Source organism: Bacillus sp. CBEL-1 (genome assembly GCF_004348885.1).
GTDB classification, from domain to species: Bacteria; Bacillota; Bacilli; order Bacillales; family Bacillaceae_H; genus Priestia; species Priestia aryabhattai_A.
Genome location: NZ_SBIM01000006.1, coordinates 1 through 56,870 on the forward strand (window position 1 = coordinate 1; position 56,870 = coordinate 56,870).

At 37.8% G+C, this 56,870-nt stretch carries 63 protein-coding genes, 1 rRNA gene and 1 riboswitch; of the genes, 25 read left to right on the top strand and 39 right to left on the bottom strand.

The features are described from left to right. Both EPL02_RS04680 and EPL02_RS04685 read right to left on the bottom strand, forming a co-directional pair. Positions 1–222, bottom strand: a 16S ribosomal RNA gene (locus EPL02_RS04680); the annotation flags it as partial. A gap of 276 nt (positions 223–498) precedes the next feature. Continuing rightward, on the bottom strand, positions 499–1,368 hold the full coding sequence (locus tag EPL02_RS04685; protein WP_131887141.1) for a nucleotidyltransferase-like protein: 870 nt from the start codon (positions 1,366–1,368) through the stop codon (positions 499–501). A gap of 220 nt (positions 1,369–1,588) precedes the next feature. On the opposite strand from EPL02_RS04685, the gene EPL02_RS04690 reads away from it, so the two are divergent. Beyond that, positions 1,589–1,960 carry a YgzB family protein gene (locus EPL02_RS04690; protein ID WP_094911478.1) on the top strand — a complete coding sequence of 124 codons (372 nt, stop codon included), beginning with the start codon at positions 1,589–1,591 and terminating at the stop codon, positions 1,958–1,960. A gap of 11 nt (positions 1,961–1,971) precedes the next feature. On the opposite strand, the gene perR is transcribed toward EPL02_RS04690, so the two are convergent. From perR to EPL02_RS04720, 6 genes are all read right to left on the bottom strand, one after another. Then, positions 1,972–2,376 carry a peroxide-responsive transcriptional repressor PerR gene (gene perR / locus EPL02_RS04695; protein WP_131887247.1) on the bottom strand — a complete coding sequence of 135 codons (405 nt, stop codon included), beginning with the start codon at positions 2,374–2,376 and terminating at the stop codon, positions 1,972–1,974. Between the two features lie 280 nt (positions 2,377–2,656). After that, positions 2,657–3,127, bottom strand: coding sequence for a thioredoxin-dependent thiol peroxidase (gene bcp, locus EPL02_RS04700; RefSeq protein ID WP_094911476.1), 471 nt, complete (start codon positions 3,125–3,127; stop codon positions 2,657–2,659). 68 nt (positions 3,128–3,195) lie between these two features. Next, the gene (locus EPL02_RS04705; RefSeq protein WP_094911475.1) at positions 3,196–3,597 is read right to left on the bottom strand and encodes a potassium channel family protein; all 402 of its coding nucleotides are present in this window, start codon (positions 3,595–3,597) and stop codon (positions 3,196–3,198) included. 92 nt (positions 3,598–3,689) lie between these two features. After that, on the bottom strand, positions 3,690–4,475 hold the full coding sequence (locus tag EPL02_RS04710) for an ABC transporter permease (protein ID WP_131887142.1): 786 nt from the start codon (positions 4,473–4,475) through the stop codon (positions 3,690–3,692). A 3-nt stretch (positions 4,476–4,478) separates the two neighbouring features. Next, entirely contained in the window at positions 4,479–5,270 is a 792-nt protein-coding gene (locus tag EPL02_RS04715) for an ABC transporter permease (RefSeq protein ID WP_131887143.1), read from the bottom strand. Then, entirely contained in the window at positions 5,263–6,276 is a 1,014-nt protein-coding gene (locus EPL02_RS04720) for an ABC transporter ATP-binding protein (RefSeq protein ID WP_094911472.1), read from the bottom strand. The genes EPL02_RS04715 and EPL02_RS04720 overlap by 8 nt, the downstream gene beginning before the upstream one ends. Before the next feature lie 148 nt (positions 6,277–6,424). Between EPL02_RS04720 and EPL02_RS04725 the strand changes: the two genes are divergently transcribed. Both EPL02_RS04725 and EPL02_RS04730 read left to right on the top strand, forming a co-directional pair. Next, complete coding sequence (locus EPL02_RS04725) at positions 6,425–7,723, top strand: glutamate-1-semialdehyde 2,1-aminomutase (RefSeq protein ID WP_131887144.1); 1,299 nt, start codon at positions 6,425–6,427, stop codon at positions 7,721–7,723. A 214-nt stretch (positions 7,724–7,937) separates the two neighbouring features. After that, positions 7,938–9,026 carry an FUSC family protein gene (locus tag EPL02_RS04730; protein ID WP_131887145.1) on the top strand — a complete coding sequence of 363 codons (1,089 nt, stop codon included), beginning with the start codon at positions 7,938–7,940 and terminating at the stop codon, positions 9,024–9,026. A gap of 27 nt (positions 9,027–9,053) precedes the next feature. Here the strand turns inward: EPL02_RS04730 and EPL02_RS04735 are convergent, their stop codons facing one another. From EPL02_RS04735 to fabL, 5 genes are all read right to left on the bottom strand, one after another. Beyond that, positions 9,054–10,802, bottom strand: a complete 1,749-nt coding sequence (locus EPL02_RS04735; RefSeq protein WP_131887146.1) for an ABC transporter ATP-binding protein — start codon at positions 10,800–10,802, stop codon at positions 9,054–9,056. A 159-nt stretch (positions 10,803–10,961) separates the two neighbouring features. Then, complete coding sequence (ntdP, locus tag EPL02_RS04740; RefSeq protein ID WP_131887147.1) at positions 10,962–11,495, bottom strand: nucleoside tri-diphosphate phosphatase; 534 nt, start codon at positions 11,493–11,495, stop codon at positions 10,962–10,964. 303 nt (positions 11,496–11,798) lie between these two features. Further along, on the bottom strand, positions 11,799–12,059 hold the full coding sequence (locus EPL02_RS04745; protein WP_094911467.1) for a YgaB family protein: 261 nt from the start codon (positions 12,057–12,059) through the stop codon (positions 11,799–11,801). Positions 12,060–12,299: 240 nt separating this feature from the next. Then, positions 12,300–12,476 (bottom strand): gamma-type small acid-soluble spore protein, encoded by a 177-nt coding sequence (locus EPL02_RS04750; RefSeq protein ID WP_094911466.1) that lies wholly within the window; start codon positions 12,474–12,476, stop codon positions 12,300–12,302. Positions 12,477–12,548: 72 nt separating this feature from the next. Then, entirely contained in the window at positions 12,549–13,298 is a 750-nt protein-coding gene (gene fabL / locus EPL02_RS04755; RefSeq protein ID WP_094911465.1) for an enoyl-[acyl-carrier-protein] reductase FabL, read from the bottom strand. A 148-nt stretch (positions 13,299–13,446) separates the two neighbouring features. Between fabL and EPL02_RS04760 the strand changes: the two genes are divergently transcribed. Continuing rightward, complete coding sequence (locus tag EPL02_RS04760) at positions 13,447–13,671, top strand: hypothetical protein (protein WP_094911464.1); 225 nt, start codon at positions 13,447–13,449, stop codon at positions 13,669–13,671. Positions 13,672–13,714: 43 nt separating this feature from the next. Here the strand turns inward: EPL02_RS04760 and mutY are convergent, their stop codons facing one another. Continuing rightward, entirely contained in the window at positions 13,715–14,809 is a 1,095-nt protein-coding gene (gene mutY / locus EPL02_RS04765; protein ID WP_094911463.1) for an A/G-specific adenine glycosylase, read from the bottom strand. 139 nt (positions 14,810–14,948) lie between these two features. On the opposite strand from mutY, the gene EPL02_RS04770 reads away from it, so the two are divergent. Beyond that, the gene (locus tag EPL02_RS04770) at positions 14,949–15,929 is read left to right on the top strand and encodes a metal-dependent hydrolase (protein ID WP_094911462.1); all 981 of its coding nucleotides are present in this window, start codon (positions 14,949–14,951) and stop codon (positions 15,927–15,929) included. Positions 15,930–15,986: 57 nt separating this feature from the next. Here EPL02_RS04770 and EPL02_RS04775 read toward each other — a convergent pair whose 3' ends face one another. Further along, positions 15,987–16,256: a YfhJ family protein gene (locus tag EPL02_RS04775; RefSeq protein ID WP_025909533.1), complete on the bottom strand. Its 270-nt coding sequence runs from the start codon at positions 16,254–16,256 to the stop codon at positions 15,987–15,989. A gap of 136 nt (positions 16,257–16,392) precedes the next feature. Here EPL02_RS04775 and EPL02_RS04780 point away from each other — a divergent pair, with 136 nt between their 5' ends. Next, complete coding sequence (locus EPL02_RS04780) at positions 16,393–16,551, top strand: small, acid-soluble spore protein K (protein ID WP_094911461.1); 159 nt, start codon at positions 16,393–16,395, stop codon at positions 16,549–16,551. A 44-nt stretch (positions 16,552–16,595) separates the two neighbouring features. Here EPL02_RS04780 and EPL02_RS04785 read toward each other — a convergent pair whose 3' ends face one another. Beyond that, complete coding sequence (locus EPL02_RS04785) at positions 16,596–16,916, bottom strand: YfhH family protein (protein ID WP_094911460.1); 321 nt, start codon at positions 16,914–16,916, stop codon at positions 16,596–16,598. An 81-nt stretch (positions 16,917–16,997) separates the two neighbouring features. On the opposite strand from EPL02_RS04785, the gene EPL02_RS04790 reads away from it, so the two are divergent. After that, a complete protein-coding gene (locus tag EPL02_RS04790) occupies positions 16,998–17,657 on the top strand; it encodes an SDR family oxidoreductase (protein ID WP_131887148.1) in 660 nt (219 codons plus the stop codon). Positions 17,658–17,688: 31 nt separating this feature from the next. Here EPL02_RS04790 and recX read toward each other — a convergent pair whose 3' ends face one another. The 6 genes from recX to EPL02_RS04820 form a co-directional block, all read right to left on the bottom strand. Beyond that, entirely contained in the window at positions 17,689–18,498 is an 810-nt protein-coding gene (gene recX, locus EPL02_RS04795; RefSeq protein ID WP_094911458.1) for a recombination regulator RecX, read from the bottom strand. 83 nt (positions 18,499–18,581) lie between these two features. Beyond that, positions 18,582–19,919: a GH1 family beta-glucosidase gene (locus tag EPL02_RS04800; RefSeq protein WP_131887149.1), complete on the bottom strand. Its 1,338-nt coding sequence runs from the start codon at positions 19,917–19,919 to the stop codon at positions 18,582–18,584. A gap of 12 nt (positions 19,920–19,931) precedes the next feature. After that, the gene (locus tag EPL02_RS04805; protein WP_131887150.1) at positions 19,932–20,837 is read right to left on the bottom strand and encodes a carbohydrate ABC transporter permease; all 906 of its coding nucleotides are present in this window, start codon (positions 20,835–20,837) and stop codon (positions 19,932–19,934) included. 3 nt (positions 20,838–20,840) lie between these two features. Further along, on the bottom strand, positions 20,841–21,740 hold the full coding sequence (locus EPL02_RS04810; RefSeq protein WP_094911455.1) for a carbohydrate ABC transporter permease: 900 nt from the start codon (positions 21,738–21,740) through the stop codon (positions 20,841–20,843). Between the two features lie 66 nt (positions 21,741–21,806). Beyond that, positions 21,807–23,111, bottom strand: coding sequence for an ABC transporter substrate-binding protein (locus EPL02_RS04815; protein WP_131887151.1), 1,305 nt, complete (start codon positions 23,109–23,111; stop codon positions 21,807–21,809). A gap of 108 nt (positions 23,112–23,219) precedes the next feature. Beyond that, entirely contained in the window at positions 23,220–24,245 is a 1,026-nt protein-coding gene (locus EPL02_RS04820; protein WP_131887152.1) for a LacI family DNA-binding transcriptional regulator, read from the bottom strand. Between the two features lie 291 nt (positions 24,246–24,536). Here EPL02_RS04820 and EPL02_RS04825 point away from each other — a divergent pair, with 291 nt between their 5' ends. The 4 genes from EPL02_RS04825 to EPL02_RS04840 all read left to right on the top strand — a co-directional run bounded on the left by EPL02_RS04825 (position 24,537) and on the right by EPL02_RS04840 (position 27,653). Then, the gene (locus EPL02_RS04825; RefSeq protein ID WP_131887153.1) at positions 24,537–25,439 is read left to right on the top strand and encodes a TIGR01777 family oxidoreductase; all 903 of its coding nucleotides are present in this window, start codon (positions 24,537–24,539) and stop codon (positions 25,437–25,439) included. Between the two features lie 33 nt (positions 25,440–25,472). After that, positions 25,473–26,600 (top strand): amidohydrolase, encoded by a 1,128-nt coding sequence (locus EPL02_RS04830; protein WP_094911451.1) that lies wholly within the window; start codon positions 25,473–25,475, stop codon positions 26,598–26,600. A 252-nt stretch (positions 26,601–26,852) separates the two neighbouring features. Beyond that, the gene (locus EPL02_RS04835; protein WP_094911450.1) at positions 26,853–27,413 is read left to right on the top strand and encodes a GNAT family N-acetyltransferase; all 561 of its coding nucleotides are present in this window, start codon (positions 26,853–26,855) and stop codon (positions 27,411–27,413) included. Positions 27,414–27,524: 111 nt separating this feature from the next. Beyond that, entirely contained in the window at positions 27,525–27,653 is a 129-nt protein-coding gene (locus EPL02_RS04840; protein WP_076512909.1) for a YfhE family protein, read from the top strand. Positions 27,654–28,071: 418 nt separating this feature from the next. On the opposite strand, the gene EPL02_RS04845 is transcribed toward EPL02_RS04840, so the two are convergent. The 3 genes from EPL02_RS04845 to EPL02_RS04855 all read right to left on the bottom strand — a co-directional run bounded on the left by EPL02_RS04845 (position 28,072) and on the right by EPL02_RS04855 (position 33,607). Continuing rightward, the gene (locus EPL02_RS04845; RefSeq protein ID WP_131887154.1) at positions 28,072–30,861 is read right to left on the bottom strand and encodes a GTPase domain-containing protein; all 2,790 of its coding nucleotides are present in this window, start codon (positions 30,859–30,861) and stop codon (positions 28,072–28,074) included. A gap of 193 nt (positions 30,862–31,054) precedes the next feature. Beyond that, on the bottom strand, positions 31,055–32,569 hold the full coding sequence (locus EPL02_RS04850) for a glycine betaine uptake BCCT transporter (RefSeq protein ID WP_094911448.1): 1,515 nt from the start codon (positions 32,567–32,569) through the stop codon (positions 31,055–31,057). Positions 32,570–32,998: 429 nt separating this feature from the next. Then, positions 32,999–33,607, bottom strand: coding sequence for an SAM-dependent methyltransferase (locus EPL02_RS04855; protein ID WP_094911447.1), 609 nt, complete (start codon positions 33,605–33,607; stop codon positions 32,999–33,001). Positions 33,608–33,766: 159 nt separating this feature from the next. Between EPL02_RS04855 and EPL02_RS04860 the strand changes: the two genes are divergently transcribed. Then, positions 33,767–34,687, top strand: coding sequence for a methyl-accepting chemotaxis protein (locus EPL02_RS04860; RefSeq protein WP_131887155.1), 921 nt, complete (start codon positions 33,767–33,769; stop codon positions 34,685–34,687). A gap of 51 nt (positions 34,688–34,738) precedes the next feature. Here the strand turns inward: EPL02_RS04860 and EPL02_RS04865 are convergent, their stop codons facing one another. Next, entirely contained in the window at positions 34,739–35,368 is a 630-nt protein-coding gene (locus tag EPL02_RS04865) for a nitroreductase family protein (protein ID WP_131887156.1), read from the bottom strand. A gap of 241 nt (positions 35,369–35,609) precedes the next feature. On the opposite strand from EPL02_RS04865, the gene EPL02_RS04870 reads away from it, so the two are divergent. After that, the gene (locus EPL02_RS04870) at positions 35,610–36,041 is read left to right on the top strand and encodes a YfmQ family protein (RefSeq protein WP_131887157.1); all 432 of its coding nucleotides are present in this window, start codon (positions 35,610–35,612) and stop codon (positions 36,039–36,041) included. 71 nt (positions 36,042–36,112) lie between these two features. Here the strand turns inward: EPL02_RS04870 and EPL02_RS04875 are convergent, their stop codons facing one another. From EPL02_RS04875 to EPL02_RS04885, 4 genes are all read right to left on the bottom strand, one after another. After that, positions 36,113–36,736, bottom strand: coding sequence for a LysE family translocator (locus tag EPL02_RS04875; RefSeq protein ID WP_094911444.1), 624 nt, complete (start codon positions 36,734–36,736; stop codon positions 36,113–36,115). 18 nt (positions 36,737–36,754) lie between these two features. Next, on the bottom strand, positions 36,755–36,883 hold the full coding sequence (locus EPL02_RS21115; protein WP_256993340.1) for a hypothetical protein: 129 nt from the start codon (positions 36,881–36,883) through the stop codon (positions 36,755–36,757). A gap of 158 nt (positions 36,884–37,041) precedes the next feature. After that, positions 37,042–37,713, bottom strand: coding sequence for an NAD(P)H-dependent oxidoreductase (locus EPL02_RS04880; RefSeq protein WP_131887158.1), 672 nt, complete (start codon positions 37,711–37,713; stop codon positions 37,042–37,044). Positions 37,714–37,848: 135 nt separating this feature from the next. After that, positions 37,849–38,397 carry a TetR/AcrR family transcriptional regulator gene (locus EPL02_RS04885; protein WP_094911442.1) on the bottom strand — a complete coding sequence of 183 codons (549 nt, stop codon included), beginning with the start codon at positions 38,395–38,397 and terminating at the stop codon, positions 37,849–37,851. A 91-nt stretch (positions 38,398–38,488) separates the two neighbouring features. On the opposite strand from EPL02_RS04885, the gene EPL02_RS04890 reads away from it, so the two are divergent. The 6 genes from EPL02_RS04890 to EPL02_RS04915 all read left to right on the top strand — a co-directional run bounded on the left by EPL02_RS04890 (position 38,489) and on the right by EPL02_RS04915 (position 45,109). Continuing rightward, positions 38,489–38,923, top strand: a complete 435-nt coding sequence (locus tag EPL02_RS04890; protein WP_131887159.1) for a hypothetical protein — start codon at positions 38,489–38,491, stop codon at positions 38,921–38,923. Positions 38,924–39,653: 730 nt separating this feature from the next. After that, positions 39,654–40,334, top strand: coding sequence for a response regulator transcription factor (locus EPL02_RS04895; protein ID WP_094911439.1), 681 nt, complete (start codon positions 39,654–39,656; stop codon positions 40,332–40,334). Continuing rightward, the gene (locus EPL02_RS04900; RefSeq protein ID WP_131887160.1) at positions 40,331–41,710 is read left to right on the top strand and encodes a sensor histidine kinase; all 1,380 of its coding nucleotides are present in this window, start codon (positions 40,331–40,333) and stop codon (positions 41,708–41,710) included. Before EPL02_RS04895 ends, EPL02_RS04900 begins: the two co-directional genes overlap by 4 nt. Before the next feature lie 109 nt (positions 41,711–41,819). Continuing rightward, on the top strand, positions 41,820–42,854 hold the full coding sequence (locus EPL02_RS04905) for an ABC transporter permease (RefSeq protein ID WP_094911437.1): 1,035 nt from the start codon (positions 41,820–41,822) through the stop codon (positions 42,852–42,854). A gap of 1 nt (position 42,855) precedes the next feature. Next, entirely contained in the window at positions 42,856–43,536 is a 681-nt protein-coding gene (locus EPL02_RS04910; protein ID WP_131887161.1) for an ABC transporter ATP-binding protein, read from the top strand. Positions 43,537–43,747: 211 nt separating this feature from the next. After that, positions 43,748–45,109 (top strand): amino acid permease, encoded by a 1,362-nt coding sequence (locus EPL02_RS04915; protein ID WP_131887162.1) that lies wholly within the window; start codon positions 43,748–43,750, stop codon positions 45,107–45,109. A 72-nt stretch (positions 45,110–45,181) separates the two neighbouring features. Here the strand turns inward: EPL02_RS04915 and EPL02_RS04920 are convergent, their stop codons facing one another. Both EPL02_RS04920 and EPL02_RS20785 read right to left on the bottom strand, forming a co-directional pair. Further along, positions 45,182–45,853, bottom strand: coding sequence for a zinc-ribbon domain-containing protein (locus EPL02_RS04920; protein ID WP_094911434.1), 672 nt, complete (start codon positions 45,851–45,853; stop codon positions 45,182–45,184). Between the two features lie 273 nt (positions 45,854–46,126). After that, positions 46,127–46,303 (bottom strand): hypothetical protein, encoded by a 177-nt coding sequence (locus tag EPL02_RS20785; protein WP_165932516.1) that lies wholly within the window; start codon positions 46,301–46,303, stop codon positions 46,127–46,129. 182 nt (positions 46,304–46,485) lie between these two features. Between EPL02_RS20785 and EPL02_RS04925 the strand changes: the two genes are divergently transcribed. The 5 genes from EPL02_RS04925 to EPL02_RS04945 all read left to right on the top strand — a co-directional run bounded on the left by EPL02_RS04925 (position 46,486) and on the right by EPL02_RS04945 (position 48,968). Then, complete coding sequence (locus EPL02_RS04925) at positions 46,486–46,749, top strand: YesK family protein (protein ID WP_131887163.1); 264 nt, start codon at positions 46,486–46,488, stop codon at positions 46,747–46,749. Positions 46,750–47,145: 396 nt separating this feature from the next. Beyond that, a complete protein-coding gene (locus EPL02_RS04930; RefSeq protein WP_131887164.1) occupies positions 47,146–47,625 on the top strand; it encodes a hypothetical protein in 480 nt (159 codons plus the stop codon). A gap of 44 nt (positions 47,626–47,669) precedes the next feature. Then, positions 47,670–47,990 (top strand): ArsR/SmtB family transcription factor, encoded by a 321-nt coding sequence (locus EPL02_RS04935; protein ID WP_131887165.1) that lies wholly within the window; start codon positions 47,670–47,672, stop codon positions 47,988–47,990. Positions 47,991–48,044: 54 nt separating this feature from the next. Continuing rightward, the gene (locus EPL02_RS04940; protein ID WP_131887166.1) at positions 48,045–48,473 is read left to right on the top strand and encodes a DMT family transporter; all 429 of its coding nucleotides are present in this window, start codon (positions 48,045–48,047) and stop codon (positions 48,471–48,473) included. Positions 48,474–48,494: 21 nt separating this feature from the next. Next, a complete protein-coding gene (locus EPL02_RS04945; RefSeq protein WP_094911428.1) occupies positions 48,495–48,968 on the top strand; it encodes a DMT family transporter in 474 nt (157 codons plus the stop codon). A gap of 38 nt (positions 48,969–49,006) precedes the next feature. Here the strand turns inward: EPL02_RS04945 and kynB are convergent, their stop codons facing one another. The 4 genes from kynB to kynU all read right to left on the bottom strand — a co-directional run bounded on the left by kynB (position 49,007) and on the right by kynU (position 53,300). Beyond that, positions 49,007–49,630 carry an arylformamidase gene (gene kynB, locus EPL02_RS04950; RefSeq protein WP_131887167.1) on the bottom strand — a complete coding sequence of 208 codons (624 nt, stop codon included), beginning with the start codon at positions 49,628–49,630 and terminating at the stop codon, positions 49,007–49,009. A 25-nt stretch (positions 49,631–49,655) separates the two neighbouring features. Beyond that, positions 49,656–50,510 carry a tryptophan 2,3-dioxygenase gene (kynA, locus tag EPL02_RS04955; RefSeq protein WP_094911426.1) on the bottom strand — a complete coding sequence of 285 codons (855 nt, stop codon included), beginning with the start codon at positions 50,508–50,510 and terminating at the stop codon, positions 49,656–49,658. A gap of 12 nt (positions 50,511–50,522) precedes the next feature. Further along, positions 50,523–51,953, bottom strand: coding sequence for an amino acid permease (locus tag EPL02_RS04960; RefSeq protein WP_094911425.1), 1,431 nt, complete (start codon positions 51,951–51,953; stop codon positions 50,523–50,525). Between the two features lie 72 nt (positions 51,954–52,025). After that, complete coding sequence (gene kynU / locus EPL02_RS04965; protein ID WP_094911424.1) at positions 52,026–53,300, bottom strand: kynureninase; 1,275 nt, start codon at positions 53,298–53,300, stop codon at positions 52,026–52,028. A gap of 180 nt (positions 53,301–53,480) precedes the next feature. Here kynU and EPL02_RS04970 point away from each other — a divergent pair, with 180 nt between their 5' ends. Further along, positions 53,481–54,095: a TetR/AcrR family transcriptional regulator gene (locus EPL02_RS04970; RefSeq protein ID WP_131887168.1), complete on the top strand. Its 615-nt coding sequence runs from the start codon at positions 53,481–53,483 to the stop codon at positions 54,093–54,095. Positions 54,096–54,120: 25 nt separating this feature from the next. On the opposite strand, the gene EPL02_RS04975 is transcribed toward EPL02_RS04970, so the two are convergent. The 3 genes from EPL02_RS04975 to EPL02_RS04985 all read right to left on the bottom strand — a co-directional run bounded on the left by EPL02_RS04975 (position 54,121) and on the right by EPL02_RS04985 (position 56,514). Then, entirely contained in the window at positions 54,121–54,861 is a 741-nt protein-coding gene (locus EPL02_RS04975) for an amino acid ABC transporter ATP-binding protein (RefSeq protein WP_094911423.1), read from the bottom strand. Positions 54,862–54,885: 24 nt separating this feature from the next. Further along, complete coding sequence (locus tag EPL02_RS04980; RefSeq protein ID WP_094911422.1) at positions 54,886–55,614, bottom strand: amino acid ABC transporter permease; 729 nt, start codon at positions 55,612–55,614, stop codon at positions 54,886–54,888. A gap of 63 nt (positions 55,615–55,677) precedes the next feature. Further along, positions 55,678–56,514, bottom strand: a complete 837-nt coding sequence (locus EPL02_RS04985) for a transporter substrate-binding domain-containing protein (protein WP_094911421.1) — start codon at positions 56,512–56,514, stop codon at positions 55,678–55,680. Between the two features lie 108 nt (positions 56,515–56,622). Beyond that, a riboswitch (Lysine riboswitch) is annotated at positions 56,623–56,807 on the bottom strand. Positions 56,808–56,870 lie beyond the last annotated feature (63 nt).

Here is a 56,870-nt window from a genome sequence, read left to right on the forward strand (position 1 = left end):
CCGAAACCATCTTTCAATTTTCTCTTATGCAAGAGAAAATGTTATCCGGTATTAGCTCCGGTTTCCCGGAGTTATCCCAGTCTTACAGGCAGGTTGCCCACGTGTTACTCACCCGTCCGCCGCTAACATCATAGAAGCAAGCTTCTAATCAGTTCGCTCGACTTGCATGTATTAGGCACGCCGCCAGCGTTCATCCTGAGCCAGGATCAAACTCTCCGAAGAAATGTTTGACTTGCTCATAAAAGTTTTAAAAATTAACGTTGACGTTTGTCGCTTTGTTCAGTTTTCAAAGTTCAACCATCGCCCTTAAGCGACTTTCTTATCTTATCAAGTAGTTAACGTTTTGTCAACAACTTTTTTAAGATTATTTTTCAAGTTTTTCATAAACTTGGTATCGCTCATCAGCGACGTATATAAATTTAACATGCATTTTCATGAACGTCAACATGTTTTTTAAAAAAAGATAAAAAAACATTTGTTTTTTTATCTTTTCCTTCATTACCCCTTATTAATAGCATAATGGCGGTGATATAAACTCTTTCCTTTTGTCTCTATTTTATGAACGACTACAATCTCTTTTTGAATGAGAAATTCGAGTAAGATTCCTAGATCAATTGCGTATGGGTTAACTTGCTGATGTGAAATGAGCTCATTAAACGTCCACTCTTCTTTTTCACTCATAATTGTTAATAGATGTGTAGAACCTATCTCAACCTTTTTATTCACATAAAGCTCACTAGCTAAGAACAATAGCTCAAGCTTTTTGTTTATTTCTTCTTGGCTGCCGACAAGCTCTTCATATAAACGATAAATAGAAGGCTCAATTTTTTTCACTTGATTCCAAACAGTAACCTCTGGATAAAATCCATTTTCTAGTACGGAAAGACGCGCTAAATGATGCAAAGCATGAACCACATGATTGAATGCATCTAGATGATGATTTGACGTATAAAAATCTTTACCTTCTTTAAAACGGCGAATAAGCTTAGCAAACTCAATACCTATCCTCTTCACTCGATCTTCGCGGGGGAAATCGAGCAGTCTCTTTTTCAAATTTGCTACGTATTCGTTACGATCAAACAGTACTTTTCCATTCAACACCCAATCCACAGTGCGTCGGTTGGTCCCCATCATAATCCATTCGCTGATTTGCTGTTCTGAAGCTACATAAAGAGCCGCCCTTTGTTCTTTATACTCATATTGCTTAACAAACACAGGTAGCTCATTATTACTTGTAATAATAAATAGTATGGCATCTAGATCATCTGTAACTGGTGAATCTGTTTTCCTTTTTTCTATCAATAAAATGCCTAACGTTTCTTTTTTACTTGCACGCTCTTGGTATAGCGGGCGTAAAATATCTTCCATTCTACAAGCTCCTCACTATCATAATTAAAGATATTGGTCTAATCTTCTTTTATATTGAAACACATTTAGTGTGAATGTTCGTGACGGATTTCCTCACAGATTATTATAACAAATTCTCTCTTGTATTCCTTCCCTAAACAGTTCTATCAGTTAATTCAACCTAAAAGACTTATTTTTCTTACAATTATGCTATATTTATAAAATGGGAGGGAGATTTTTCATGGGAATTAAATACTCAAGTAAAATCAATAAAATCAGGACATTTGCATTAAGCTTAATTTTTATTGGCTTCATCGTGATGTATGGAGGAATCTTTTTTAAATCTTCCATGTGGCTTATGACCATTTTTATGCTATTGGGGTTACTATGTATTGTTGCTAGTACCGTTGTTTATTTTTGGATTGGGATGCTTTCTACTAAAGCTGTACAAGTCACATGTCCAACCTGCAATAAGCATACAAAAATGCTTGGAAGAGTAGACTTATGTATGCACTGTAATGAGCCTTTGACTTTAGACCCAGCACTTGACGGGAAGGAATTTAACGAAAAGTATAATAGGAAAGACACAAAGAAAGCTGATAGTATATCATAACTATCAGCTTTTTAATGTGCTTTTTTAGTTGTACAATCCGAACAAGTACCATAAATCTCCATACGATGGTGACTAATATCAAACCCGGTAATGTGCGCTGCAAGTGCTTCTACTTCATCTAATCCTGGATAATGGAAGTCAACAATTTTCCCACACTCTTCGCATATTACGTGGTAATGCTCTGTCGTAATATAATCAAAACGACTTGAAGCATCTCCGTAAGTTAGCTCTTTTACAATTCCTACTTCTTTAAATACGCGTAGATTATTATAAACGGTTGCCACACTCATATTAGGAAATTTATCCTCCAATGCTTTATAAATATCATCAGCAGTTGGATGTGTCATTGAATTGATTAAATACTCTAAAATAGCATGACGTTGCGGTGTAATGCGAACGCCAGTTTCTTTCAGCATTTCAAGCGCTTCTTGTAAATGATTTGACACGTCATGCACCTCTCTTCTATAAGCATTCTTACTTTATAATTCTTACAATTAGTGTAACTCTTACTGCTTCACTTTGTCAATCTCATTAGCGATTCCTGCTACATATTATTTTTAAACAGCTTCTCGTTCATTCCGCAAAAAAAAAACGCGACTATCTAAGTCGCGTTTTATATCGTAACACCTGAGGAGGTATGCCCTACACTGTTATCATACGCATAACAAAAGATTTTGCTATAGACGAATGCCTTAATTATACTAAATTCTCTTTAATAAAGTGCAAAGCTTCTGCTACGTGGTCTTTCACACGCACTTTACGATACTCTTTCGCAATTTCACCGTCTTTGTTAATAATGAACGTCGAACGCTCGATGCCCATGTACTCTTTTCCAAAGTTCTTTTTTAACTTCCATACGCCATATGCCTCGGCAACTTGGTGATCTTCGTCGGCTAATAATAAAAATGGTAGTCCGTGTTTATCAATAAACTTTTGATGTTTGTCGATTGGATCTGGACTTACGCCCAAGATAACGGCATCTAAATCTGCAAATTCTTGATGAGCATCTCTGAAATCACACGCTTCCGTCGTACAGCCAGGCGTCATATCTTTGGGATAAAAGTAAAGTACAATATTTTGACCTTTATAGTCAGATAAAGCTACCTCTTCTCCATTGTTAGCTGCTAGTTTAAAATCTGGTGCTACTTCACCTACAGTTACTGTCATCTTATATCGCTCCTTTAATACAGTTCTCTTTTAGTATAGGGTAACCAATTTCGCGATTTAAGACAACTTTAAGCTTTCTCGTTTCGACTAACAGTACGGATTACAAAAACAGCTGGCATCATATATCCAATTAACGCTTCAATAGTCGCAAACATCTTTCCAATGCCAACGGGATACATATCGCCATACCCTACAGAAAACAGTGTAATGGCACTAAAATACATACTGTTAAACAATGTATAAAAATAGTGTTCTTGATGGTAAAACCCTCCGCTAATTACTTCTATATTACTCATTTCACAAACTGTGTAGATTAAGCTAAAGCCAAGTAAAACCGTTAAATATGAATAAAGTAAAACAAAAAAGTGCCCAAGTGAGAAGAAATGAAATTCACCCAGCTCTCTTTCAAACAAAAATTTCATACTTCCTACCATTAGAAACACAATGACTAGAATCAACGAAACCGTCATACAGATACTCCTTTAAGTAAAAAAGTTCTTGTATTACTATACGTTGTCCCTTTCCTACTCATTACTATTCAATAACACAAAAAAAGCAGGCATCAATTGCCTGCTCCTCGATACCTTTTCACACCAACATTCCATAGGACAATAGCTAGAGTAAAAAAGACAATTCCCATAACCGGGGTTAAAAATGCATAACCGTACCATTCTTCTCTACCTAAGAAATAAGCCGCTGGGTATACACCAACAAAAGCGAACGGTAAAATCCATGTTAGTACATAACGAATGACGTTATTATAGATATCAACAGGATAGCGCCCATAATTTCCAATGTTATACATTGTTGGCATAATAGACGTCCGAGCGTCTGACCAAAAGCCGATGCTTGCAAGTGCAATAAAAATTCCTGCATATACTAACGCTCCGCCAAGCACAAATAGAATAAAGATGAAAAAGTCATACCAAGCAAACGAAAGATTTAAAATGGAGCCTGCATAAATCATCACAGCTACCCCAGTGATTGCTCCAAACAAAGACTCTAATTCCATTCTTTCTAAAATAACTTGAAACAAGCTGTGGATAGGCCTAGTTAAGATGCGATCCATTTCACCTTTAACAATATAGCGCTCATTAAAGTCCCAAATATTAAAAAATGAAGAAAAGACTGCAAAAGGTACTAAGAAAAATCCATAAATAAAGATAATTTCTTCTCGGGACCAACCGTTTAAAAATTGCGTATGACCAAATACAACTAAAATAAAGATCAAGTTTACTGCTTGAAACAGCAAATCAGATAAAAGTTCCACTACCATGTCAGCTCGATATTGGAGCCTAGTTTTCATGTATTGGCTGATGTATTGAAAGAACATAGAAAAATAAAACATTTTTCACCCTCCTTGGATAACCATCTTTTTCTTTGCAAAATTCCATAGAAAGACGATGGGAACAAATAAAAGCAATGACCAAATGAGCTGTGTTATCAATGCAGCTACCACTTCACTCCTCGTGAAGCCTTCTGTAAAGATCATGCTTGGAATATAGCTGATTGCTTGAAAAGGCAGATAACCCATTAAGTCTTGTGCCCAAAGAGGATAAAAGCTAATCGGTAATAAAAGTCCTGAAAACAAATCAATGACAACGCGCTTTGCTCGAATTAATCCATCATTATTAAACAAGAAAAATGTCGTAATTCCAGTTAATAAGTTAATTTGAGTATTTACAATAAAGCTAAAGATAATTGAAAAACTAAAATAAATCCATGTCTGTACGTGACCTGATAAATCGATAGGGAATAAAAACCATACAATCACCATTCCAGGAATTGAAAAGAATAAAAGCCTAAAAATCCCTTCTCCAAGCCCCTGCATCATTTTCATTCCAAGATAGTTATAAGGCTTAATTAATTCAACTGCTACTTTCCCATCTTTAATTTCCATGGCCATCTCACGATCAATGTTGTTAAAATAAAAAGCACGTGCCATCCAGGAAACAGCTACATATGTCGTCATCTGAGTCATTGACAGCCCTTGAATATTTTCTTTCCCTCCATAAATTGCAGACCATAAAAAATAATAAGCTCCAATATTAATGGCATAAATTAAAATACCGCTGTAGTAATTTGTTCGATACGCAAGCATCATTAAAAAGCGAATGCGTATCATTTCAATATACTTATCCATTCACAACACCTTCTTCATAGATGTTACGAATAACTTCTTCAGTTGAAATTTCGTGAATACTCAAATCAGCAATTTCATATTTAGCAGCGACCTTAGCAATCAGCTGCGACATACTATCCCCTTTGTTTTCAAGATTAGCAACCCAGCTGTTGAGGCGGTCTCCCCTTACCCACGTAACAGGCAATCCCTGTGTAATTAAATGCAACTGCTCTTGGAGTGGTTCTTTTGTGAATTCAAATATAACCTGTTTCATATCTCCCCAGTTAGAGCGTAGCTTTTGTAGCGAACCATCATAAATAATGTTTCCTTCATCCAACATCACAACACGTTCACATAAGGCTTCAATGTCAGCTAAATCATGCGTTGTTAATAGGATTGTTGTATTGTATTTTTCGTTAATTTCTTTTAGAAACTGACGAATTTTGAGTTTCACTAACACATCTAATCCAATAGTTGGCTCATCTAAAAAAAGTAGCGGTGGGTTATGAATAAGCGCTGCCGCCAATTCACATCGCATTCGTTGACCAAGAGATAGCTTTCTCACCGGCTTATCTAATAATGGACCAATATCCAGGGTTCGAATAACGTGCTCCATATGATTGTTATAATCTTCATCTGATACTTTATATACTTTTTTTAATAGACGGAACGACTCTTGCACCGCAATATCCCACCAAAGCTGTGAGCGCTGGCCAAATACTACCCCAATGGTACGGGTAAACTGTTCACGCTCTTTGTGAGGATTCATTCCGTTCACTTGAATTTCACCGTCAGTTGGTGTTAAAATCCCCGTCAGCATTTTAATGGTTGTCGATTTTCCTGCTCCATTCTCTCCGATGTATCCAACCATCTCACCTTGTTTGACTGTAAACGAAATATCATTTACAGCTCTTAGCACTTTATAATTTCGTGTAAATAAATCACGAAACGCACCCTTTAAGCCGGAGCGACTCGAATAAGCCTTAAATTCTTTTCGCAATCCCTTTACCTCAATTGCATTTTTCATCTCGTTTCCTCCATCTATTTAACTAGTTTTATCTACTTATTTAAATTGCTCATGCACAGTTTTCTATCATACACCTTCTACAATGTTTTTCAAGAAACAAATAAGTTTGATAGAATAGAACGTGGAATTATACTTTAGGAGGCATATTATGCAGTTTACGAAATCAGAACAGCTTCACGGAGAAGCACTTCAACATATTGTCGGCGGTGTAAACAGTCCGTCTCGTTCATATAAAGCAGTAGGTGGCGGTTCACCAGTTGCAATGGAAAAAGCAAAGGGTGCTTATTTTTGGGATGTTGATGGGAATAAATATATTGATTATTTAGCAGCATACGGCCCAATCATCACTGGTCATGCTCACCCTCATATCACAAAGGCAATTACCCACGCAGCGGAAACAGGAGTATTATACGGTACTCCGACTGCTCATGAAGTAAAATTTGCAAAGATGTTAAAAGAAGCGATGCCTGCCATGGATAAAGTCCGCTTTGTCAACTCTGGAACCGAAGCTGTAATGACAACGATCCGCGTAGCGCGAGCATATACAGGCCGCGACAAAATTATTAAATTTGCTGGTTGCTACCATGGACACTCAGACCTTGTGCTTGTAGCAGCAGGATCTGGTCCTTCAACACTCGGCACACCAGACTCAGCAGGCGTACCAAAAAGCATTGCTAACGAAGTTATTACCGTTCCATTTAATGACATTGAACCATTTAAAGAAGCTTTAGAAAAATGGGGAGACCAAATTGCTGGTGTTCTTGTCGAGCCAATCGTAGGGAATTTTGGAATTGTTGAGCCACACCCAGGCTTTTTAGAACAAGTAAATGAACTAACACATGCAGCAGGTGCACTTGTTATTTATGATGAAGTCATCACTGCTTTCCGATTCATGTATGGGGGTGCCCAAGACTTACTTGGCGTGACACCAGACTTAACAGCATTAGGAAAAATTATCGGTGGAGGCCTTCCAATTGGAGCATACGGCGGTAAACAAGAAATTATGGAAAAAGTTGCTCCCCTAGGTCCCGCTTACCAAGCTGGAACAATGGCTGGAAATCCTGCTTCCATGCTTTCTGGAATTGCGTGTTTAGAAATCTTAAAAGAAGAAGGCGTATACGACAAGATGGACAAGCTTGGTGCGATGCTTGAAGAAGGTATTTTAAAACATGCTCGTACATATAAAATGCCAATTACTATCAACCGTTTAAAAGGTGCGTTAACACTTTATTTCACAACAGAAACAGTCACTAACTACGAACAAGCTGAAAATACAGACGGTGAATTGTTTGCAAAATTCTTCAAGCTCATGCTTCATCAAGGTATCAATTTAGCTCCTTCTAAATATGAAGCTTGGTTCTTAACAACAGAACATACAGAAAAAGATATTCGCATGACGTTAAAAGCTGTAGAAAAAACTTTTGAGCAACTAAGCAAAGAATTATAAGTCTTTATTTTCTTGTAAACTACTCGAACGTAAAAATACTTGTCGAAAAATCCCGTTATTTAACGGGATTTTTCTTATTCCTTCCTCTTGATATCCACATGCAAACCTTGTATAGTATGTTATTGTTTATATAATTCGAGATGGGTTATGTATACTATAAAGAAGCTTTTATTGATTTTATCAAAATCTTATGTACAGAAAGGACTATGAAAGCATGAAACTTGGTGCCCGCATTTTAAAAACGGGAATTGCCATTACACTTTCATTGTTAGTCGCTGAATTGCTCAATCTGCCATCACCTACATTCGCGGCAATCGCAGCAGTTTTTGCTATTCAGCCTTCAATTTATCGCTCGTATTTGACAGTGTTAGAGCAAATTCAAGCTAATGTCATCGGAGCGTTACTAGCAGTTGGGTTTGGACTTTTATTCGGCACACATCCGTTTATTATCGGTTTAACGGCTGTTATGGTAATTACGCTTAATTTAAAGCTAAAAATCGGCAATACAATTGGCCTTGCGCTGGTAACCGTTATTGCTATTATGGAAAGCCCTAGCGATGATTTTGTGCAGTTTGCAGTTATCCGCTTTGCAACCGTCTTATTAGGTGTCTTTTCAGCATTTATTGTAAACTTAATCTTTTTACCACCAAAGTATGAAACAAAGCTTTATTATAAAATCGTTGGTACAACTGAAGAAATTATTAAGTGGATTCGTATGAATATTTATCATGCTTCTGAATATACGCTCTTAAAAGAAGACATTGAGAAAATCAAAGATCAACTAACAAAAGCGAATCAACTTTTTGATTTCTATAAAGAAGAGCGAACGTATTCAAAGAGAAAAGTATTCGTAAAGTCTCGAAAACTTGTGCTTTTTCGCCAAATGATTACAACAACATCCCATGCTCTTAAAACATTAAAGCAGTTGCATCGTCTTGAAAATGATATTCAGCACATGCCACAGTCGTTTCAGAACCTCATTAAATCTGAAATGGAATGCTTACTGATGTATCACGAGCAGGCCCTGTTAAAATTTATTGGTAAACTAAAAGTTCAATTAACAACATCCGTACCAACAGAAGCGTATACAAAAAAGCGCGCATTAATTGATGCATTTATGAAATATAAGCTTCTTGAAGATGACGAAGATAATAAGATGCTTTATCACTTATTCCCTCTCATCGCAAGTATCATTGAATACAGTGAAGAGCTAGAGCATTTAGACCGCTTAATCGATAGCTTCCACAATTACCACAAGGAAGACAATGCACTTGAAATTAATCATGAGCGAGAACAAGATTAAAAAAAGCCAGGTATCCCTACCTGGCTTTTAATTTTGTCCCAACTGCTGTACAGTAAACAAATCATAGTAATATCCTTTTTTCTTCATTAGCTCTCCATGAGAGCCTTGTTCGATTACTTTTCCATCCTGAACGAGTACAATTTCATCTACATGTGTAATCGTTGACAAGCGATGCGCCACGATAAACGTCGTTCGTTCCTTAGCAAGCTTTTCAAGGGTTTCTTGAATATAATGTTCGCTTTCTAAGTCCAGTGCAGATGTGGCTTCATCAAAAATTAAAATCGGTGGATTTTTCAAGAATACGCGAGCAATGGAAACCCGTTGCTTTTGCCCGCCTGAAAGCTTCATTCCTCTTTCTCCCACTTTCGTATCATAACCATGGGGCAACTTCATGATAAAGTCATGCGCGTTAGCAGCTTTCGCAGCTGCTACAACGTCTTCATCTGTGGCACCCGGTTTTCCTAATAAAATATTGTTGCGAATAGTATCACTAAATAGTACTGTATCCTGCAAGACAATTCCTATCTGATCACGGAGATTTTTTGTTTGATAATCTTTTACGTTTACACCATCAATTAAAATCTCTCCAGAAGATACATCGTAAAAGCGTGGAATAAGACTGATGATGGTTGACTTACCGCCGCCACTCATTCCTACGAACGCTACGGATTTACCTTGTTCAACATCCAAGTTAATATCATGCAGGATATATTCATCTTCTTCATACGCAAATGAAACGTTATTAAACTTGACTGCTCCCTTAATCTCTAGCGAATCTTTTGCATTGGGTGAATCGACAATATCATACTGCTCATCAATAAATTCAAACATTCGGTCCATAGAAGCAACGGATTGTGTTAACGTTGTTGACGAATTCACAAGTCGACGCAGCGGATTATATAATCGGTCAATATAACCTATAAACGCTACCATGGTACCAATCGATAAACTTCCGTTAATAACCTGATAACCAGCAAATGCAATAACAATTAATGGGGCTAAGTCCGTAATTGTATTTACCACTGCAAATGTCTTAGCATTCCAATTCGTATGATCGATTGCTTTTTGTAAAAAATTACGGTTCTGCTCATCGAACTGCGCTTGTTCATGATTTTCAATCGCAAAGCTTCGAATAACTGAAATCCCCTGTACCCGCTCATGTAAATGTCCTTGTACTTCAGCTAGTGCTTGGGAGCGTACACGAGTTAACTGACGGAGCCTACCATAAAAATATCTAACGGATAGCGCGTATAATGGTAGTAAAATGATAGATACCAACGTTAGCTGTACATTCATTGTAAACATAATAATAATAGCAATCACTATGGTGAACATATCAAGCCAAACGTTCATTAAACCCGTAATGACGAAATTTTTCGTTTGCTCTACATCGTTAATAACACGGGAGATGATTTCACCTACGCGCGTATTAGAATAATAACGAAGGCTAAGCTTTTGAATGTGATCAAACAGTTGATTTCGAATATCATACAATACTTTACTTGATACCCACTGCGCATAATATTGACGATAATATTCAACCGGAGGGCGTAAAATTAAAAAGACAAAGAAAGAACCACCCATGATCATCAACAACTGCTTTATTTTTTCACTGTCTGATAATGTATCTGAACCAATAACATCGTCAAGTACGTATTTTAACAGCAGTGGGATTAATAGTGGAATCGAAAACTTTATCACACCAATTAAAACTGTTCCAACAATTTGCCACTTATATGGTTTTACAAATTCCATATATCGCTTGATGCTTCCCACTTGTTCTCTCCTCCTTCTTAGCTATGTCTACTAAGTTTCTTTTATAATGTAACATTCCGTACACTTTCATATACGGCTTTTACACTTCATTATTCAACATAAAAAAGCATCATATAGGTCAAATTTCTAGATCCTATAATGACGCTTATATCCGTGCGCTTATGCATGTCGATATGTTAAAAAACGCTCATACCACGTATCGATAAACTCTGGTGCAAACGGTCCCTTGCGTTGGCGAATCCAGGTCTTTAAATGCTCAACATGAGTATGTAAAATACGATCTACCGCTTCTGGGTAATTCATCTCTTTGCGATGTTTTTCGTACTCATCTTCATCTAGAAGCGTATAGGTCATATCTGGGTATACTTTAATATCTAAATCATAGTCAATGTACTTCAGCGCTTCTTCGTCATGCGTAAATGGTGAACTAATATTGCAATAATAATAAATGCCATCTTCACGAATCATTCCAATCACGTTAAACCAATACTGTGAATGGAAATAGCAGATGGCTGGCTCTCTTGTAATCCACGTTCTACCGTCTGACTCTGTTACGACCGTTCGATCGTTTCCTCCAATCATCAGGCTACTTGTCGATTTTAAAACCGTCGTCTGATCCCACACACGATGCAGCTTGCCATCATGCTTATAACTGTGTATTTGAATTGTTTCTCCTTCCATTGGAAATCCCATCTCCACTCCCTACTTTCATTTTGACTATCACAATTACCTCACGTACGCTTTTAAGTGGTCACAGCCTATTCTTATATGTTATTACTCCTGTTAGTTAAAACCATTGATGCTCTTATCAAAGCGGTAACATATCTGCTTTTTAAACAGTGACCTTGTTTCGTATATACCTTGTCCTCTCCTATTTATTATAACGGTTTCTCTTCTATTTTAAAACAAATGTGATATGGTTCTTGTTGAATAAAAAAGCTGTACCTCTCTTTTTAGTAAGGAAACATCCTTTAAAAAGAGAGGTACAGCTTTCCTTTAACGAGATACGGGATAGTGGGAATCTTTTTTATATGAAGAGATAATCTCTTCTGTTTGTACCTCGAAAGTTTGCTGAATTTCTTTGAGCTTTTGCTTCATCTCGCTAATTTCGTTGCGAATACAATCCAGCTTTGCTTCTGCCTGTAGTTTAATGAGCTCTTCTTCAATTTGTTGACAGCGTTCTATTTCTGATTGTAAAAACAAAAGTTGGTCCATCGTTTCTAATTGTTGAGACACTAATTTTGTAAATTGCTCCATGTCTTAATCCTCCTTATAGTAAACAGGTCGTTCACTTCTTTCATTTCAGGTAGGTAACACATTTATAAAGCAGAATCTGTTGAAATTGAAATTAGAACGCTCTTAGGTATAAGTCCACTTTTAACATTCTGTTCTTTCACCTTTAATTCCTTTGACGAGATATGTAAAGTTTCGAGAGCTTTTGTCAAATTAAAAAGCGAAGCCACGGTCCTTCATAAGAACCTTGGCTTCGCTTTACCATTAACCTTGGTATTTACCAGAGTTTTGGTTTTTCTTTGCTTCAGCTTGTGCGTTTTGTTGCTTCACGTGTTGTGCATCTGTTTCGCTAGCAAACTCAGCACCGTATTGGTTGTTTGCAGCTTGTGCGTTTTGTTGCTTTACGTGTTGCGCGTTTGTTTTGTTTGGTTGTTTTGCCATTGTAATCACCTCCACAAAAATTAATATGTCCAGGTGATTAAAGCGATATACACTCTTTTTTATTTTAGCTCATTACATTAATAAAGAACGGCCGCCGTCTACGATAAGCGTTTGACCACAAATCATATTGGCTTTATCCGATACTAAAAATTGAACCGCATCGACCATATCATTCGGTTCAACCATACGACCTGTCGGCGTGTGTTGACGTGCATCATCCAACAGTTCATTACGGTTTGGAAAATGTTTTAACGCTTCAGTATCAACAGCTCCACCAGATACTGCATTCACAATAATGTTTTTCGGAGCTAGCTCGACTGCAAGGTAGCGAGTTAGTGCTTCAACAGCAGCTTTTGAAACTCCTACTGTTGTGTAGTTTTCTAAATAGCGAATGGAGCCCAGTGAACTGATTGTTACAATTTTACCTCCACCGACCTTTTCCATTCTTTTTGCCGCTTCTTGTGCACAGAATAAATAGCCTTTGCTGTTAATATCCATCGTCCAGTCCCAATGTGTTTCTTCAAGTTCCATTATAGGTCGTAAAACACCAGATGCTGCGTTGCTAATAAATACATCCAAGCGTCCAAACGCTTCATCAATTTGCTCAAACATCTCTTTAATTTTTTCAACTTTACCCACGTTTGCTTTTACAACCAGCACTTCACGCCCAAGTGCTTTTACTTCTTCTGCTACTTCTAATGCTGCGCTTTTACTACGTGCATAGTTTAAGACGATATTATATCCATCCTTTGCAAGTCTTAGTGCAATTTCTTTTCCGATTCCACGGCTGCTTCCTGTTACAAGTGCTACTTTTTGTTCCATAATATCTACTCCTTATGTATCGTTCTGTTCATATTGTACTTATATTTCTGTATAAGAAACAAGGGGAGATGAAAAAATAAGTCTGCCTAGATTCATTTGCGCATGATGCAAGAACGAGGCTTAATTAATGATAAGAAGGTGATGAAGCATGTACGTAGGTCGTGATATGACTGAATTATCAATGATGGCAAAGACCGAATGGCGAGATAGCGAACTCGCATATTTTCATCATTCCCTCCAGCAAATCATGCCTTATTTAAATACTGAAGGCCAAGGTATTCATCGTCAAATTGTAAAAGAAATTGAAAATCGTGGCGGTCTGCATCGAAATGAAGCTGATTACACGCACTCTACCAGCGTAGTATATGATTAAACACAACCATAAAGAGACTGTGAACAACCACAGTCTCTTTTCATTAATTAATTTTATGATATTCCTTTAGAATTTTTTGATGAGACACTGGAAACGCATATTCTTCTATTTCTTTAACCGATACTAACTTTATATCATCCTGGTTAGAAATATGCCCTGTGAACACCCCTTTATATACGTTAATGTTCCACACAATATGGGAGAAGACATGCTGAATGACAGTAAATGGCGAATCTAGCATTACTTCTATATCATAATTTGCTTCAATAAAGGATGTAAGCTGGTTTTGCTCTTGACCAATGGTAAGATCCACTTCTACATTGGGAAATTCCCACAAGTTTGCAAGTAAACCTTTATTAGGCCGCTTGTGGATGAGGAAATTACCTTGTTCATCTGTAATAACAGCTGCTGCTATTTGCACAGTTCTTGGTGGCTTTTTCTTTGACTTAACCGGTAACTCCTGCTGAACACCCTGCTCAAATGCTCGACAATGTTCACGAACAGGGCATAAAAGACAGGACGGAGAAGTTGGCGTACATACAATAGCGCCTAATTCCATTAAGCCCTGATTAAAAAACGACGGGTTATCTTTTGAAATAATTTCATGAATGATCTCTTCAAAAATTTTACGAGTCTTTGGCTTTGCAATGTCGTCCCAAATTGATAAAATACGGGATAATACTCGCATAACGTTTCCATCAACAGCCGGCTGAGGTACCCCATATGCAATACTAAGGATAGCACCAGTGGTATAGGGCCCTACGCCCTTTAATTTCGAGATTTCATCCGGCGTATTGGGCACTTTTCCATCATATTGTTCATGCACTTCACGGACAGCTGCTTGTAAATTTCGCGCTCGTGAATAATAACCTAGCCCTTCCCATGCTTTTAATACATCGTCTTCAGGCGCATAGGCTAAGTCTACAATCGTTGGAAATTTCTCAATAAAATTATTAAAGTATGGAATCACTGTATCAACTCGGGTTTGTTGTAGCATAATTTCAGAAACCCATACTTTATAAGGATCTTGATCTTTTCTCCATGGTAAAATGCGCTGTTCTGTCTCAAACCATGAGATAAGATCGTGCTGAAATTGTTCTATTTGAAAATCTTTCACAATATCTTTACTTTGTTTCACGTTATATCCTCCGAGGTATGAACTATACATATACAATGTATTTGTATTGAAATGTTGTTCTTTTTCTATTCATGTTATACTCTAAACACACTTGCTTCTATCTGAAAAGTAAGGTTAAGCAAATAAGGAGGTTGCTTTAATGGATACTGGTACACATATTGCAATGGGAATCGCCATCGGTGCACTTGCTACTTTAGATCCTGTTGTCGCATCAAGCAGTGTCACCACAGAAGCCGTAATGATTGGCGTCATTGCCGGTTCATTAGCACCTGATTTAGATACAATTTTAAAACTTAAAAATAATGCTCACTACATTCGAAACCACCGTGGAATTACGCATTCAATTCCGGCAGTGGCGCTTTGGCCCTTGCTTATTATTGTAATTGTTTCGCTGTTTTTTCCAAACGCTAATTTATTCCACTTATGGATTTGGACCTTTGCAGCTGTTATTATTCACGTTTTTGTTGATGTATTCAATGCTTACGGCACACAAGCTTTAAGACCTTTTACTGATAAATGGATTGCGCTTGGTGTTATTAATACGTTTGATTACTTTATCTTTTCTGTCCATGTTGTTGCCATCTTAATTTGGTTCTTAGGGATGAGTCCTGGCCCAACCTTTATTACCATGTACAGTATTATTGCTTTGTACTACGTGTGGCGCTTTTACATGCGACATCAAATCGCTAAGAAAATACGTCAGAAATTTCCCGACGTAGTGAAAATGAATATCTCGCCAACAATTCGCTTTACGCACTGGCATCTAGCCATCACAACAAAAGAAAGCTTTCACGTTGGACGCGCAGTTGGCCAAAAAATCTTTATTTACGATACCTTTAAAAAGGTTCCTATTCCTGAGTCTGACGTAATTGATGTTGCTAAACGAGATGAAAACTTAGCTGCGTTCTTATCCTTTTCTCCAATTTATCGTTGGGAAGTTGACGAATACAGCGATCATATTGAAGTTCGCTTCATTGACCTTCGCTATCGCAGCAAAGATTACTATCCATTTGTAGCAGTTGTTCAACTTGATTACGATTTAAATATTATTTGTTCATATACGGGCTGGATTTTCAGTGAGAAGAAGCTTCGTAAAAAGCTTGATTATCTTCCTCACTAATCAATTCCAGCACCTAAAGCCCCCTAAGCTAGAGCCAGGGGGCTTTTCATTTGTAAATTAGTGCTTTAAATAATCATCATTATTTAATAAATGCTTATACTTTGGGTTTTTAACAGCCACTTCATGAAGCTTATCCCCGTAATGGTTAATATACATTTTAACCACCTGCTCAGCTGCTTCTTTCCCCTTATATTCATAGCCGGCTTTTGCATACGTTGACTCGAAATCTTCCCAAAATAATTCAACCCACGTTCTTGCTTGTGCATAAGAAAGCGTATCATTTTTTGCAAGTAATTGATTGGTGAGCCTTTCAAAAATATCTTCCATACAAACACCTCTGTTACCAAATTATTTATGAGTAAATGATTGGTTTCGACTTACACTAAGTCAAGGGAAGTATAGCTTTCCCTGACTTACTATATCATACACACAACAAATTCTTTTGTAAAAGGGGCGGTCTTGAATGCGTAATAAAGAAAAGAGCTTTCCAAACCAATCAAACAATAAATTAGAAGGCGAACCGCGCGCTAAAGCTGAATTCGCTTCAAAACGTGCTGACGGTACTATCAATACAAACCCACAGGAGCGCATGCATGCCTCCAACCAACGTACGAACGGCTAACAAAATAAAAGCACGAATTGATCACCATCAATTCGTGCTTTGTTCTATGAATTGCTTTTAAGCATTGAGATCGGTAATGCTTCTTCTTTGTCAGATGAGCCTAAACGGAACCCCCAAGCAAATACTCCATTCATGTAATCAATCTTAAAATATTGACCAGGAGCTCCTTCTATTTCATATACTTCACCAGGTTTATATGCAGATGGATCCAACAAGTACGACTTAGCCATGACGATTTTTCTTTCTAATACGGCATATTCATTAATCATTCCTAATTGTTCAGCTTTTCGTGCTTTATCATTTAGCACGCTAATCTCTTGCTGAATCTCATACGTACTCATTTCACTATACCTTTTGTCTGACACGCTGCTTCCCCCTTTTGTTCCTTTCTTTTTATTATAACAAAAGGTATAACTAAAAGGAGAGGAATATAAGGAGGCGCTTACATGAAAACAATCTTAATTACGGGTGGAGCAACAGGTCTTGGAAACGAGCTTGCTAAGCTATATGTCCAAAATGGCCACCAGGTCATTTTATTAGGAAGAAATGAAGACAGACTGAATAAAGCACAAGAAGCGCTAGGTAAAAGCTGCATTGCCACTGTTTCAGCGGACTTGACTAATTACGAAGAGCTTACACAAAAGATGGATAACCTTTTGTCTTTGCACTCCGTTGACGTTTTAATTAACAACGCAGGTATGGGACATTTTGGGCCACTTACAAGCTACACAAAAGAGATGATTGATGAAGTAATTAATACAAACATTAAAGGGACAATCTATCTGACACAATCCCTACTGCCTCATCTACAAACGCGTGAACAAACCACCATTTTAACTATTATTTCAACCGCGGGTCTACGAGGTAAGAAAAACGAATCTGTTTATGTCGCAAGTAAATTTGCTCTAAGAGGATTTGTTGAAAGTTTAAAAGTAGAATGTGAACATACTTCTGTTTCATGTACTGCTGCTTATATGGGAGGAATGGATACACCTTTTTGGGATAACAGTGATCATATCGCGGATAAAAGCCGCTTAAAACATCCAAGTGAAGTAGCTAGCATTATTTTCAACCAGCGCATGACAAAGGAAGACATTATGGTCTAACATCCACAAAAGCCTTGCTCTCAGCAAGGCTTTATTCTTCTTTCAAGGATGAAATAAACGCTTCAATTTGATCAATTGAAAAGCCTTTTCGGTAAAGATTTTGCTTCATTTTTTGCTCATACTCCCAGCCGCTATACTTCGCGTATTTACGATGAGCCTTCATGCCTTGCTGTGTAAGAGCTTGCCATTCTTCATCACTATCTTTCTCAACATCTACGTGCTGCATGGCTTCGTTAATAATGTTAAAAGAATAGCCTTTGTTCACTAAAAACTGTTCAATTTTTTGCTTCATGACTACTTCTGAGTACTTTTTATATTTCCCCTTCAGCTTTGCAATGAGTTTCATTACTGTTTCAATTTGTTCTTCCTTTGAGAAGTATTCAAGCGTAGAGTGAATGATATCTGATCGAATACCCTTTTCTTGGAGTTCTCGTTTAATAACGCTCGGCCCTTTTGGCGTAGTGTTAACCTGCGTAAGCACGTAGGCTTTGGCAAACTCTTCATCATTTAAATACATGTGAGAATGTAACCTTTGAATTACCTGCTGAGCAATCATATCGCCTACTTCTTTTTTCTTCAAATAATCTCTTACCTCTTTTTCAGAGCGCATTCGATACGATAGATACGTTACCGCTAAGTTATAAGCTTTCTTTTCCTCATCTGCAAATTGAATTTCTGCTAGTTCAAATTCATCCAATACTCGTCCTTTTTTTAAGTCATACTGAATGAGAACATTGGCATCAACACCAAAAGCAAATTCTTCGCCTTTTCCTTGATCTATATAAACATTAAATCTCTCTGCGCTATTCTTTTGCGTTGTGATTTTCGTAATAACTGTCATTTTTCCACCTCATCCAATTTAACAAAAAAATTCTTCTTGGCTCATCATATCATACTGAACCAAGAAGAACGTATCCGTTGCTTTTAAATTAAGATGCTGCGATTACTTTTAATAATTTCAGCATAGCGATATGCACTATCTTTCCAGATTCGCTCTTGAGAGTCAAAGTCTACATAGAGGATTCCAAATCGTTTATTGTAGCCAAAGCTCCATTCAAAGTTATCCATTAATGACCATAAATAATAACCTTCAATGCCCATTCCTTCTTCATTAAGTTCATGTACAGCCTGCAAATGTTGCTCCACGTACTCCACACGGCCTGCATCATGAACGCGGCCATTTTCGACAACATCATCAAACGCCGCTCCATTTTCCGTAATATAAATTGGAAGGTCGGTGTACTCTTTTCGTAAGCGATGGATTAAATCTTTAAACTCTTTCGGTGAGATATCCCAGCCCATCCCTGTTTTTGGATAGTCAGAATATGCTCCTTGGTACATAAAATCAGAAGCTGCGTTAAACTCAACTAGCGCACGACTATAAAAATTAATTCCAAAAAAGTCGCACGGAGTTGAAATTATATCTAAATCACCGGCTTGGATGAAATTATAGGAGTGAACGTATTTTGAAAAAATATTCATCATATCAACAGGGTACTGTCCTTTAAAAACTGGGTCCAAAAACCATCTGTTTGAATAACCATCTGCATTATTTGCCGCTAGCTGATCATTTAAAGAGCTTGTGTTTGCATATACAGGTGATAAATTTAGCGTAATTCCAATTGGGGTATTTGACTGTATTTCTTCTTTTAACACCCGCACGGCTTGACCATGAGATACTAAAATATGATGAGCTGCTTTTAGTGCTTCTTCCATGTTTTGATGCCCGGGTGCATGAACACCTTGATGATAACCGAGAAAAGCTGCGCACCATGGCTCATTATGAGTAATCCAAGAGTCGATATCCGCATCTAATTCTTGGAAGCATACGCGTGCATAATCCATAAACCATTGAACAGATTCTCGATTCGTCCATCCTCCTTCTTCATGGGCCCACACCGGCAAATCCCAATGATAAAGCGTTACGGCTGGCTTAATGTTTTCTGTACGTAGTTTTTTAATCAAACGTTTGTAGAACTCCATTCCCTGCTGGTTAAACACGCCTTTCTTTGGAAAAATTCGTGGCCAAGAAATTGAAAAGCGGTATGTATCGACTCCTAGCTTTTTAATTTGATCCACATCTTCTTCAAAGCGGTGATAGTGGTCACAAGCTACATTACCGTTATGCCCCTTATGTACTTTTCCTGGTATATCACAAAACACGTCCCAGATAGACGCTGTTCTTCCGTCTTCTAAATATGCCCCTTCAATTTGATAAGCAGATGTTGCCGTTCCAAACGTAAATCCTTTGTGAAATTTCATCCGATAATCCCCCTATTCTTTAATAGACCCTGCTGAAATGCTGTTAACAATGTATTTTGATAGAAATAAAAATGCGACCATAATTGGTACAACAGATATCGCAATACCTAAATAAAGTGAACCTAGGTTCTGAGCAACTTGAGAACCTTTCAAAAAGCCCATGAGCACTGGTAAAGTAAACTTTTCTGGAGAGAATAACACAACCAATGGTGTAATATAGTTGTTCCATGATCCAATGAACGTAAAGATAGACATCGTCGCAATTGCTGGCATCATGATCGGCATGGCTACTCGATGAAAAATGGTTAGCTCGCTCGCTCCATCAATTCGTGATGCTTCAATTAAGCTCGGATGAAGCGTCGTTTGAATGTATTGTTTTAAAAAGAACACTACAAACGGGCTTGCAATGGCCGGGACAATGAGTGGAATAAACGTATCTAGAATTCCAAGATTTTTACTTAGCTCATAAAAGCCAATTAAACCAAGCTGTCCAGGTACCATCATCATGACAAGCATGAAGACAAACAAGAAATTTTTCCCTTTAAACGTGTAAAAAGCAAATCCATAAGCAGTTAAAGCTGAGAAGTATCCTGATAGCACAGTGACAAGGACTGAAATAATTAAGCTATTTTTAAATCCTGTCCATATGTTGATATATTGCAGCATCGTTTCATAGTTTTCCATTAATGAAGAGCCTGGAAGAAGTTGAAATCCAGTCAAGATTTCTTCATTTGATCGCGTAGCATTAATCATCATCATAAAGAATGGAATAAAACAAATGACCGCTAAAAGGATAAGCGCTGCGTAAATAAACAGCTTGATTGCTTTTGCTTTTCCAGATCCGGGGGCTTTAACTGAAACCTTAGTCTCTAACGATTGACTTTGCTTACTTTTATTCACCACAGGTCGTTCTATCATTGATTACACCTGCTTTTCCTTTTTATTTTGGCTACCGTACATTCCTTTGAAGACAAAAATAGAGAAAATAACGGTAATGATAAATAATCCGTAGGCAACTGCTGATGCATAGCCGTAGTTATTGTATTTAAAAGCTTGATTATATAAATAGAGCACCATCGTATTTAGAGCACCATCTGGAGAACCAACTCCATCCGTTAGTAACATTGGTAAATCAAATAGCTGTAGGCCACCAATAAGAGACGTAATCATGATATATAGTAAAATTGGCTTTAATAATGGTAGCGTGATTTTCGTAAACGTTTGCCAGCGGTTAGCTCCATCAATTAGAGCGGCTTCATAGTAATCTCGTGAAATACCAGACACCCCTGCCATCACGACGATAAATGAATGCCCAAACCACATCCACGTTAAAATAAGAGACACCGAAAGCTGAGCCGTTGTCGGGTTATTAAGCCAGTTAATGGGCTCAGAGATAATTCCCAAACTCATTAATACCATATTTAATGACCCATGCTGCCAATCTAGTAAAATACCAAATAAAAGCGCAACGGAACTGATTGTGATTAAATTTGGCAAGTAAAAAATGGAACGAAAGAATGCCAACCCTTTCATTTTGACGCGCATATCGGAGAATATTGCTGCTAGCAGTAGCGCGATTCCAATTTGTAAAACAAAGTTTACTCCCCAAATTTTCCATGTATTAAAAAAAGCTTCCACAAAGTATTGATCCGTAAATAAGCGTGTATAGTTGGTTAATCCAACAACATCAGGAGTTCCGCTGCCGGTGTAGTTTGTAAAGCTATAATAAAACGTCAGTCCTACGGGGTAGATGCTGAAGATTAAAAAAACAATCCAAAAGGGGGCTATAAAAAGATATCCATATCGATTTACTTTGTTCATCCCTCTACCTTCTTTCTCAATTTTTAAAGGGGGCGACACCAAGCGCCAAGTGTCACCCCTATTTAATTAGCTCTTTGGCACAGTAATATCTGGGTATGCGTTTTTTACTTTTTCATAAAATTCTTTAATAGCTTCATTCTTCGATTTTTTACCTTCTACATATTCTCTGACAGCGTTACCAAAAAGAGTATCAATTTGCTGGTCATATTTTGTTACAATCCCTGCATCAATCTCTTCTGATTGTTTCAAGAAAAATTCATAGTTGTTTTGTCCACCTAAAAATTCGTCGCTGAAATCGCTTTTAATTTGATCCGTTACTGGAAGGTAAGATAATACATCTCCTGTTTCCTTTGCCCAGTCCGTTAGAAACTTATCTTCTTGCGTCATCATTTTGACAAACTTATATGCTAGCTCTTTGTTTTCAGATTTACTGTACACTCCAAGCCAAGTGCCCCCCCAAAAATAAGGCGTTGGTCCATTAGTAACGGCCCAATCTCCAGCTGAATCTTTTACGTTAGACTTTAATACGCTGTGCAGTCCCCAAGTTGGCAGTACATATGAGAATACTTCCGTTTCAATTTGCTGGCCGTTTTCTTTTACTTTTACCTTCTTATCCATTGATTCCAGCCAAGATGGTGACCATTCAGGTGCTAATGCCGTATAGTTCTTTGCACGTAACTCCTTTGCATAATCCATATATTCGATGCGCTCTTTTGTAAGCTTTAATTCGTTGTCTTTATTCACCCATGGCTGAGGATTTGTCCCTTGAGCAAACCAGCGCAGCGCACCTTCATCTGGGAACATACGATACCCTTTTTCTTTCATTTTCTCTGCTACTTTAAACAAGTTTTCCATTGAATTTAACATGCTTCCTACCTGATTTGGATCATCCGTGCCAAGCACTTCTTTTGCAATACTACGCTTATAGTAAATCCCTCCAGGTGTTGTTTGCCAAGAAACAGCGCGTACATTACCCTCTTTGTCTTTTCCTAAATCAAACGTGTAAGGTACATATTTGTCTTCCATCTTATCTACGTTGTAAGGATCCTGGGATAAGTTTTCCCAATACCCAGCGTCCACCCATTGTTTTAAAAACGCGATTTCTCCTGTAAATACATCAGGTGCTCCTACTCCACTTTCGAGTACAGGCTTTAGCTTTGTTGGATAATCTGCGATTGGTACAATTGTTAGTTCTACTTTCACACCATTCTTTTCTTCAAATGTTTTGATTGGCTTTTTCAATTCATCAGTGAATGACCAAATTCGTAAATCGACGTCTTTATCGCCCGATGCCTTATTACCGCCCGAACAAGCACCCAGCACGCCGCAAAGTAACACCATGACCATGAAAAAAATCCCCTGCTTTTTCATCTCTTTCTCCTCCTTCTCTATCACATAAAGCCTTCGCGAAAGCGGTTTCGGAAATAAGTTAAAAATAAGTAAATCGAAACCGCTTTCGATTTACTGTAAAAAATAATATTAGCTATTATTTTTTTCTTTTAATGCTAGACAGCTTTCTCGACAGACAAGCTCAACTGGAATGATGTTAGATGAAATTACCTTTTTCTTTTGAGTAATTTGTTCAATTAAGATTTGTGCAGCTTGCTCTCCCATTAAATCCGTATCTTGCCTAATCGTTGTCAATTTCGGGGTAATATACTGCGCCATATCAATATCATCAAACCCAATAATTGAGATATCCTCTGGTACTCCAAGCCCTCGCTCTTTTATGGCTTCGATTGCTCCAATTGCCATATGATCACCAGCTGTAAATACTGCTGTTGGCTGAACCTCTAAATCTAAAAGCTTATTCATTGCTAGCTTTCCTTCTTCAATTGAAAAGAAACCACCGTCTACTAAATAACCGTCTCGAATTGATAAGCCCATTTCTTGCATTGCCTTCTTGTATCCTTCTGCCCTTGCTTCTCCAACAGCATTTATAAAGCTTCCTGCAATATGAGCAATTCTTTTATGACCGAGCGAATGTAAATGTCGAACGGCTAGCTTTCCTCCTTCCACATTATCGGAATACACCGTACTGCATGGTGCTTCCATCATATCAATAACAACAATAGGAAGCTTGCTATTAATTAAATCTTGAATTTGAGAATCATCAGCTCGTGAACAAAATACAATAATCCCATCTACGCCTCGGTACATAAAATGTTCCAAATAACTAACATCACGATTACGTAAATTTCGTGAAGCAAAGATAAGGTCGTATCCTTCACGCTCTGCATGCTTTCTAAAACTTTCAATCACAGCGTTAAAGAACGGATGCTTCATACCAACGCCGTTTTCTTCAGCAAACACAACGCCAATCATATGAGATTTTTTTGTAGAAAGCGATTGAGCATTGGAATTAGGTAAATAGCCCATCTCAGCTGCAGCGCGTAAAATTTCTTGCTTCGTTTTTTCACTAACGTCTGAATAGTTATTTAAAGCTTTTGATACGGTTGTACTTGAAAAACCTGTTTTCTTTGCAACATCATAAATTGTAACCATTGTTTTCTCCTCTTTTACGAAAGCGCTTTCGATAGCGTCATTATAACGTATTCATTTTATATAGACAATACTTATTTTAAAATTTTCAAAAAATAAAATCAACTACTAAACATTTCTTTGAATGTTTTATAAAGTTTTCTTTATATGGTTTTATAAAAAGAAATGTTTTTCTCTACAAAAGAAAGGGTTTTATAACTACAAGTACTAATATAAGAACAATGATTGAAACCATTATTTTGGTAAACAATAGAACTAGTATTAGATGGTATTTATCAAAAAGGAGGAATGAAAATGAAAGTTGTGATTGCTGGCGGTACCGGTTTTGTGGGAAAAGCACTCGTACAAGATTTATTAAAAAAACAGCATGAGGTGTACGTGTTAACTCGGAACGCCAATAAACCCTCTCACGATCCTAACCTTCATTATGTAGAATGGCTAAAAGAAAATGCTAGCCCTGAAAACGTTATTCAGAAAGCTGATGCCTTTATTAATCTAGCAGGTGTTTCGTTAAATAGCGGTAGATGGACAGAAGAACGAAAACAAGCGATTGTCCAAAGTCGAATTTCTTCTACTCGTGAAATCATTCGAATTATGGAGAGCTTAGAGATAAAACCTTCTGCTTATATTAACGCAAGCGCTGTAGGTTATTACGGAACAGCCGAGCAAGATACTTTCACAGAAACGTCTCCATCCGTTGGGCATGACTTTTTAGCTGAGACGGTTAAAGTATGGGAAGCAGAGGCATCAAGAGCTGAAGATTTAGGAATTCGCACTGTATTTACGCGCTTTGGTGTTATTTTAGGAAAAGACGGCGGTGCATTGTCAATGATTGCCTTGCCTTATCGCTTTTTTGCTGGAGGAACAGTTGGCTCAGGAAATCAGTGGCTTTCATGGGTCCACATTAAAGACGTTGTCGAAATAATTCAGTTTGCAATAGTGAATCAAGGGGTTCAAGGACCTGTTAACGTCACAGCCCCTACTCCTGTCCAAATGAAAGAGTTTGGCCAAACTGTTGGCGCAGTTTTACACCGTCCTCACTGGCTTCCTGCCCCTAGTTTTGGCTTGAAACTCATGCTTGGCGAGATGAGTATGATTATTTTAGAAGGGCAGCGCGTAATTCCTGAAAAAATGATTCAACACAACTACCATTTTACATATACTAAATTAGAAGATGCATTACAAGATTTATTATAACGGTGTATGAATGTATCAGATAAGGAGTTTGCTATGAAAGCGACATTATTTAAAAATGCTACAGTTTATCCAATTACATCACAGGCAATACCTAACTGCGACGTACTTGTTGCTAATGGAAAAATCAAAGATGTTGGGCCGAACTTACAGCCTCCTCTGCAAGTGGAAGTCGTTGATTGTAAAAACCAATACTTATTTCCAGGATTTATTGATGTTCATACACACCTTGGACTTTATGACGAAGGCACGGGTTGGGCTGGTAATGATGCAAATGAAACCATCGAACCTCTCACTCCACATATTCGAGCACTGGATAGCGTACACCCGCTTGATTCTGCATTTAAAGATGCGGTTCAGTACGGCATTACAACCGCTCATATTATGCCAGGAAGCGCAAACGTAATTGGCGGCACAACTTCTGTAATTAAAACTACTGGTACCAACATTTCAAACATGCTCATCCAAGAAACTGCTGGCCTGAAAATCGCGCTTGGTGAAAACCCTAAGCGCATTCACAGTCATGGTAATAAAGAATCAATCACTCGCATGGGTATTATGGGAATGCTTCGCGAAGCATTCTATGAAGCAAAACACTGTGACAATACCGATAGTTTACGAATTAAGCCTCTTGTGCAGGCTTTACGACGTGAAATTCCTGTTCGAATTCATGCTCATCGTGCAGACGATATTTTATCTGCTTTACGTTTTGCAGATGAATTTAATTTAGATATCCGTATTGAGCACTGCACGGAAGGTCATTTGATTGCTCATGAACTAGCTGCTAGAAACCTAAAGGTTTGCGTTGGACCTACGTTAACAAGACGCTCAAAGATTGAGCTCAAAAATAAAAGCTGGGAAACTTATCAAGCACTCTGGAATCAAGGCGTCGAAGTGTCCATTACAACTGACCACCCCTACACGCCTATCCAATATTTAAACATCTGTGCTTCCATTGCCGTAAGAGAAGGGTTAGATGAACAAAAAGCACTTGAAGGTATTACCATTGCAGCAGCCAGAAACCTGCGCGTTGATCACCGCGTGGGCAGCATTGAACGTAATAAAGACGCTGATTTAGTACTGTGGAATTATCACCCTTTTCACTACCTAGCTAAGCCGTTGGTAACAATGATTAATGGAAAGATATTATTTAAAAAAAATTAACAAAATAACTATTTTCTTTTTCAAGTTTTTTTAGTATGATACGTACAGAAACATATGAAGAAAACAAATTTATACACATCACTTGTTAACATTTGAAATCGTTGACTTGTAATGGGAAGGCAAATGGTGCGCCACCAGGTAACTGGTTCTAGTGGGTTCGATTCCCACCCCGAAATTTTTTTTACTACTAAAAAATTTCGAGGGTGGGGACTTGAAGGTCCTTTGTATGCCCTCATTCAGGAGGGAAAAGTTATGTTAAGAAAACGTGACCTACAAGACTGTCAATCTCTTTATGACCTAATGACGCATCCAGATGTCTTCCCTTTTGTTCGTCATAAAGCGTATTCTCAAGAAGAGTTTTTGTTCGTGACGAAGCAAACAATGGAAGCAGAAGAGCACGGGGAAGTAATCTCACGTACAATTTTGGACGAATGGGGTAACCCAATCGGCACTATTAACCTATTTGACGTGGAAGACCAAGCTGGCTTTTTAGGTACTTGGTTAGGCAAACCATATCATGGTAAGGGATATAATCAGCTTGCTAAAGAAGCATTCTTTAACGAACTCTTTTTTGAACTAGAGATTGAGCGCGTATTTATGCGAATTCGAAAAGTAAATATCCGCTCGCTGAAAGCAGCTGAAAAGCTACCTTATGCAGTCCTTGCTAATGAAACAAGAAAAAGCTTATACGATGAGATCAACCGAAATGAAGAAGTATATGACTTATATGAAATCCCAAAGGATTTATATACACTTTACTATATGCGCCACGAGCAAGAAGTTCATGAAGATCACCAGTTAAAAGAAGCGTAGAGAGCAAATCCATCTCCATGGATAGCTCTTTTTTTATGTTTGACTATTGGTTTAAAAAGTACCAAAGTTGGTGAAACTTAGTACAGAAATGAACTACTTGGAGGGATTTTAATGGCTGATAAAAAGCGTCATGAAAAAACGAAAAGTACACTACGAAGCGCACAAGAAGTAACGTATTCTCATGAATTTAAGTTAGCAGACCAAGCTGGTGGCTATACTAAAAAGCAATCTAGGCATTAACCTCTTAGCAAGAGAAGGCAGCTTATACAGGTGCCTTCTTTTTATGTGCGGTTATTTTTTAACAATAATAAATTGCTATGTCAGTAAGAAGACATTCCACATATAAACTCTCATTATGCACAGTAAAAGATATACACATAACTTACTAACATATATGTGGATAATGTGCATAAGTCGTTAATAACTCCATTTAACAACCGCTATGACCTGGTATAACAATGTGAATATTTTATAGGAATTTTCAGAATTATTGTTGATAATGTGTATAACTCTGTTAATATCCTCATTTTGTATGCACTTTCATTATTTTTCTACTGTGGATAACTATTATGCTAAACATCCTTACCTCCTCTACTTTTTTACTTTCTTACAATATTATGACCTGCATAATAAAAAGGCAGGTTTCCCTGCCTTTTTGTTATGAATATGACTCAGAATGATTAACATTAGTAGACTTAATTTCTTCATAGGTTACGTTTTCTTTCGCCTGGAGCATGATCTCATATTGACGAAGACGTAATTGGAATACAGAAAGTGGGTCACTATACACCGTCAGACTTTCCTTCATCTCATTAAGTGCATCCTTACTGCAATCAATTGTTTCATGAGATTCTTCAACTGCTCCGTGCAGCTCTTGGATAGGTGGCTCAAAGAAGAGATGAATATCCACTTCCAGAGACTTCTCAAATAAATCAAATTGTAGGAAAAACTTATTTAGTACAGATGCCGTAACATCTTCATACTCTTCATTTTCAATATACTTTTTGTACTGATTATAAAGCATCGTTTTATTTTGCGAGAACGAGCCAAAAATCTTTCCTGCACTTTTCAAGAGAAATTGCGCTGGATTCACGCGTAAGAAGATGTTTTCTTCTTCTAACTGCATGCGCGTTGTCATTCGATTGATATCACGTTTCCAATCATCCAATACTTTAAAATCACACTGGAGCATAAAGCGTTCTTTTTCATACATTTCATTGAAGCTATTCCCCATATCTTCAATGTAAGATTGCATGTCTTGAAAATGATCATTGCACTGCTTCATCCACTCATGCAGTGACGCTCTAAACTCTGGTAAAAGTTCCTTTTCAATATACTCTTGAATTTTCTCGTTCATCTTCTTGTTTAGTTCCAGGTGTATTCGACGGAAATCACTCTCTTCGCTTAGCATACTAGAACACTCACGCAGCAACTTAGGAAGGTTATTCGTTAACGCTTGCTTCATTTGATCTTTAATCCCCTGATACACGTTTACCAGCTCGTGAACAGCTTCGCTTTCTTTATCTTCTAGCGTATTAATAAAACCGTTAACGCGAACAAGCATATCTTCATTCCAGTGAATAGCTTGCACGTATCCACTCTCCTGCTCCGCACGCTGTTTTAATAAATCAGAAAGCGTTTTGCGAATAAACGTTAATAAATTGCTAATGCGACGCTCCTGGTTATCTTGGCGGCTAGTGAATCGGAAATTTTCTTTCATAAATCGAGCTATGCTACCTCGCTCATCTAGCTCGTATACCGAAGCATACGGTAGAATGCTTGCTTCTGGAAAGTCAGCGTGAATAAAAGCAGACGTTTCTTCAACAAAACGCTCCATTTCGCGCTCATCTTCCAGTGCATTTATTTTGTTTAATACGAAGTGAATAGGAAGCTCTGGTGCTTGCTTTTTCACGACTAACAACATATCTCGCTCTTTTTCTGTAAAAGGCTGATTTGCATCCAGCACAAATAGTAACCCGTCTGCAATAGGAAGATACTCAAACATATACTGAGCTTCATCCATTTGCCCTTTAAAGCCTGGAATATCAATGATACTGTAGTGCTGATCTTGTAAAAAGCGATTTGGCACTCGAACTTCTAAGCACGTATCAGCTTCGCTTACTTCCTTCAACTTACTAAAAGAATGCCACTCTGTACTCGTATTGATTTCTGTTGACGAACGCTGATTCACTTTAAATTCTTCATCATGGGAGACTAAGATTGGTACATTATTCCCGCCTGCTACATGCTCGTTTAATATAGCATTAACAATTGAGGCTTTATCACTTTGCACCGCACCCGCCACCATAACGTATTTCGTTTTTAAATCTGCAAATGAACTGGCTAGCCAATTAAACTTATAACCCACTTCAAGTCCATGACGTCTTCCCCACTTCGTAATATTTTCACCGAGTTCAAGGAAGTACGTTAAGCCATCTATATCACTTGATGATTCAAAAACGAGACGCTCTGCTTCTTGTAAAGCAGGTGAAGCAATTGATGATGTAAACTGCTCATTCCATGCCAAGATAGCAGCCGAAGGAAATAAAGAGCGTGCTTGACTCGTAACTTTTAACCAGTTAGCAAGCAAATGTGGCACAACGTCATGAAGATCACGCATTGCGTATTGGCCATTAATCAGCTCTCTATACGTCTCTTCATACAGGCGAGAAATCTCTTGCCAGTATTCATATAAACCTACTTCTACATTTAAGAAAATGTTATTAATAGTTTTGACCCAAGCTAGGTATGAGTCTTGACCAACGTAGCTCTTCCACAAGCCACAAACCAGCTGCTTAAAATGTAGCTGATCGACTTTATAGAAGGTAATAAGGGCCTGATAAAAATAATCGGGTGCGAATGATTTTGTATAACCTTTATCGACATATTTCTTTAATGTATCAAACCATTTTAACGATTCAGTACGAATTGCTTCGTCCACAGCCAGCTCTACGGCGCTTGTCCAGTCGCTCTGCTCTTCGTAAAATTCTCGTGCTAACGCGGTAACGTTCGGATAACTAGGCTGAGTTGATACAAGTTTTTTTATTATTTCATAAGATCGATCCGAATTTTGCTGCTCTTTATATAACGAGAATAGCTTTAACCCAACTTCTGCTGTGAGCGTGCTAGATTCCGAATCGATAGCGGTGTACACCTCTTCAGCAATCGATAAGAGTCCAAGCTCATAGTAAGCATCCCCAATATTTTTCTTTGCCCATAACTCAAGTTCTCCACTTACATTTTCCCACTTATAAATAGCTGCCTCAAAGTCTTTGTTATGAAAATAGACTTCCCCTTGGGAAAAACGAATAAATGATAGTTCATAAAACTCTTGCTTTTGCTCTTCCAAAAGCGCTTCACCTAACGCCATAATTGGATTAGATAAATTTTCTTCTGAAAGCAAGGTTTCATAGTACTCCTTCTGAATTAAATGCCTTTCAATTGTCATTCATCTATTCCTCCATCTATGTATAGAAATTCAACATTTTCAATGATTTCTTCCTATTATTTTAACAGAAATCTCCGTAAGAAAAATTTCATTTGCATGTCAATTGCTGAATTGTAACCTTTTTTTCAATTAACCTATCAACCTGACAATAAAAAAAGCATAGTGATGATCATTCACTATGCTTTTTTACTAGTTATGATGTTTTTTTCTTTTTAATTTGACCAATGCCAAGCGCTTTTGCCTCTTTGTTTAAATCCTTTAATAGACTAGCCGTCATTAAAGCCATTACGGCAGAGAACGGTAGCGCTGCTATAATCATGGTATTTTGTAACGCTTGAAGTCCGCCAGAGTATAAAAGCACTAGCGCAATAACTGTAAGCGTAATTCCCCAAACAAGCTTAACGCTGTTTGCTGGGTTTTGTGAACCATTTGTTGTCATCATTCCAAGCACAAACGTACCTGAGTCTGCTGATGTAATAAAGAATGTAGCAACAAGAATAATCGCTAAAATTGACATAAGGGTTGCTAGCGGATAGTTTGCAAAAACACCAAACAGAGATTCTTCTGTTGCCAGCTTTGAAATTTGTGCAATACCATTACGTTCTAACGTTAACGCAGATCCTCCAAATACAGAGAACCACAGGAAACCAATTAGAGAAGGTACCATTAACACAAAGATAACGAACTCACGAATTGTACGACCTTTTGATACGCGTGCAATAAAGATTCCAACAAACGGTGACCATGCAATCCACCAAGCCCAATAGAAAATCGTCCAGCCGTTAATCCACTGACGGCCTTCTTCATTTAATGGTGCAATACGGAAGCTCATGTTCACTAATGTTTGCAAATACTTCCCAAGTGTATCCGTAAAGATATTTAGCGTAAATAGCGTTGGACCTAATATAAACATTAATGCAAATAAAGCAAATGCTAAAATCATATTCGTATTACTTAAAATCTTAATACCTTTTCCTAATCCCGTTAAAGCTGAGATAATAAATAACACTGTCACCACAAGAATAATAATGAATTGCGTGACAATATTTGATGGTACATCAAACAAATAAGATAAACCACCGTTAATTTGAACCGCACCAAACCCAAGCGTTGTCGCTACACCAATGACAGTGGCAATAACTGCAATAACGTCAATAATTTTACCAAGTACGCCATCTGCATATTTCCCTAAAATTGGCTTCAATGTTGCGCTGATTAATCCACGCTCTCCTTTTCGAAACGTAAAGTATGCTAGACACATCGCAACAATACCATAAATAGCCCACGCATGAATTCCCCAGTGGAAGAACGTAAAGCGCATTGCGTCTTGCAGACCTGCGTCTGTCCCTACTCCTCCTGTTGGAGAGCTGATCGCATAATGACTAATAGGTTCAGCTGTACCCCAGAACACAAGACCGATTCCCATTCCTGCACTAAAAAGCATGGCAAGCCAGGTTGGGCGTGAAAACTCAGGCTTGTCCTCCTGTTTCCCGAGTTTAATTCGACCAATCGGACTTACTAATAAATACAAACAAACCAATACAAACAAAGACACCACAATTAAATAATACCAACCAAATGAATCAGTAATAAAACCTTGAATGGCTCCCGTTACGCTTTCAAGCGTTTTAGGTGCACTCACACCAAAAATAACTAATAATGCCATGATGGCAATCGAAACATAAAAAACTGTTGAAACTTTTTTCATTTGAAATTAAAAACTCCCATCTTTGATAAATTCGCAGAGGGCTTTACTTCAATTGGAGAACACAAACAATATGCAAAACCAAATAGAAAACAATATTTTTTTATGAAGCAATAATAACTAACCCTTAAAGATTGCGTTAAGACGTACTTAAGCTACATCATTTTTACTTAGCTAATATTCCTCATGTAACACTAAGCAACCAAGACCTACCTGCGCTTTACATATACAGGAAGGTTTGTTGACTTGGAATTTATAGAACTGGTTGTATGGTGAAGAAGTTTATACTTGCTTTTTCGTGGGCATGCTTTTTAGCATTACGTTCTCTAGGTAATAAGGGGGATTGGTGTATTGCCATAGTATATAGTAACATATCTCTACAAGAATGTCTGTTTTTTAAGCATATTCGTTTACACCTTGCCTGTGCACCCTTTAATATTTGAGTTCGTACACTAAAAATCTTTCGAGTGAATTTCGTAGTGATAAACCTTGAATTTCAATTTCTTCTTTCAGCTGGAATGGCGTGCGCCGAGTTAAAAAATCCGTGTAATCCTCTGAGCTATAGTAAAGAATAATAGTTACGGGCCGATAGCTGTTTCCCACTGAATCTAAGATATTCCCAACGACTTTCATAAAAATCTGAATGGAAAACGGGTTAAAAAAGTAAAAGACAGTATCTCGAATATCAATCTCATATTCTTCTGCTAAGCAGCATTGAAAAGACAGCTCAGCTCGGCGGTGGTGATATTTCTTCAAGTAACTTTGCTTATTGAGAAGCGCTTCTTTATAAAATTCTTCATTCATCTCAACACCCACTACAGATGCTTGATAACGATAATGTAGATAAAAATTTAATCGCCCTTTTCCACACCCAAAGTCGACAACTCGATCCGAAGAGCTTAGCGATACCTTCGCAAATAACTGGTCAAGACCTTTGTATGGTGTAGGCTCATAGCGATGATAATGCAGTGAATCGTAAAAGCCTTGTTGATTTCCAATTGTTTGTATATTTAACAACTCGTCATAAAAATGATCCGTCATGTTAATACTCCTTTTTATTTGCCCCATACATTAATACCTACTTTCTTATTCTTTCAAACCTCATTCTCCTGATTTAAAATAATTTTATTTCAAATAGCTTGATTTTGAGTAAAAATAGTCGAAATAGTAAAGAGAGTTTGTCTAAAAGGAGCGCATGTAATGATAAATATAAATACTAGCACACAGGTGCTGAAACAAGATTCAGTCCTCGCTGCGCTAGAAAAGTCTTTAGCGATGATTGAATTCGATTTAAACGGCAATGTCCTTTGGGTTAACCAGCTTTTTGCTCAAACACTTGGATACGGGTGCGATGAAATGATTGGAATGAACCACCGTTCTTTTTGCACACCTTCATTTTATAACAGTATGGAATATGCCCAGCTTTGGCACAACCTACGATTAGGTAAAGCGTTTCAAGAAAAGATTCAACGAATCACAAAGCAAGGAGAGCTTTTATGGCTAGAAGCAACTTATACTCCAGTCTTAACTGAACGGAATGAGGTAGAAGCTGTTATTAAAGTTGCTACAAATATCACAAAGCGTGAACAAACTACATCTCATCTTGTTAATGATCTAGACTTCATGTCTGAAAGCTTAAAGAAAAAAGCGGAAGAAGGAATTACTACAGTTCAGCACATGTCTGCTTGCATTCAGCATATTGTCGAAGATGTGAAAAAAAATATGGATATACTGTCTGAGCTTCAAACCCAAACAGACTCTATTCGTGGTATGGTCAAAACGATTCAAGATATCGCGAGCCAAACGAACTTACTAGCATTAAACGCAGCCATTCAAGCAGCTCATGCTGGTGAACATGGAAAAGGATTCGATGTAGTTGCAAAAGAAGTGCGCCATTTAGCTACCCGAGCAAACGAATCAGCAAAAGAGGTTCACAATAAAGTAGAAGAAATAACATCGGTTGTACACACCATTTTAAACGAGACGAACGCTTCTGAAAAAGCAATTAAATTAAGTAGAGAACAAATTGAAAAAGCAATTGCTAAATTTGTCTCAATTGATGAAGATGCTGAGTACTTGGAAACACAAACTAAAGCGCTAACAAAACTGTTAGAAGCATAAGGACGTTTTATACTAAAAAAAGCCTGAGAACTATCTCAGGCTTTTCCACTATTATTTCCACTCTGCTACGCGATTGATTGGTAAACGAACTGATGGATGACCTTCATCAGCTGCTTTACCGATTGAAATAAGCATCACTGGTACATGTCGTTCTTTATCCATTCCGAACACTTCTGTTACCTTCTCTTTTTCATATCCACCAATTGGGTTTGTATCATATCCGTAGGCACGTGCTGCTAGCATGATTTGCATAGATACAAGCCCACCGTCAATTAAGACAACATCTTTCATATCTTCAGTTGAAATTGTTTCAAAGTATGAAGAAAATGCTTGTTTAATATTGTCTTTTACGTCTTTTGGCATATAGCCTACTTCTACTGCCTTGTCATAAATTTCATCGAAGTATTCAACGTTTTGAATATCTCCAAATACCGCAATAACAGCTGCAGATGTTTCAACTTGAGTACTGTTAAACTTCGCAAGCTCTGCAAGCTGTGCTTTTGCTTCATCGCTTTCAATTACTAAAAAGCGCCATGGCTGCATGTTAACTGAAGATGGTGCAGTTGTTGCCACAGTTAGGATTTCTTCCATTTCCTCGCGACTGATTTTTACAGTTGGATCGTAGCGTTTAATTGAACGTCGCTCTTTTAAAATTTTATTGAAGTCATTTGTTGTTTGCATGTTAAATCTCTCCTCTTATGGTTATTTTTATATAAGTGCTTACTTAAAGTTATCTACTTTTATTAATGCAACTTTTACTACCTTACTCTCATTTTCTCGTTTTGTAAAATAATTAGCCTCTCGAAATAAATTAAAAATATTTTCTGATAAAAACCTTCACATAATAGACTAAATTTGTGCATTTATTCCGTGGTAAAATAAAGGATGCATTCTTACTTTTAATTATTGGAGATGACATAAGATGTTCTGGACAGTTATTGTTATTGTTGTTGTCAGCGCTCTTAAACTTTTAATTACATGCCTTCCTACCCCAGTCGTAGAGTGGCTTCACGGTAAATTTAAGCTACACCCTACCTTATCGATAGATTCAGCTGTTGTGAAGAGAAATGGCAGCACAATTGAAGGTGAAGAGAAAACACAAATTATTGAAGCCTTTAACAAAGCGACGTTTCTAGATCAGTACTACGTACACGATGGGAATCGAACTCACTATCTCAACCTTGAGCAAAATGAAACTCCCGTTATTATTCACAGTGTACACGGCAAGCATACCTTTGAACTGTTTATATACAGCTACAGCGATCATGTGGATGTAGTGAAAAAATTTAAAAAGAAAGTACTCGCTTATCGCATGCTTTCAGACGAATTTCAAACAAACATGTATGTATCATAAAAAACACCAAGGTGTATGTTCACCTTGGTGTTTTTGGTAGTAAAGAATAAATCAAATAGCGCGTAGTACATTCACTTTTCGCTCAGCGCAATCTTTAATCCAATCAGTGCAAATAGCGAGCCTTCAATCCAGTTAACGTTTCGTGAAACAGCTGGCCGTTTACGTAAGACTGTTCCTACTTTTCCAGCAAATAAACTGATTAATACAAAGACAAAAAGCGCTTGAACTAAAAACGTAATGCCATATACGAGCATTTGAAATGCTGCACTTCCATGGCTATCAGTAACAAACTGTGGTAAAAATGCCAGAAAAAACAGGGATACCTTTGGGTTCAAGATATTCATGATAATTCCTTTTTTGTAGAGTGCACCATAGCTTACTTGTTGAGTCTTCTCTACCTCTAAAGGAGAACTTTTTGCTGTAAATGCTTTATAAGCTAAATACAGTAAATAAGCGGCACCTGCATATTTAATGATAGAAAATGCAATAGACGATTGATATAAAAGTGCGCTTACGCCTAAAATCGTCGCTGAAATATGAACAATTAGACCTGTACATAAACCAAACGCCGTCGCAATACCCGCATTTTTCCCATTAGAAATACTCTGAGCAAGCACAAATAAATTGTCTGGCCCTGGCATAATTGTAAGCAATAGAGCTGCTCCTAAAAAAGATAGCCAAATTAAGAAATCCATTGTCAAAACTCCTATGTATTATTTGCATTCAAACGACAATACTGCATTGAGCGTTCCTAGCTCAACATTGGGCATTCCACCACTATCAAAACAAGAGTTCGTTAGCGTACGCAGCTCTTTATTATTAAAGTAGGACTCTGAAAACACAAGTGATGCTCCTACGACAAGTACGACAGAAGAAATAACAGATAGCCTTTGAAGATTTGTTATTTTTTTAATAGTCCATCACCCTTTTTTCTATATTTTAACATATATTCAAACAAAAAAAGCAGCATCTTATAATAGAAGCTGCTTTTTACTATGACTTATTTTACCCACTGCACTACATCGTCAAATTCTCTTCTTGTTTTCTCACGCTGTGGATTTTCAAGACGGTAACCAAATGCAACCATAACAGAGATATCGTATTGGCCATTCTCAAGAAGTCCTTGCTCTTTTAAAAGCTCATGCGTTTTTTCATAATTAAAGCCTTCAATTGGACAAGAATCAACACCAATTTGCGCTGCTGCTGTCATCATGTTTCCAAGTGCGATATACGTTTGCTTACTTGCCCAGTCAAACAGCGAACGGTCACTTTCAAATAAACGAGCGTCTTCTTCTTGGAACGCTCTGAATCGTGGTAAAACCGACTCTAACACATCTTCTGGCATCTCTTTAACCTTTTTTTGATGATTCATTGCGTATTCTGAGTCATAGCGTGCATCCGTACGCGCTAGAATGATAACAAAATGACTTGCTGTTGGCAGTTGTCCTTGCGCGCCCCATGAAACTTCTTTCAAGCGACGTTTTAGGTCTTCGTTCTCAATCACTAAAAACTTCCATGCCTCATAACCTAATGAACTTGGAGATAAACGCCCTGTTTCCATAATGAAACGAAAGTCTTCATCTGACACTTTCTTTGTCGGATCAAACTCTTTCGTTGCGTGACGAAAATGAAACGCATCTAGAATTTCTTGTTTCTTTGCTTCGTTGCTCATGATACATCCACCTTTCTTCTCTAATCAATTTCTATGTGTCATGGTAATGAATTTGATTGCAGAATACAACTATTTAGCTTTTAATAATTGTCACTTCACCGACTTTACGATGAAGCTTAAACGAATTATTTATTTTTAACCCTTTATGAGTCGACCAATACCTTTAATTGATTTGTCAATCTGTTCATGGTAATCAAGCGCATCTAAAAAAACAAACCCTTCAATCATCACTAGCGTAAGAGCAGATAGCTCGTCTCGCTCCTCTTCACTATCCACCTTAATTTCTCGTGTAATACAGTCCAAAAATGTAGCACACATTTGATTTCCAACTGAGTAAAAAGGTTCTTCTTTTTTTGCTGCAATAGCAGCAAGCTCTAAGCATAGCTTAATGTAGGGTTTAATGCCCGGGTGTTTCATCATTTCGCGTAGATAAGGTAGTAAATCAACAAAATTTTTTTGCTCTGTGCGTGCACTATCCAATATTGTAATGAACTCATCAGTAATAGAATTTAAAGCTACTGTTAGTAGTTCTTCCTTATCCCTAAAATAGTGCATGAGCATGCGATCACTCGTGCTTGCAGCTTCTGCTAAATTTCGTAAAGTAGCTGTTTGCACCCCATTTTCAAGAATATATATTGATATATCTTGAACGATCTGATTTTTTCTTTTTTCTCCTTTTTTCATGCGATCAGTTCCTTCTTGTGTTTTTATGTAGTATATGCTACATTTTAATTATGTAGCAAACACTACATAATTATACTTGGAGGTTATGTACATGAGTCAGCCTGTTAAAAGCGTTACTTTTTCAAGCGATAAGCCGTATCTATTAACCCAAAAGCAAATATTTTTACTAACAGCTGTAGGTGTTATTTTTTGGTTTGTCGGTGCAATGTGTGTTAAGTTTGGTTCTGCTTTTGGTTTTTTCGGACCAACTGCTAGCATTTTCTCATTTGGAGCTGGAATTCTTATTTCTTGGCTATCTGTTAGGTTCATGGTTAAACTAGTTGGCTTATCTGCTCCACAAATTGTGCCCGGTGTTAGCTTTGGTCTAGCAGTTGCCACTTTTTTTGACGGGATTTTTATCACATGGGGGCCAACTTTGTACGGTTCTTCCTACGATGAAATTACACTTGGAGCTGCTTGGATTCTATGGGGAGCGTGCACGTTTCTTACAGCTGCTTTTGTTGAGGCTTGGCGCAGAGATTTATAAATTCTTATTAAAAAAAACCGTGTAGAAGTAATTCCAACTAAACTTTTACACGGTGTTCTTTAGTTTTCAGTGACAGGAATTCAACTTTCACTGCCAAACGTTGATGAATTAGTATTATTGCTTTCATTCTACGATAGTTCTGGATCTTACAAGAAGTTGCTTTATTCATGGCTACTAATACATTCAATTTGTTTTCCTTCCTTACATCTACAAAAACACCTAACATTCTGTGCACTTTTTTGTTGGAGAGAATAATTCTTACGTATCTCTCATCTCAACCTTTCAAATCTTATCTTTTGTTCCCTTGTTACATAGTGTTACCACAAAACAGAAGATTCTTGTAAAGGAGAATAACATATGCAGACAGAGTCGTCCTTAAAAAGGTTAAATCTATTTTATAGAGGAACATTTCAGTAGCTTAAGATTCTACTTCTACTTTCTCCTGTGTTCACCCGCCTCTTTCAAGAGTACGTCGTTTCTTATCTAATCATTATGTTGTGTATCACATGCGGTAACCTCGTTATTGAATTGATTGCTACTTTAGAATTTGGTAACGAGCCAAAGCGATATTTTCCTCTTTTCTTAGCATTGAGCCTACCAGTTAACATTGGACTTCTTGTCATTTGGGGCATACGCTCTAAGTTATAGCCCTTCTTCTGCAGTTGAAAATTCCTTCCTCAAACGATATGTTTAAGACACAAGATTTTTCAAAAGAAAACGAGGAACTACTATGAAAAAAATTCTACTTGTCGATGATGATTTACATATTCTTAAGCTTGTAACTATTCACCTATCACAAGCTGGTTATGATGTGTTACAAGCGAAGCATGGAAGCGAAGCGCTAGAAAGGTTACAGAAGGAAAACGTTAATTTAGCAGTCGTTGATGTAATGATGCCTTTTGTAGATGGCTATACCCTGACGAGAGAAATTCGTCGCTTATACGATATTCCCGTTATTTTGCTAACTGCAAAGAGCCAGATTGAAGATAAAGAACAAGGTTTTTCAGCTGGAACAGATGATTATCTCGTAAAGCCGTTTGAACCAAAAGAGCTACTGTTTAGGATTCAAGCGCTCTTACGAAGATATGACAAGGAAGAAGATGCTTTCGTTATTAAGTTAGGACAGACAAGCATTAATAAGAAGAGCTACGAAGTCAAGGTGCGAACAAAAACACTGCTTTTACCCCTGCGAGAATTTGAGCTACTCGCTTTTCTCGCCACTAATTCGATGCGCGTTTTTTCCAGAGAAAATTTAATTGAACATGTATGGGGCCTTGATTACGAAGGAGACTCGAGAACTGTAGATGTTCACATTAAGCGTCTGCGGGAGCGCTTTGCCGGTTTGACAGACGACTTTCATATCAAAACGGTCCGTGGAGTTGGCTATTCGTTGGAGACAAAACAATCATGACATCTCTTTATAGTAAATTTGTTGTTGTTACCGCTAGCATTATGGTGCTTAGCAGTGTATTAGCTTTTTTAGGTTCAAACCTTTACTACCAGCAAAAGCTAAAGCCATCAAACGATGCTAAGAATACAGAGATTGCTCTCGATATTGCTGAGTTCATCAATGAAAACCCAAATATTCAATTGACGAATTACCTTGAGAATATCGCTGAAGTAGGCTATCAAATTTATCTTGTTGATACAGATGAACGCGATCATTTTTTCGGAGCAGCATTCCGAGATACAGCATTAAAAAATGAAGTGAAAGCAAAGGTTTTAAATGGTGATATCTATCATGGAATGCGCCAGTTCCCCAAGCAAACGTTTGTAACAGGCTTTTTTGCAAATGAACTTACCAATACAATCGGTGTTCCAATTACGCATGACAGTAAGTCGTATGCCCTCTTTTTACGACCAGACATCAAGCTTTTGTTCAATGAAATGCATCTATTGCTAGCATGGCTATTGGCACTTACTATTTTACTTAGTATTATTCTTGTTTTATTTAGTACGAACTATTTGGTAAAACCGATTTCGAGCCTAACAGCAGCCACAAAAGTATTAGCGGCTGGAAACTTCCAGCCTAAGCTTCAAATGAAGCGAAACGATGAGCTTGGTGAACTCTCAAAAAGCTTTTTACAAATGGCTCAAAAGTTAGAACAGCTTGATGAGATGCGAAAAGAATTTATTTCAAATATCTCTCATGACATTCAATCTCCACTGTCCACTATTAAAGGGTATACCGGCCTTTTGGAACAAGAAAACTTAACAAACGATGAAAAAAGGCAATATATCTCTGTTATTAATAGTGAAATTACTCGATTATCGATTTTAACCCAACAGCTGTTGCTTCTTGCTTCCCTTGATCGAAATGAAGATATTATGAAGCCTCAACGCTTTCATATCGGAAAGCAAATTGAAGATTTAATTCAAACGCACCAATGGGCAATTCGTGAACGAGAATTGATGATTACTTACTCTCTTCCAGACATTACAATTGTAGGAGACCCTTCACTGCTAAGCACGGTGTGGGATAACCTATTAACAAATGCGATGAAATATAATAAACCAGGTGGAACGATTAATGTTTCAATGGAAGTTGCTGGTGATTATTTGATAGTCTCGTTCCAAGATACAGGAATTGGTTTAAGCACTTCACAGCAAAAGCGTATCTTTGATCGCTTTTATCGTGCTGATACCGCTCGTTCACAAACCGTAGAAGGAACTGGGCTTGGGCTTTCAATTGTTTCAACAATTGTGAAGCTTCATAACGGAGAAATTACGGTAGACAGTCAAGAAGGAAAAGGCACGTTATTTCAAATTGAACTTCCCATCTCCTGAAGCTACATCCCACTGGATGTGGCTTTTTTCATTTGTAACCTTCCGTTCATCGTCCATTCATAAAAGGCTTATACACTAAAAGTACGAAATCAAATTGGAGGAGATTTTGATGAACATCGCATGGAAAGAAATCAAAAAAAACAAAGCAAAATTTCTTATACTAGGTTCCATTATCTTTCTTGTAAGCTTTTTAACTTTTATTATTTCAGGCCTTGCAAATGGTCTATCGCAGGATAACGCAGCACTCATTAAAAATTTGCCTGACGGACAGTTCTACATGACGGAAGAAGCAGAAGAAACGTATAACCTCTCGTCAATTGACCGTTCTGTTCAGGAGAGTGTTCTAAAAGATTATAAAGGTGCTGTAGCTTTTTCAATTGGAATGGGTTTTGTAAATGATGAACGAGATAAACAACGTAGTGTTTCCTTTGTCACATCAACGGATTCAAAGCTATTTCCAAATCTAAATCAAGGTGAAGTTGTACTAGACGCTTCTTTGAAAAAAGAAGGAATCAAAGTTGGCGACACCCTTACTCACGACCAATATGATGGGACGTTTATGGTGAAAGGCTTTGTCGATGAAGCCAAATATAATCATACACCCGTTGCTTACATTAATGAGAGAGACTATCAAAGAATGTTTGCCACAAAAGAGATGCAGCTAATTTTCTTACCAAACATAGATGAAGCTCCATCTTTTAATGGTCTTCAATCTTTTTCAAACAAAGAATTTTTAAGTACCATCCCAAGCTACAGTGCTGAACAAATGTCATTGAATATGATCATTTGGTTTTTAATTATTATTAGCGGTATGCTGTTTGCCATTTTCTTTTATATGATGAACGTTCAAAAAATTGGACTGTACGGAATTCTAAAAGCAATTGGAATGAAAACGAGCAGGCTGTTTACCATCATGTGGACGCAAATGCTGATTATCACTGCTGCTTCTATTGTATTAGCCATTACATGTAGTCAGCTATTCAACCTAATAGCACCTGAAGGAATGCCGTTTAGCTTACCTGTTCTAACTACTCTTCAGCTTGCTGGTGTGTTTTTGACTATTGGCTTTATCGGCTCGACGTTATCTGGTATACAAATTAAAAAGATTGAACCTTTAAAAGCAATTCAGCAAGGAGAGATGTAAAATGACGACTTTTACAATAAAAGATGTAAAAAAATCGTTTCTAAGCGGCGAACAAACGGAAGATATTTTAAAAGGAATTAAGCTTTCATTAAAAGAAGGTGAAATTACGGCTCTTGTTGGTGCATCAGGTTCTGGAAAAAGCACGCTTCTCACAATTGCAGCTGGACTACAGTCTGCATCGAGCGGACACATTATATTTGAAGGAAATGACTTGGTAACCATGAAACCTGAACAAATACGGAAACTGCGTGCAAGCAAGTTTGGGTTTGTGTTTCAATTTGCTCACCTTGTGCCATTTTTGACGGTTGAAGAACAGCTTCTTTTAATGTTAGACGTAGCCGAAGTATCAATGTCAAAACGAGAAAAGAAGCAAGAAGTACAGCATATCTTAAAACTTGTAGAAATGGAGCATCGAAAGAGCGCATACCCTCCTTCTTTATCAGGAGGAGAAAAACAGCGCGTCGCAATTGCTCGAGCCATCATCCACAAACCAAAAGTATTATTTGCTGATGAACCAACGGCAAGCCTTGATTCAAAGCGTTCAAAAGACATCATGGTTCTTTTACAAAAGTTAACAGAGTCCCTAAAAATCACCACGCTCATCGTTACGCATGATGAAGAAATGCTTACCTATGCAAATCGGGTGATTCGTATGAGCGATGGCATTATTATAAATAATTAAAAAAACAACCTTTTCACGCCTAACACGGTGAAAAGGTTGTTTTTTTATTTTTTAGATGGTCTACCGATATACTCCATGATAAAAAATCTTTAAAATGCTAACCCTACATCCTATAGTGTTATTTTTTCAAAGCATGATACATAGTGTCCCATATTCAGTTACTGACTTGTTACGTTATACCAACTAGAAAGCGACGAAAGAAGGAATGCTTATGCAAGAGCAAGAATTAGCAAGAGGTTTAAAAAATAGACATGTCCAATTAATTGCTATTGGAGGTGCCATTGGTACGGGACTATTTCTGGGATCAGGAAAGTCCATTAACTTAGCGGGACCTTCTATTTTGTTTGCCTATATGATTACAGGACTAATTGGTTTTCTCATTATGCGCTCACTAGGTGAATTACTCTTAAGCAACCTTAATTATCACTCTTTTGTCGATTTTGTTCGTGATTATTTAGGAGACATGCTTGGGTTTATTACAGGTTGGACCTATTGGTTTTGCTGGATCTGTATCGCTATGGCTGATTTAACAGCTATTGGACTTTACACTCAATATTGGTTTCCATCCGTATCGCAGTGGATACCAGGCCTCATTGCGCTTGTGATTTTACTCATCATGAACCTAGCAACGGTCAAGCTATTTGGTGAAATGGAATTTTGGTTTGCATTAATTAAAATCATTGCCATACTCGCTTTAATTATTATAGGTACTTTTATGATTATTAAAGGTGCGTCCACACCAAATGGAACAGCTAGAGTGAGTAACTTATGGATTCACGGAGGCATGTTTCCAAATGGCATGAACGGTTTTATTCTCTCATTCCAAATGGTTGTATTTGCTTTTGTAGGAATCGAGCTTGTAGGATTAACGGCAGGAGAAACAGAAAATCCTGAGCGCAATATTCCACTTGCTATTAACAATATCCCTATTCGAATTTTACTTTTCTACATCGGTTCCCTTTTCGTCATCATGAGCATCTACCCTTGGAATGATGTAGACCCCTCTCAGAGCCCATTTGTGCAAGTGTTCGCTGCAATTGGCATCATTTCCGCTGCTACGATTGTTAATTTTGTCGTCTTAACATCAGCTGCTTCGGCAGGAAATAGTGCTGTATTCAGTACAAGCCGCATGGTTTATTCCCTGGCTAAAGACCAAGATGCACCAAGTTCTCTAGCAAAAATCAATGCGCGACAAGTTCCTGCAAACGGACTCTTTTTCTCAGCTGTGATCATTTTAATTGGAGTTGTTTTAAATTACACCATGCCAGAAGGTGTATTTACTTTAATCACGAGTATTTCAACCGTATCATTCATTTATATATGGGGGATTATCGTTATTTGTCATATGAAATACAAAAAAGAACGTCCTGATTTAGCAAAAGAAAATCCGTTCAAAATGCCACTTTACCCCTATACTAACTATTTAGTTTTAATATTTTTAGCATTTATTTTAGTGGTATTAACTCTCGCTTCAGATACGCGTGTTGCACTATTTGTCACGCCTCTTTGGTTTATTTTGCTCGTTGTTCTCTATAAAGTTAAAAAAACAAAACAAGATTCTTTGAATGATTGACATAATGAACAAAAAGCATCTTCACCAAGAATGTAGAAAGTGAAGGTGCTTTACCTTATAAAACTTATTAACTTATTCGATGCCTAGCTTCTCAATTCGCTTGATTAATCGTTCTTTATATATACCAGAAGAAAAAGATGTTTGAGCTAAATAATCTTCTGCTTCGCTTTGGTATTCTTCTGCGTTTTCAAGCTCTTCCTCATTTCCATTTTTAAAATACTCACCTGCTCCAATCATCAGTTCACTATGAATATGAAACGCCTTCAATAGTAGTTGGTGGTCATGTTCAAACATTTCTGGTGGCTTTACGCCTTTTAATTCTTTATAAATGTCTTCAAACTCACCTTGTGCTCTTTCAGCAGGCTTTGTTAACTGTTTAAACTCTGAATCCCATTCCGTGTTTGTGTCAATGGAGCTATTTTCAATTGAACGCGAAAACTGTTCTTGTATCGCTACATCCTTCACTAATAAATCGAGAGCGAGCTGCTCATATTCTGCTTCCGTGAGCTTTTTTGGAATCATTATGTAAATGATGACACCGATAATTAAAATAAGACCAGCAATAGTAAGTTGTTTATTATTCTTTCCCATACGTACCACTTCTTCTACACGCAGCGCTGACGTGTTCTGCTTTTTTTGTACAGGTTCACTCATCTTTTCACTTCGATCAATTACTGCACCGCACCCGCTACAAAACTGATCTTCTCTTCCCAGTGAACTTCCACAGTTCGTGCAAAATTTCATCCCTGCCCCTCCTACCTATTTTTTTATAACAAACTAGTAAAATTATACTATAAAATAAATAAAATTAGATAGACTAATTAACCTATACAATACGTTATTATGCTTTACTCTCCAATATTCCAACCTACTGTATACATCAACTCAATCTTTGTTTGATTGCAGCAAATGATTATCTTTAGGTTTTTTCTTTTATGTACTGCGTTTATATGGTGGTATTTTTGATTCATTTACATAGAAAAAGGTTGAGGAATTCCCTCAACCCTTTTTGTATTCTTATCCTGCAAAAAAGCTAATAACCCCTATCAGTACTAGGAATATTAAAATAATAGAAATAACCTGCACAATTCTAAGAACAAATCGCGAGCTAGAGTTATTGTTCCTTTGATCTAGCTTATTATTTAAATCATCTAACTTTCTTTCTATTTCACTTAGACGATCTTCTGTATTCATTTAACCCCTCCTCTACACACCAAATCCATTTACTATTATAGTATAAAATAGAATTTTTTAGTAATTCTATCTATAATAATTATCTATACAAGACACCCTTCCAACAAATCCTATATTATGTTAAATTGGAATTAATATCCTTATTTACGCATAGATCTTTACTAATAGAAAAGGAGGATATTATGCTAAATTCATATACCTTTATCATTATGACTACTTTAGTGATTCTTATTTTTTCTTACCTTATTGGACGAAAGAAGGAATCGTTGCGATATGTCATTCCCCTTGCTGTAGCAGTGCTTAGCCTAGCAGGATTTATAATTAGCTTACTAGTTGGAGGATGGGAAGGGCTTGGTTATGGAGCGTTGAGCATCATAGTTTTTATAGCTGCTGTACTGTCTTTACTCATCATGACAATTGCTCAAGTGATGAAGCGTAGAAGATAGCTGTTCCACATGGAACTATTTTACTTTCTTTAAGGGGAACGCTGTGCTAGGGATATCGTTTTGGATTTTATTCTTGAAAACCTCTTTATGTTTATCATGATTTTATTTCTAGCATTCTTCATTAGTATTCTGATTAAGAAAAGAGTGCTGGTTCTCAATTTTTCGATTTTTACGCTTACAAGTATTCCGTTCATTTTCATTGCTTGCGGAGTTTTGTACTACCTTTCACATTGGCCTCTTCCCGTGTACTTTGGGTTTGTTGGTTTAATTAGCTTAATCTTTCTTGTTCAAGTTCTTTATAACTATAAAATGTGGAAAAAAGAAGAACAGAGTTAATTTTAAAATAGATTATTTAGGCAACACTAGAGATACCCTTACATAAAGAGGTGTCTCAACGTGAACTCATGGATGCAAAATATAGATTTATCAGCAAAAGGCGTTTGGTTTCCTATTGTAATAAGCGGCGCTTTGTTTCTCTATTCACTCATTATGCCTAAACGCGAAATTAACTGGGTTGATTATTATGTGACGTTCAGCTTTATCGGTTATATCGCATGGGTGATCAATTCTTTAGTTGGTCGAATGTTTGACTTAGTTGATTTAGGGGACAAAAACGTCACAGGAATTGGAGAATTTGTTAGCTATTCCATCATCCCTTCTGCTCTTGCCGTCATCTACGTTAATTATGCTACAGCCAAGAATCGCTGGTCGCTAGTAGTACTTTTCACGGTCATTTCCACATTAATTGAGTGGGGAATGATTGCAGTGGATTACTTACATATCAAAAACTGGAGCTTTTTTGCTTTTTCAATTATTTTATATTTTATTGTGTTTGCCTTTGTATTACCTTGGCATATGCGGTTTATAAAAAGATAAACTAAAAACTTTACATATCGAGAAATATCGATTAGTATAAGTTCATGGAAAATAAACTTGTAGATATTTTTAAGGTTTTGGGCAATGAAACTCGTTTAGAAATGTTGAAGTGGTTAAAAGATCCAATAGAGCATTTTGATAAGCCTACTGCGCACCTTTCAAAAACTATTAGTGAAAAGGGTGGTGTTTGTGTGGGAGATATTCAAGAACGCGCAAACTTATCACAATCCACTACTTCACATTATCTCTCAATGCTTCAGCGCATTGGATTATTGGAATCAGAAAGACATGGAAAATGGACGTACTACCGCAGAAACGAAAAAAAGATTGCGGAGATTGCTGAAATCATAAAAAAAGAGCTGTAAGTTCTTTTTTTTGCTTTAACATATCTATAAATCTCGATATAAGGATGTGAAATCATGAAATTTTGGATTTATATTGTGGCTGTGTTAGCTGGAATGTCCCTTAGTATTGAAGGTGCCATTTATGGTGTGCTAGGTCAATCCGTTGGTAAACTAGAAAGCAGCTTTTATAACTTCGCAGTTGGTTCTGTAATTCTAGGAATCATTGTGCTGTTTTTAGGAAAAGGCTCACTTTCCTATTCGGCAAAAGCACCGAAATGGCAGCTTACAGGCGGAGTATTTGGCGTCATTTATTTAACGATTTTAGTTATTGGCGTTCCGCTTCTCGGGGTTGGCTTAACAATGATTAGCGTAATTGTCGGACAAATGGCAATGAGTATGATCATTGAACATAAAGGCTGGTTAGGTAGTAGTAAAACACCTATTACAAAAGAAAAAATAATGGCCGTTGCGTTGATGGCAATCGCTTTACTACTCGTTTTTTAACTAATTAAAGGAGGTTTTACGATGAGTTTTATCTTGCTCATTGCAGCGGTTATCGGTGGAGTATTACTTAGTGCTCAGTCTTCCGTAAACGGGGCGCTCAGTAGAAAAGCCGGTACGTATGAAAGCGCGTTTCTTACCTTTGCAACAGGTGCACTTGTTTTATTTTTACTCATTTTATTTTTTGGCAAAGGTGATGTATTAGCTCTTTTAGATGCGCCAAAATGGCAGCTAAGTGCGGTTTGGTTTGGAGTTGGCTATTTATTTTTAACTGTTTTAGCCGTTCCGAAAATCGGTGTCATTGCAGCCAATATTTCTACGGTTATTGGCCAACTAAGCGCAGGAATTATTATTGATCACTTTGGATTCTTTGGCGGTACACAAATTTCATTAGACTGGAAACGTGGGCTCGCTATTGTGCTAATGTTAATTGCTTTAAGATTAATCTATGTTGGAAACAAAAAGTCTGTTGAAAAAACAACTTCAAAAGTCGCATAGACGATAAAAGCCACTCTAAACGAGTGGCTTTTGTTAGATTATTTCTTTCTCAACACCGCGCGTACTGGGCTTCCGTCTGCTTCCGCTAGTGAAAGTGGTAAAGCGGCTAACTCATAGTCTCCTTCCTCAATAGCATCAAGCACAAGTCCTTCTAAAATATGAACGCTATGTGCCGCCAGTTCATGATGTGCAGCTAGCTCTTTGCTATCAAGCGGGTCCACTGAGGGTAGGTCGAGACCAAGCAAACGAACGCCTTGTTCTTCCAGATATTCGGCTACCCCTTTATCTACAGGTGGAATAGACGTTGGAAAGGTCTCGCGATTCGTCCACGCACCGGTCTTAATAAGAAGTCGCGTTACCCCAGCTAAGTCGATTTTTTTTAGATCTTCAACGCTTATGCTGGAAGGATTGTGAAGGTGCACAACTTTCGATTCTCCAATATAAAGGTTCACGTCTAAGTCCTTTACTTTTTTCCCTTCACTATCAAAATGAAAAGGAGCATCAATATGAGTACCTGTATGTACACTCATTGTAATTTCACCTACATTGACTGAACCAGACTCCTCTTTACTCCAGCTCACCCTGTAGGAAAACGGCGTATCGCCTGGCCAACACGCCACCTTGTTATTAAGCGGTTGTGAAACATCGATCCATTTATTCATTATCTAGCACCCTTTCTATCTATCCTTATAGCTTTGTACGTAGACTCCATAATTCCGGGAAGAAGTGCTTATCAAGCGCACGTTTTAAATAGTTTACCCCTGAAGAACCTCCTGTTCCCGGCTTATTGCCGATAATTCGTTCAACGGTACTCATATGGCTAAAGCGCCATGTTTGCTGCTGATTACCAATATCAACAAGCTTTTCAGCTAATTCGTACAGGTCCCAATACTGATCAACATTTTTATATACCGTTAGCCATGCTTCTTCTACGCTTTCATTTGGTTCATATGGCTGTGACCAGTCACGCTGCAATGCTTCCTCATCTACTTTTAATCCTCTCTTTACAAGCGCTCGAATAGAAGCATCATAAATGCTAGGTTCATAAAGAGCCTGAGTCATCTTTTCGTAGAGTGCTTCGTCGTGTTTGTACACCGAAAGCGCATGAATGTTCTTATTACCAAGTGCAAATTCAATTAAACGATTTTGATACGACTGAAATCCTGATGATTGTCCAAGCTTATCACGAAATTCCATGTATTCAGCTGGCGTCAACGTAGAAAGCACGCTCCATGACTGAATGAGCTGCTGCTGAATTCGTGACACGCGAGAAAGCATTTTAAACGAAGGTTCTAGATTGTTTTCACGAATGCAGGCAATCGCAGCCGAGAGCTCATGCAGAATAAGCTTCATCCACAGCTCGCTTGCTTGGTGAATAACAATAAACAACATTTCATCATGGTGATCGGAGAGGCGATGCTGACTTGATAGTATGGAATCAAGCTGTAAGTAATCTCCGTATGACATTGCTTTTTCAAAGTCCGTCTGTAGGTTTTGTTCTAATTCTATCGCCGTTCTCTTCTTTTCGTTTGGCGTATTCACGTTATGTCCCCCTTATTGCATCTCTTTAAATTCATCTTTTACTATATTTCTAGGTGCACCTACGTCTACCTTCTTACGCTTTGCAATAAAATATGCAATTGTTAAAAATATAAGCCATGGAATACCAAATTGAAGCATAATCTTAAAGTCTGTGAACCATGTTGTAATCATAAGGATAAGTAGCAAAATAGCTCCTAAAATGGTTAAGTACGGAAAGCCCATCATTCGCACAGGGAGCACGCGCCCACCTGATTTCTCCCACTTTTTACGAAAAAACAGATGAGATATAAAAATCATAAACCAGGTAAACATCGCGCCAAACATGGAAATACCCATCATAAAGGCATAGGAAGACCCAGGAATAAAAGCGTTGACAGCCGCAGCTAAAAAGATGCCACCAGTTGAAATACCTAATGCCCAAACTGGTACGCTTTTCTTGCTGAGCTTACCTAAAAATGCCGGAGCATTATTTGTTTTTGACAAAGAAAACAGCATGCGTGTCGACGCATACAGCTGGCTATTCATCGCAGAAAGAGCCGCTGTTAAAATAATAAAGTTCATAATGCCAGATGCCGCTGGAATATTTAAAATCTCCATCACTTTGACAAACGGGCTTTTGTCAACCTGGGCTTGTTGCCACGGGACAATCATCAGCATAATACCAATTGTTAAAACGTAAAACGTTGTTAAGCGAAATACTGTTGCTTTGAGTGCTTTTGGAACGGCCACATCAGGATCTTTTGCTTCTCCAGAAGTAACGGCAATCATTTCTGTTCCTAGAAAGCTAAAAAGCGAAATAAAAACGGCCACCCACATACCCCAAAAGCCGAACGGTAGAAAGCCTCCATCGTTGACAAGATTTTTCGTACCGATGGCTGAACTTGGCTCTGCACCAAATAATATGTATGAACCTAAGAGGATAAAGCCTACGATAGCGCTAATTTTAATCATTGAAAACCAATATTCAAACGTTGCAAACGTGTTTACGCTCGTTGCGTTAATATAAATTAAAACTCCAGCGAATATCACAATCCACACTACCCCTGGAACGGTTGGAAACCAATACTTCATGTATAATGCAATGGCGCTCACCTCTACTCCTACTGCCAGTACGTTAGCAATCCAATACGAATAGCGAACTAAAAAGCCTGCGAGCGGATGAACATACTTTTCAGAAATGGTACCAAACGATCCTGCTGTCGGGTGAGCAACGGTCATTTCTGCTAAGCATCCCATTAAAAGTAGTACAACAAATGCTCCTAACGCATAGCTAGCCAATACGCTTGGCCCAGCTGTTTGAATTGCAAGTCCACTTCCTAAAAATAAACCTGTACCAATTGCACAGCCCATTGAAATCATCGTCAGCTGGCTCGTTTTTAACTTTCGCTTCAACCCTTTATCTTGATTTTCATTCGTATGCAGGTGAGATTGATTGGTTTTCATAGGTCATCTCCTCTTAGATTGAACTTTTACCTATAGAAACTGCTTACTTCGTTCAAGTAAGCAGCTGTTAATTTACGCGACGACTTCGCGCTCGTTTTTAAATTGTTCGTAAAGCTTCTCACTCATGATTTTTTTCAATGCTTGAACTACTTCCCACACCTCGCTATAGGACGTATATAAAGCTACAGGTGCTAAGCGAATAATATTTGGCGCACGAAAGTCAGGAATAATTCCTTCTTTCTTTAACGCTTTACAAATACGTGCTGCTTCTTTATGTTCAAGACTCACGTGGCCACCTCGGCGTTTGTCATCCGTATGGCTGCCAAGAGTAAACCCGTATTCTTTTAACTCTGCGTTTAGTAAATCCATTAAGTACCGATTAATACGAAGTGATTTTGTTCGAATGCGTTCAATGCCTGCTTCCTTAAACAGCTCAAGTGATCCGATTAGCGGTGCCAGACTGAGCACATGTGGCGTACCAATCTGATAAGCACCTGCTGTATGAGCCGGTGTTAGCGTATGCTCCATATCAAACTGCTTTTCTTTCTTTGAGCTGAACCAACCTGCTAAGCCTGGAAGAGTCCCAAAATGCTTTTTATTCACGTATAAACCACCAACAGCTCCTGGCCCACCGTTTAAATGTTTATAGTTGCACCAGTAAGCAAAATCAACGCCCCAGTCGCTAAACTGATGAGGAATTGCGCCAATGGAATGGCAACCGTCAAATCCAATAATGATTCCGCGCTTATGAGCTTCCGTAGTCAAGCGTTCCATATCTAATACTTGACCGCTTCGATACAAAACAGTTGGCAAGACAATTAACGCGACCTCATCTGTCATCGCTTCAATGATATCCTCTTCCTCTAAAAAGCGACCATCGCGGCTTTTTACGCAAACTAAATGCCCATCGGGATCGTAGCCACGCGTACGCAGCTGACTTTGAAGTGCATAGATATCGGATGGAAACGTCAGCTCATCCGCTAAAATCTTCGTACGTGTTCCGTTCGGCTCGTAAAACGTTGAAACGAGTTGATGAAGGTTTACAGTTGTTGAACCTGTTACAATAACCTCTTCAGGAGAACCTCCTACAAGCGGCGCCATCATTTCACCGAGTTGTTCAGATAATGAAAACCAAGGATGTTTCCCTTGTGTCCAACCGTCAATTCCCTTCTCTTTCCAATCTGTGATAACTTCCATCAGCGTTGTTTCAGCTCGCTTCGATAGAAGCCCTAGCGAATTTCCATCCATATAAATGCTGTCTGGCTTGAGGTAAAATTCTTCTCGAAAAGCCGCTAATTCATCCTGCGCATCCAGCTTCTCTGCGCATTCTTTTGTTGAGTCAAACATCGTATTCTCCCCCTTTTAGCATTTGTAATCGCTATCTTAACAAAAGATTATCAAACAATATGACACAGTGTCAATATTATATTTCTGAAAATTATAAACATTTTTAAAAACTACCTCTTTTCCTTTTATGAGATTTTCTATATGCTAGAAATTAAAGAAAGCTGGGAGGGATCGTCCATCATGACAGAACATAACATAGAAGATAAGCGACATTTGCGTTCGATTAAAACGCGCCAAAAACTATTACACGCAGCCAAAGAAGTGTTTATGGAAGAAGGGTTTCAAAAAACAACCATTAAACAGGTTATTGAAAAAGCTGAAGTTGGCTACGGAACAGCGTACGTTCACTTTAAAGGAAAAGAAGAGCTATTAATCGTTCTCATGGACAGCGTCATGGCGGAATTCTATAAGATTGCAGAAACCTCCTTTTTTCCACAAACAAAAGAGGAAGCAACGGATATCATCCATAAACAAACAAATGCTTTTTTACATATGGCCGAGCATGAACGCAGCATGATGCAGGTATTCGAACAAGCAATTGGAATCGCTCCTGTCGTGTCCGAAAGCTGGAAAAACATTCGAAAGAAATTTATTCAGCGCATCTCACAAGATATCGCTTATGCTCAAAAGAAGGGGCTTGCTAGAGATGAATTAAATCATGAGTTAGTAGCAAGAGGCTGGTTTTTCACTAATGAAATGTATCTATGGGATATCGTTCGGCATGAATATGAAAGCTCCATTGAAGAAATTGCGCGGAACATTGCATCTGTTTACATTCGAGGGCTATATAAATAAGAAAAAGCCCCTACAAGGGCTTTTCTTATTTATCTTTTAACGTACGTTTTAAGAACTCACGCGTACGTTCTTGTGTTGGATTATTAAAGATTTGCTCAGGAGTACCTTCTTCTGCAATGACGCCTTTATCCATAAAGACAATGCGATCTGATACCTCTTTAGCAAATTCCATTTCATGCGTTACAATAAGCATTGTTAGACCTGACTCGGCAAGTTCCTTCATAACCTTTAATACTTCTCCTACCATCTCAGGGTCTAAAGCTGATGTTGGTTCATCAAACAAAAGGACATCAGGCTTCATGGACAAAGCACGAGCAATGGCCACACGCTGCTTTTGACCACCTGAAAGCTGTCTTGGCTTTGCATTAATATATTGATCCATTCCAACGACCTTTAAATAGCCCAACGCTACCTTTTCAGCTTCTTCTTTTGAACGCTTTAATACTTTGACTTGTCCTACCACGCAGTTATTTAAAACATTATGGTTATCAAATAGGTTGAACTGTTGAAAAACCATTCCTAGGTTTTTGCGGTAATCAAAAAGATTATGACGGTCATCTAAAATGTTTTCGCCTTTGTAAATAATCTGTCCACCGTTTGGCTGTTCTAATAAATTGATACAGCGAAGGAGCGTTGACTTCCCTGATCCTGAAGAACCAATAATCGTCACGACTTCTCCTTTGTTAACAGAGAAATTAATATCCTTTAATACTTCATGACTTCCATAAGCTTTGTTTAAATGCTGAATATCAATTACTTGTTCCATTTTCTTATACCTCCTTACCCTTCATTATCGATTTTGGTCCGTTTTAATCATCGTGTAGCTATCGGGTCCGTCTAATTTACGCTCAAAGTAACGCAGAATCTGTGATACTGCAAACGTCATGACGAAGTAAATCATACAAGCAACAAAGAATGATTCAAAATATCTAAAGTTGTTTCCTGCGACTGATTTCGTAACAAAGTATAGCTCAGACACAGAAATAACGTTCAATACTGACGTATCTTTAATATTAATCACAAACTGGTTACCCGTTGCTGGTAAGATGTTACGAATAACTTGAGGCAAAACAACATTCATCATTGTTTGATAATGATTCATCCCAATGGCTTTAGCTGCCTCGAACTGTCCCTTATCAACTGAAATAATACCCCCTCGTACAATCTCAGCCATATATGCTCCCGTATTAATTGATACAACAATCACCGCTGCTAACATCACGTTCATATCAAACCCAAATGCAAGCGCTGAACCATAGTAAATAACCATTGCTTGCACGATCATTGGCGTACCTCGGAAAAATTCAATGTATACAGATAAAACGAAATTCGTTACCTTCAACCCTGCTTTTTTCAGCCCGCTCTTTGGCGTTGGAACAGTGCGGACAATACCGGCAACCAACCCAATAATCGCTCCAATAACGGTACCTGTTAGCGCAATTAGCAGCGTCATCCCAGCTCCGCGTAGGAACATTGGCCAGTTTTCTGAGATGATTGTGATAATCCATTCAAAACTCATCGTTCTTCCTCCTTTACCTCATTACAAAACCGACTGCAGTATACAGCCGGTTTTATGTCATCATTATTTTGCTGCTGGTTGATTTTTGATTGCCGTATCCATAATGCTAGTGCGCTCGTCTTCTGAAATGCCTTTTAAGGCTTTATTAATTTCTTCTTTTAGTTCACTGTCTTTTTTAAGACCTACGGCTACAGCTGTATCATCAGCTGATGTTTTAAAGCCATCTTTGAACTCAACCATTGCAAAATTATCGTTTGCTGCTGAAGCACTTACTGCTTCAGGTCGCTCTGATACATAACCATCAATAACTCCTGACTCTAACGCTACGCGCATTGCTGGGAAATTATCCATTGCTGTTTCTTTTGATACACCTTTAATTTGATCAATTACTGAATAGTGGAACGTGTTTAATTGAGCCGTAACTTTTGCACCTTTGAAATCTGCAATTTTTGTAGCTCCCTCATACTTACCACCTTTTTTCACAACCATTACTAAGTTTGAATTATAGTAGTTATCAGAGAAATCGATTGTTTCTTTTCGCTCTGCGGTTGGTGACATTCCTGCAACAATCGCATCAATCTTACCTGATGTTAAGGCTGGTACAAGTCCATCCCACTCAGTTTTTACAATTACTAGCTCTTTGCCTAATCCATCAGCAATTTTCTTGGCCATTTCAACATCGTAGCCGCCTGCATACTGTGAGCTGCCTTTAATTTTAACCGCGCCATTTGAATCGTCGTTCTGAGTCCAGTTAAATGGTGGATAGCCCGCTTCTAAACCTACCGTAAACGTATCAGCATCTCCTGAACCTGATGCTGACTCACTGCTTTGCCCACAGCCTGCTAATAAAACGACTGCTGAAAGCAATAATGTTAAGAAAAACCCTGCTTTTCTTTTCATAATTTGTTTCCCCCTTATATCTTTTTAAGCTTTGAAGACAATAAAAAAACGACCCGAGATATACTCAGGTCGTTTCGTTCATCGTTCCCTAAAGTCCTCTCTTTTAAAAGATGAGATAGCACAACTCAATAAGCTGGTAAACTTATCGAGACAGTCCTGCAGTTCTTCACTACAGACCCAGCAAGCAATCGTTGAGAACAATTTACTCACTTCGGCGATATTTCCTTCTCCCTAGCTTCAACGTCTCTCAAACTCTACTAAAGACTGTTAAATACCGCGCCTCTACCTCACTTGACTAAAAGTGAGGTCTTATTAAATTTGTTTCAAGTCTACATCTTTCTTCCTAATCTGTCAAT

Excerpts from the sequence above, each read along its gene's own strand:
- EPL02_RS04890 (WP_131887159.1), top strand. The coding sequence starts at position 38,489 with ATGAGTCAGCCTGTTAAAAGCGTTACTTTTTCAAGCGATAAGCCGTAT.
- EPL02_RS04705 (WP_094911475.1), bottom strand. The coding sequence starts at position 3,597 with ATGACGGTTTCGTTGATTCTAGTCATTGTGTTTCTAATGGTAGGAAGT.
- EPL02_RS04940 (WP_131887166.1), top strand. The coding sequence starts at position 48,045 with ATGAAATTTTGGATTTATATTGTGGCTGTGTTAGCTGGAATGTCCCTT.
- EPL02_RS04935 (WP_131887165.1), top strand. The coding sequence starts at position 47,670 with ATGGAAAATAAACTTGTAGATATTTTTAAGGTTTTGGGCAATGAAACT.
- EPL02_RS04840 (WP_076512909.1), top strand. The coding sequence starts at position 27,525 with ATGGCTGATAAAAAGCGTCATGAAAAAACGAAAAGTACACTACGAAGC.
- perR (WP_131887247.1), bottom strand. The coding sequence starts at position 2,376 with ATGCTGAAAGAAACTGGCGTTCGCATTACACCGCAACGTCATGCTATT.
- EPL02_RS04885 (WP_094911442.1), bottom strand. The coding sequence starts at position 38,397 with ATGAAAAAAGGAGAAAAAAGAAAAAATCAGATCGTTCAAGATATATCA.
- EPL02_RS04790 (WP_131887148.1), top strand. The coding sequence starts at position 16,998 with ATGAAAACAATCTTAATTACGGGTGGAGCAACAGGTCTTGGAAACGAG.
- kynU (WP_094911424.1), bottom strand. The coding sequence starts at position 53,300 with ATGTTTGACTCAACAAAAGAATGCGCAGAGAAGCTGGATGCGCAGGAT.
- EPL02_RS04835 (WP_094911450.1), top strand. The coding sequence starts at position 26,853 with ATGTTAAGAAAACGTGACCTACAAGACTGTCAATCTCTTTATGACCTA.
- recX (WP_094911458.1), bottom strand. The coding sequence starts at position 18,498 with ATGACAGTTATTACGAAAATCACAACGCAAAAGAATAGCGCAGAGAGA.
- EPL02_RS04875 (WP_094911444.1), bottom strand. The coding sequence starts at position 36,736 with ATGGATTTCTTAATTTGGCTATCTTTTTTAGGAGCAGCTCTATTGCTT.
- EPL02_RS04960 (WP_094911425.1), bottom strand. The coding sequence starts at position 51,953 with ATGAAAACCAATCAATCTCACCTGCATACGAATGAAAATCAAGATAAA.
- EPL02_RS04865 (WP_131887156.1), bottom strand. The coding sequence starts at position 35,368 with ATGCAAACAACAAATGACTTCAATAAAATTTTAAAAGAGCGACGTTCA.
- ntdP (WP_131887147.1), bottom strand. The coding sequence starts at position 11,495 with ATGGGATTTCCAATGGAAGGAGAAACAATTCAAATACACAGTTATAAG.
- EPL02_RS04870 (WP_131887157.1), top strand. The coding sequence starts at position 35,610 with ATGTTCTGGACAGTTATTGTTATTGTTGTTGTCAGCGCTCTTAAACTT.
- EPL02_RS04720 (WP_094911472.1), bottom strand. The coding sequence starts at position 6,276 with ATGAAAAATGCAATTGAGGTAAAGGGATTGCGAAAAGAATTTAAGGCT.
- EPL02_RS04725 (WP_131887144.1), top strand. The coding sequence starts at position 6,425 with ATGCAGTTTACGAAATCAGAACAGCTTCACGGAGAAGCACTTCAACAT.
- EPL02_RS04780 (WP_094911461.1), top strand. The coding sequence starts at position 16,393 with ATGCGTAATAAAGAAAAGAGCTTTCCAAACCAATCAAACAATAAATTA.
- EPL02_RS04825 (WP_131887153.1), top strand. The coding sequence starts at position 24,537 with ATGAAAGTTGTGATTGCTGGCGGTACCGGTTTTGTGGGAAAAGCACTC.
- EPL02_RS04980 (WP_094911422.1), bottom strand. The coding sequence starts at position 55,614 with ATGAGTTTTGAATGGATTATCACAATCATCTCAGAAAACTGGCCAATG.
- EPL02_RS04975 (WP_094911423.1), bottom strand. The coding sequence starts at position 54,861 with ATGGAACAAGTAATTGATATTCAGCATTTAAACAAAGCTTATGGAAGT.
- EPL02_RS04730 (WP_131887145.1), top strand. The coding sequence starts at position 7,938 with ATGAAACTTGGTGCCCGCATTTTAAAAACGGGAATTGCCATTACACTT.
- EPL02_RS04880 (WP_131887158.1), bottom strand. The coding sequence starts at position 37,713 with ATGAGCAACGAAGCAAAGAAACAAGAAATTCTAGATGCGTTTCATTTT.
- EPL02_RS04805 (WP_131887150.1), bottom strand. The coding sequence starts at position 20,837 with ATGATAGAACGACCTGTGGTGAATAAAAGTAAGCAAAGTCAATCGTTA.
- kynB (WP_131887167.1), bottom strand. The coding sequence starts at position 49,630 with ATGAATAAATGGATCGATGTTTCACAACCGCTTAATAACAAGGTGGCG.
- EPL02_RS04985 (WP_094911421.1), bottom strand. The coding sequence starts at position 56,514 with ATGAAAAGAAAAGCAGGGTTTTTCTTAACATTATTGCTTTCAGCAGTC.
- fabL (WP_094911465.1), bottom strand. The coding sequence starts at position 13,298 with ATGGAACAAAAAGTAGCACTTGTAACAGGAAGCAGCCGTGGAATCGGA.
- EPL02_RS04855 (WP_094911447.1), bottom strand. The coding sequence starts at position 33,607 with ATGACGGATCATTTTTATGACGAGTTGTTAAATATACAAACAATTGGA.
- EPL02_RS04945 (WP_094911428.1), top strand. The coding sequence starts at position 48,495 with ATGAGTTTTATCTTGCTCATTGCAGCGGTTATCGGTGGAGTATTACTT.
- EPL02_RS04895 (WP_094911439.1), top strand. The coding sequence starts at position 39,654 with ATGAAAAAAATTCTACTTGTCGATGATGATTTACATATTCTTAAGCTT.
- EPL02_RS04820 (WP_131887152.1), bottom strand. The coding sequence starts at position 24,245 with ATGGTTACAATTTATGATGTTGCAAAGAAAACAGGTTTTTCAAGTACA.
- EPL02_RS04710 (WP_131887142.1), bottom strand. The coding sequence starts at position 4,475 with ATGTTTTATTTTTCTATGTTCTTTCAATACATCAGCCAATACATGAAA.
- EPL02_RS04830 (WP_094911451.1), top strand. The coding sequence starts at position 25,473 with ATGAAAGCGACATTATTTAAAAATGCTACAGTTTATCCAATTACATCA.
- EPL02_RS20785 (WP_165932516.1), bottom strand. The coding sequence starts at position 46,303 with ATGAATACAGAAGATCGTCTAAGTGAAATAGAAAGAAAGTTAGATGAT.
- EPL02_RS04910 (WP_131887161.1), top strand. The coding sequence starts at position 42,856 with ATGACGACTTTTACAATAAAAGATGTAAAAAAATCGTTTCTAAGCGGC.
- EPL02_RS04970 (WP_131887168.1), top strand. The coding sequence starts at position 53,481 with ATGACAGAACATAACATAGAAGATAAGCGACATTTGCGTTCGATTAAA.
- EPL02_RS04925 (WP_131887163.1), top strand. The coding sequence starts at position 46,486 with ATGCTAAATTCATATACCTTTATCATTATGACTACTTTAGTGATTCTT.
- EPL02_RS04920 (WP_094911434.1), bottom strand. The coding sequence starts at position 45,853 with ATGAAATTTTGCACGAACTGTGGAAGTTCACTGGGAAGAGAAGATCAG.
- EPL02_RS04845 (WP_131887154.1), bottom strand. The coding sequence starts at position 30,861 with ATGACAATTGAAAGGCATTTAATTCAGAAGGAGTACTATGAAACCTTG.
- EPL02_RS04860 (WP_131887155.1), top strand. The coding sequence starts at position 33,767 with ATGATAAATATAAATACTAGCACACAGGTGCTGAAACAAGATTCAGTC.
- EPL02_RS04800 (WP_131887149.1), bottom strand. The coding sequence starts at position 19,919 with ATGAAATTTCACAAAGGATTTACGTTTGGAACGGCAACATCTGCTTAT.
- EPL02_RS04905 (WP_094911437.1), top strand. The coding sequence starts at position 41,820 with ATGAACATCGCATGGAAAGAAATCAAAAAAAACAAAGCAAAATTTCTT.
- EPL02_RS04715 (WP_131887143.1), bottom strand. The coding sequence starts at position 5,270 with ATGGATAAGTATATTGAAATGATACGCATTCGCTTTTTAATGATGCTT.
- EPL02_RS04775 (WP_025909533.1), bottom strand. The coding sequence starts at position 16,256 with ATGGAAGATATTTTTGAAAGGCTCACCAATCAATTACTTGCAAAAAAT.
- EPL02_RS04760 (WP_094911464.1), top strand. The coding sequence starts at position 13,447 with ATGTACGTAGGTCGTGATATGACTGAATTATCAATGATGGCAAAGACC.
- EPL02_RS04900 (WP_131887160.1), top strand. The coding sequence starts at position 40,331 with ATGACATCTCTTTATAGTAAATTTGTTGTTGTTACCGCTAGCATTATG.
- EPL02_RS04685 (WP_131887141.1), bottom strand. The coding sequence starts at position 1,368 with ATGGAAGATATTTTACGCCCGCTATACCAAGAGCGTGCAAGTAAAAAA.
- EPL02_RS04770 (WP_094911462.1), top strand. The coding sequence starts at position 14,949 with ATGGATACTGGTACACATATTGCAATGGGAATCGCCATCGGTGCACTT.
- EPL02_RS04750 (WP_094911466.1), bottom strand. The coding sequence starts at position 12,476 with ATGGCAAAACAACCAAACAAAACAAACGCGCAACACGTAAAGCAACAA.
- EPL02_RS04810 (WP_094911455.1), bottom strand. The coding sequence starts at position 21,740 with ATGAACAAAGTAAATCGATATGGATATCTTTTTATAGCCCCCTTTTGG.
- EPL02_RS04915 (WP_131887162.1), top strand. The coding sequence starts at position 43,748 with ATGCAAGAGCAAGAATTAGCAAGAGGTTTAAAAAATAGACATGTCCAA.
- EPL02_RS04745 (WP_094911467.1), bottom strand. The coding sequence starts at position 12,059 with ATGGAGCAATTTACAAAATTAGTGTCTCAACAATTAGAAACGATGGAC.
- bcp (WP_094911476.1), bottom strand. The coding sequence starts at position 3,127 with ATGACAGTAACTGTAGGTGAAGTAGCACCAGATTTTAAACTAGCAGCT.
- EPL02_RS04850 (WP_094911448.1), bottom strand. The coding sequence starts at position 32,569 with ATGAAAAAAGTTTCAACAGTTTTTTATGTTTCGATTGCCATCATGGCA.
- EPL02_RS04815 (WP_131887151.1), bottom strand. The coding sequence starts at position 23,111 with ATGAAAAAGCAGGGGATTTTTTTCATGGTCATGGTGTTACTTTGCGGC.
- EPL02_RS04690 (WP_094911478.1), top strand. The coding sequence starts at position 1,589 with ATGGGAATTAAATACTCAAGTAAAATCAATAAAATCAGGACATTTGCA.